This is a genomic window from Streptomyces sp. NPDC101194, assembly GCF_044767885.1.
Taxonomy (GTDB): Bacteria; Actinomycetota; Actinomycetes; order Streptomycetales; family Streptomycetaceae; genus Streptomyces.
Genome location: NZ_JBIWOS010000002.1, coordinates 1,197,035 through 1,254,705, shown reverse-complemented (window position 1 = coordinate 1,254,705; position 57,671 = coordinate 1,197,035). Strand labels below are relative to the sequence as shown.

General features: G+C 70.6%; 45 protein-coding genes and 2 pseudogenes (2 of these 47 running past the window's edge). 22 read left to right on the top strand and 25 right to left on the bottom strand.

What is annotated here, in order from left to right:
* Together ACIRP2_RS12395 and ACIRP2_RS12390 are read left to right on the top strand one after the other, a co-directional pair.
* A protein-coding gene (locus ACIRP2_RS12395) for an SDR family oxidoreductase (protein ID WP_404249117.1) crosses the window boundary here: on the top strand, positions 1–839 show its 3' portion. Its footprint begins 34 nt before the window's first position; 839 of the gene's 873 nt are visible here — the last part of the coding sequence; its start codon lies off the left edge, out of view; the stop codon is at positions 837–839.
* Between the two features lie 113 nt (positions 840–952).
* The gene (locus ACIRP2_RS12390; RefSeq protein ID WP_404249115.1) at positions 953–1,936 is read left to right on the top strand and encodes an IS481 family transposase; all 984 of its coding nucleotides are present in this window, start codon (positions 953–955) and stop codon (positions 1,934–1,936) included.
* Between the two features lie 58 nt (positions 1,937–1,994).
* Here the strand turns inward: ACIRP2_RS12390 and ACIRP2_RS12385 are convergent, their stop codons facing one another.
* Together ACIRP2_RS12385 and ACIRP2_RS12380 are read right to left on the bottom strand one after the other, a co-directional pair.
* Positions 1,995–2,606: a hypothetical protein gene (locus ACIRP2_RS12385; RefSeq protein WP_404249113.1), complete on the bottom strand. Its 612-nt coding sequence runs from the start codon at positions 2,604–2,606 to the stop codon at positions 1,995–1,997.
* A gap of 309 nt (positions 2,607–2,915) precedes the next feature.
* A pseudogene (locus ACIRP2_RS12380) lies at positions 2,916–3,369 on the bottom strand (site-specific integrase); the annotation flags it as partial.
* Positions 3,370–3,500: 131 nt separating this feature from the next.
* On the opposite strand from ACIRP2_RS12380, the gene ACIRP2_RS12375 reads away from it, so the two are divergent.
* From ACIRP2_RS12375 to ACIRP2_RS12350, 6 genes and pseudogenes are all read left to right on the top strand, one after another.
* Complete coding sequence (locus tag ACIRP2_RS12375; RefSeq protein WP_404249111.1) at positions 3,501–3,731, top strand: hypothetical protein; 231 nt, start codon at positions 3,501–3,503, stop codon at positions 3,729–3,731.
* Between the two features lie 234 nt (positions 3,732–3,965).
* On the top strand, positions 3,966–4,484 hold the full coding sequence (locus ACIRP2_RS12370) for a DUF6507 family protein (protein ID WP_404249109.1): 519 nt from the start codon (positions 3,966–3,968) through the stop codon (positions 4,482–4,484).
* Positions 4,481–4,828 carry a hypothetical protein gene (locus ACIRP2_RS12365; RefSeq protein WP_404249107.1) on the top strand — a complete coding sequence of 116 codons (348 nt, stop codon included), beginning with the start codon at positions 4,481–4,483 and terminating at the stop codon, positions 4,826–4,828. Before ACIRP2_RS12370 ends, ACIRP2_RS12365 begins: the two co-directional genes overlap by 4 nt.
* Positions 4,829–4,891: 63 nt before the next feature.
* The gene (locus tag ACIRP2_RS12360) at positions 4,892–6,823 is read left to right on the top strand and encodes a hypothetical protein (protein ID WP_404249105.1); all 1,932 of its coding nucleotides are present in this window, start codon (positions 4,892–4,894) and stop codon (positions 6,821–6,823) included.
* Positions 6,804–7,451 (top strand): pentapeptide repeat-containing protein, encoded by a 648-nt coding sequence (locus ACIRP2_RS12355; RefSeq protein WP_404249103.1) that lies wholly within the window; start codon positions 6,804–6,806, stop codon positions 7,449–7,451. The genes ACIRP2_RS12360 and ACIRP2_RS12355 overlap by 20 nt, the downstream gene beginning before the upstream one ends.
* 117 nt (positions 7,452–7,568) lie before the next feature.
* A pseudogene (locus tag ACIRP2_RS12350) lies at positions 7,569–8,997 on the top strand (DUF6177 family protein).
* Between the two features lie 736 nt (positions 8,998–9,733).
* Here the strand turns inward: ACIRP2_RS12350 and ACIRP2_RS12345 are convergent.
* The 5 genes from ACIRP2_RS12345 to ACIRP2_RS12325 form a co-directional block, all read right to left on the bottom strand.
* Positions 9,734–10,972 (bottom strand): styrene monooxygenase/indole monooxygenase family protein, encoded by a 1,239-nt coding sequence (locus ACIRP2_RS12345; RefSeq protein WP_404249101.1) that lies wholly within the window; start codon positions 10,970–10,972, stop codon positions 9,734–9,736.
* Positions 10,973–11,307: 335 nt separating this feature from the next.
* Entirely contained in the window at positions 11,308–11,958 is a 651-nt protein-coding gene (locus ACIRP2_RS12340) for a GTP-binding protein (protein ID WP_404249099.1), read from the bottom strand.
* Entirely contained in the window at positions 11,939–12,352 is a 414-nt protein-coding gene (locus tag ACIRP2_RS12335; RefSeq protein ID WP_351077864.1) for a DUF742 domain-containing protein, read from the bottom strand. Before ACIRP2_RS12335 ends, ACIRP2_RS12340 begins: the two co-directional genes overlap by 20 nt.
* On the bottom strand, positions 12,349–12,828 hold the full coding sequence (locus ACIRP2_RS12330) for a roadblock/LC7 domain-containing protein (protein WP_376272056.1): 480 nt from the start codon (positions 12,826–12,828) through the stop codon (positions 12,349–12,351). The genes ACIRP2_RS12335 and ACIRP2_RS12330 overlap by 4 nt, the downstream gene beginning before the upstream one ends.
* Entirely contained in the window at positions 12,825–15,746 is a 2,922-nt protein-coding gene (locus ACIRP2_RS12325; protein ID WP_404249096.1) for a nitrate- and nitrite sensing domain-containing protein, read from the bottom strand. Before ACIRP2_RS12325 ends, ACIRP2_RS12330 begins: the two co-directional genes overlap by 4 nt.
* Positions 15,747–16,110: 364 nt before the next feature.
* Here ACIRP2_RS12325 and ACIRP2_RS12320 point away from each other — a divergent pair, with 364 nt between their 5' ends.
* Positions 16,111–16,896: a hypothetical protein gene (locus ACIRP2_RS12320; RefSeq protein WP_404249094.1), complete on the top strand. Its 786-nt coding sequence runs from the start codon at positions 16,111–16,113 to the stop codon at positions 16,894–16,896.
* A 48-nt stretch (positions 16,897–16,944) separates the two neighbouring features.
* Here ACIRP2_RS12320 and ACIRP2_RS12315 read toward each other — a convergent pair whose 3' ends face one another.
* Positions 16,945–17,442: a MarR family winged helix-turn-helix transcriptional regulator gene (locus ACIRP2_RS12315; protein ID WP_391741761.1), complete on the bottom strand. Its 498-nt coding sequence runs from the start codon at positions 17,440–17,442 to the stop codon at positions 16,945–16,947.
* 227 nt (positions 17,443–17,669) lie between these two features.
* Between ACIRP2_RS12315 and ACIRP2_RS12310 the strand changes: the two genes are divergently transcribed.
* Positions 17,670–18,527: a lysozyme gene (locus tag ACIRP2_RS12310; RefSeq protein ID WP_404249092.1), complete on the top strand. Its 858-nt coding sequence runs from the start codon at positions 17,670–17,672 to the stop codon at positions 18,525–18,527.
* A 226-nt stretch (positions 18,528–18,753) separates the two neighbouring features.
* Positions 18,754–19,512: a polysaccharide deacetylase family protein gene (locus ACIRP2_RS12305; RefSeq protein WP_404249486.1), complete on the top strand. Its 759-nt coding sequence runs from the start codon at positions 18,754–18,756 to the stop codon at positions 19,510–19,512.
* A 233-nt stretch (positions 19,513–19,745) separates the two neighbouring features.
* On the opposite strand, the gene lon is transcribed toward ACIRP2_RS12305, so the two are convergent.
* Positions 19,746–22,178, bottom strand: a complete 2,433-nt coding sequence (gene lon / locus ACIRP2_RS12300; protein ID WP_404249090.1) for an endopeptidase La — start codon at positions 22,176–22,178, stop codon at positions 19,746–19,748.
* Between the two features lie 199 nt (positions 22,179–22,377).
* Positions 22,378–23,232 carry a rhomboid-like protein gene (locus ACIRP2_RS12295; protein ID WP_404249088.1) on the bottom strand — a complete coding sequence of 285 codons (855 nt, stop codon included), beginning with the start codon at positions 23,230–23,232 and terminating at the stop codon, positions 22,378–22,380.
* Positions 23,233–23,562: 330 nt separating this feature from the next.
* Here ACIRP2_RS12295 and ACIRP2_RS12290 point away from each other — a divergent pair, with 330 nt between their 5' ends.
* The 4 genes from ACIRP2_RS12290 (at position 23,563) to ACIRP2_RS12275 (ending at position 30,383) form a co-directional block, all read left to right on the top strand.
* On the top strand, positions 23,563–24,258 hold the full coding sequence (locus tag ACIRP2_RS12290; protein ID WP_404249086.1) for a spermidine synthase: 696 nt from the start codon (positions 23,563–23,565) through the stop codon (positions 24,256–24,258).
* Between the two features lie 220 nt (positions 24,259–24,478).
* Complete coding sequence (locus ACIRP2_RS12285; RefSeq protein WP_014154105.1) at positions 24,479–25,216, top strand: response regulator transcription factor; 738 nt, start codon at positions 24,479–24,481, stop codon at positions 25,214–25,216.
* Positions 25,213–26,289 (top strand): ATP-binding protein, encoded by a 1,077-nt coding sequence (locus ACIRP2_RS12280; RefSeq protein ID WP_404249084.1) that lies wholly within the window; start codon positions 25,213–25,215, stop codon positions 26,287–26,289. The genes ACIRP2_RS12285 and ACIRP2_RS12280 overlap by 4 nt, the downstream gene beginning before the upstream one ends.
* 257 nt (positions 26,290–26,546) lie before the next feature.
* Complete coding sequence (locus tag ACIRP2_RS12275) at positions 26,547–30,383, top strand: multifunctional oxoglutarate decarboxylase/oxoglutarate dehydrogenase thiamine pyrophosphate-binding subunit/dihydrolipoyllysine-residue succinyltransferase subunit (RefSeq protein ID WP_404249082.1); 3,837 nt, start codon at positions 26,547–26,549, stop codon at positions 30,381–30,383.
* Between the two features lie 98 nt (positions 30,384–30,481).
* Here the strand turns inward: ACIRP2_RS12275 and fxsT are convergent, their stop codons facing one another.
* The 8 genes from fxsT to ACIRP2_RS12235 all read right to left on the bottom strand — a co-directional run bounded on the left by fxsT (position 30,482) and on the right by ACIRP2_RS12235 (position 44,560).
* Complete coding sequence (fxsT, locus tag ACIRP2_RS12270; protein WP_404249080.1) at positions 30,482–33,475, bottom strand: FxSxx-COOH system tetratricopeptide repeat protein; 2,994 nt, start codon at positions 33,473–33,475, stop codon at positions 30,482–30,484.
* 81 nt (positions 33,476–33,556) lie between these two features.
* The gene (locus tag ACIRP2_RS12265; protein ID WP_404249078.1) at positions 33,557–34,945 is read right to left on the bottom strand and encodes an aKG-HExxH-type peptide beta-hydroxylase; all 1,389 of its coding nucleotides are present in this window, start codon (positions 34,943–34,945) and stop codon (positions 33,557–33,559) included.
* The gene (locus ACIRP2_RS12260) at positions 34,942–36,099 is read right to left on the bottom strand and encodes an FxsB family cyclophane-forming radical SAM/SPASM peptide maturase (protein WP_404249484.1); all 1,158 of its coding nucleotides are present in this window, start codon (positions 36,097–36,099) and stop codon (positions 34,942–34,944) included. The genes ACIRP2_RS12265 and ACIRP2_RS12260 overlap by 4 nt, the downstream gene beginning before the upstream one ends.
* A 238-nt stretch (positions 36,100–36,337) precedes the next feature.
* The gene (gene fxsA, locus ACIRP2_RS12255) at positions 36,338–36,535 is read right to left on the bottom strand and encodes an FxSxx-COOH cyclophane-containing RiPP peptide (RefSeq protein ID WP_404249076.1); all 198 of its coding nucleotides are present in this window, start codon (positions 36,533–36,535) and stop codon (positions 36,338–36,340) included.
* A 428-nt stretch (positions 36,536–36,963) separates the two neighbouring features.
* Complete coding sequence (locus ACIRP2_RS12250) at positions 36,964–40,551, bottom strand: SAV_2336 N-terminal domain-related protein (RefSeq protein WP_404249074.1); 3,588 nt, start codon at positions 40,549–40,551, stop codon at positions 36,964–36,966.
* A gap of 7 nt (positions 40,552–40,558) precedes the next feature.
* Entirely contained in the window at positions 40,559–41,590 is a 1,032-nt protein-coding gene (locus ACIRP2_RS12245) for an AAA family ATPase (RefSeq protein ID WP_404249072.1), read from the bottom strand.
* Between the two features lie 106 nt (positions 41,591–41,696).
* Entirely contained in the window at positions 41,697–43,808 is a 2,112-nt protein-coding gene (locus ACIRP2_RS12240) for a trypsin-like peptidase domain-containing protein (protein ID WP_404249070.1), read from the bottom strand.
* Positions 43,805–44,560, bottom strand: a complete 756-nt coding sequence (locus ACIRP2_RS12235) for a CU044_2847 family protein (RefSeq protein WP_404249069.1) — start codon at positions 44,558–44,560, stop codon at positions 43,805–43,807. Before ACIRP2_RS12235 ends, ACIRP2_RS12240 begins: the two co-directional genes overlap by 4 nt.
* A 196-nt stretch (positions 44,561–44,756) precedes the next feature.
* Between ACIRP2_RS12235 and ACIRP2_RS12230 the strand changes: the two genes are divergently transcribed.
* Positions 44,757–44,939, top strand: a complete 183-nt coding sequence (locus tag ACIRP2_RS12230) for a DUF6104 family protein (protein ID WP_003961784.1) — start codon at positions 44,757–44,759, stop codon at positions 44,937–44,939.
* A gap of 63 nt (positions 44,940–45,002) precedes the next feature.
* On the opposite strand, the gene ACIRP2_RS12225 is transcribed toward ACIRP2_RS12230, so the two are convergent.
* Positions 45,003–45,893: a hypothetical protein gene (locus tag ACIRP2_RS12225; protein ID WP_404249067.1), complete on the bottom strand. Its 891-nt coding sequence runs from the start codon at positions 45,891–45,893 to the stop codon at positions 45,003–45,005.
* Positions 45,894–46,056: 163 nt separating this feature from the next.
* On the opposite strand from ACIRP2_RS12225, the gene ACIRP2_RS12220 reads away from it, so the two are divergent.
* Positions 46,057–46,914: a DUF4097 family beta strand repeat-containing protein gene (locus ACIRP2_RS12220; protein WP_404249065.1), complete on the top strand. Its 858-nt coding sequence runs from the start codon at positions 46,057–46,059 to the stop codon at positions 46,912–46,914.
* A gap of 1 nt (position 46,915) precedes the next feature.
* Positions 46,916–47,899 (top strand): helix-turn-helix transcriptional regulator, encoded by a 984-nt coding sequence (locus tag ACIRP2_RS12215; protein ID WP_404249063.1) that lies wholly within the window; start codon positions 46,916–46,918, stop codon positions 47,897–47,899.
* A gap of 244 nt (positions 47,900–48,143) precedes the next feature.
* Here ACIRP2_RS12215 and ACIRP2_RS12210 read toward each other — a convergent pair whose 3' ends face one another.
* The 3 genes from ACIRP2_RS12210 to ACIRP2_RS12200 all read right to left on the bottom strand — a co-directional run bounded on the left by ACIRP2_RS12210 (position 48,144) and on the right by ACIRP2_RS12200 (position 51,960).
* On the bottom strand, positions 48,144–49,550 hold the full coding sequence (locus tag ACIRP2_RS12210; protein ID WP_404249061.1) for a cellulase family glycosylhydrolase: 1,407 nt from the start codon (positions 49,548–49,550) through the stop codon (positions 48,144–48,146).
* Between the two features lie 32 nt (positions 49,551–49,582).
* Entirely contained in the window at positions 49,583–50,548 is a 966-nt protein-coding gene (locus ACIRP2_RS12205) for a zinc-binding dehydrogenase (RefSeq protein ID WP_404249059.1), read from the bottom strand.
* A gap of 200 nt (positions 50,549–50,748) precedes the next feature.
* Positions 50,749–51,960 carry an NADP-dependent malic enzyme gene (locus ACIRP2_RS12200; protein WP_404249057.1) on the bottom strand — a complete coding sequence of 404 codons (1,212 nt, stop codon included), beginning with the start codon at positions 51,958–51,960 and terminating at the stop codon, positions 50,749–50,751.
* A 523-nt stretch (positions 51,961–52,483) separates the two neighbouring features.
* Between ACIRP2_RS12200 and ACIRP2_RS12195 the strand changes: the two genes are divergently transcribed.
* Genes ACIRP2_RS12195 through ACIRP2_RS12185 form a run of 3 tightly spaced genes read left to right on the top strand, consistent with a single transcriptional unit; the run spans position 52,484 to position 55,172 of the window.
* Positions 52,484–53,431, top strand: coding sequence for an ABC transporter substrate-binding protein (locus ACIRP2_RS12195; RefSeq protein ID WP_404249055.1), 948 nt, complete (start codon positions 52,484–52,486; stop codon positions 53,429–53,431).
* A 29-nt stretch (positions 53,432–53,460) separates the two neighbouring features.
* Positions 53,461–54,411 (top strand): amino acid ABC transporter permease, encoded by a 951-nt coding sequence (locus ACIRP2_RS12190; RefSeq protein WP_404249053.1) that lies wholly within the window; start codon positions 53,461–53,463, stop codon positions 54,409–54,411.
* Entirely contained in the window at positions 54,408–55,172 is a 765-nt protein-coding gene (locus ACIRP2_RS12185; RefSeq protein ID WP_404249051.1) for an amino acid ABC transporter ATP-binding protein, read from the top strand. The genes ACIRP2_RS12190 and ACIRP2_RS12185 overlap by 4 nt, the downstream gene beginning before the upstream one ends.
* 65 nt (positions 55,173–55,237) lie before the next feature.
* Here the strand turns inward: ACIRP2_RS12185 and ACIRP2_RS12180 are convergent, their stop codons facing one another.
* From ACIRP2_RS12180 to ACIRP2_RS12170, 3 genes are all read right to left on the bottom strand, one after another.
* A complete protein-coding gene (locus ACIRP2_RS12180; RefSeq protein ID WP_404249049.1) occupies positions 55,238–56,008 on the bottom strand; it encodes a hypothetical protein in 771 nt (256 codons plus the stop codon).
* Positions 56,005–56,493: a SigE family RNA polymerase sigma factor gene (locus ACIRP2_RS12175; RefSeq protein ID WP_404249047.1), complete on the bottom strand. Its 489-nt coding sequence runs from the start codon at positions 56,491–56,493 to the stop codon at positions 56,005–56,007. Before ACIRP2_RS12175 ends, ACIRP2_RS12180 begins: the two co-directional genes overlap by 4 nt.
* 147 nt (positions 56,494–56,640) lie before the next feature.
* A complete protein-coding gene (locus tag ACIRP2_RS12170; RefSeq protein WP_404249045.1) occupies positions 56,641–57,402 on the bottom strand; it encodes a class I SAM-dependent methyltransferase in 762 nt (253 codons plus the stop codon).
* Positions 57,403–57,491: 89 nt separating this feature from the next.
* On the opposite strand from ACIRP2_RS12170, the gene ACIRP2_RS12165 reads away from it, so the two are divergent.
* A protein-coding gene (locus ACIRP2_RS12165) for a CGNR zinc finger domain-containing protein (RefSeq protein WP_404249043.1) crosses the window boundary here: on the top strand, positions 57,492–57,671 show its beginning. Its footprint extends 450 nt past the window's final position; the window shows 180 of its 630 coding nt (coding positions 1–180); its start codon is at positions 57,492–57,494; its stop codon lies off the right edge, out of view.

Sequence of the window (57,671 nt, the reverse complement as noted above, 5' to 3'; positions counted from 1 at the left end):
GACAGCTCGGCACCGCGGCCATCGACCACCTGATCACCAAGACAGCGCCCGGCCAGGTCGCCGCCCTCGTCCGCGACCCCGCCAAGGCCACCGCGCTCAAGGAGAAGGGCGCCGAGATCCGCGTCGCCTCTTACGACGACACCGACGCACTGCGCACGGCGATGCACGGCGTCACCAAGGTGCTGCTGGTCTCCTCCAACGACCACGGCCGCCTCTTCGAACAGCACGCAGGCGTCATCGACGCCGCCCGGCACGCCGGCGTCGAGCACCTCGTCTACACCGGCACCGCGGTCAAGGACACCGAAGCCTCCCCCATGAGCCCCATGCTCCAGGCGCACTTCCGCACCGAGGACCACCTCAAGAACAGCGGCGTTGGCTACACGATCCTGCGCAACACCATGTACCTCGACGTCCTGCCCGTCTTCAGCGGCCCATCTCTCCTCGACCACGGCATCCACCTCCCCGCCGGCGACGGCAAGATCCCCTTCGCGCTGCGCCGGGAGATGGGCGAGGCCGCCGCCAACGTCCTGCTCAAGGACGCCCCCACGAACGCGACCTACCACCTCACCGCGCCTCAGTCCGTGACCTTCAAGGACATCGCCGACACCCTGTCCCGGCAGACCGGCAAGACCGTCCCGTTCAGCAGCCCCGAACCCCACGCCTTCCAGGACACGCTCCGCGCCGCCGGCGTCCCCGAGCCCGGCGTGAACGTCCTGTCCGCGTTCGTCACCGACATGCGCGAGGGCCGCTATGACATCGTCACCTCCGACCTCGCCGCCCTCCTCGGCCGCACCCCCGCCACCCTCGCCGACGGCCTCAACGAGGTCCTCGGCCTCTGACCGAACCGCCACCACCTACGACGGCGACGGCCGGGGGGCTGGGCGTACCCGCCCAGTGCCCCGGCCGTCGCCGTCCTCGTCCAGCCAGGACCGCACCACAGCAGAGGTTTCCCGTGCCACACCCGAACGCCAGATTGACCATCCACGGCAGACGACTCCTGGTCGACCGCGTCCGGGCTGGCAGGCCCGTCGCCCACGTCGCCGACGAAATGGGAATCTCCCGCGCCACCGCCTACAAGTGGGTGAGGCGCTGGCGGGACGAAGGCGACGCGGGCCTCCACGACCGCTCCAGCCGCCCCGGGACCACTCCACACCGCACCCCCGAAGCCACCGAGCACCGGATCTGCGAGCTACGGCGCGAGCGCAAGCTGGGGCCCGCCCGGATCGGCCCGATCCTGGACATCCCCGCCTCGACGGTCCACCGCGTCCTGACCCGCCACCAGATGAACCGTCTGCGATGGATGGACCGCCCAACCGGCCAGGTCATCCGCCGCTACGAGCGCGAGCGTCCCGGCGAACTGGTCCACGTCGACATCAAAAAGCTCGGCAACATCCCCGACGGCGGAGGCCATCGGATCATGCCCCGCCAGCAGGCCGCCTCCAACCGGCAGGCCACGACCGACGCACGCAAGGGCGGCAGTCCCGTGATCGGCTACAGCTTCGTCCACACCGCCGTCGACGACCACTCCCGGCTCGCGTACAGCGAGGTCCTGGCCAACGAACGAAAGGAGACAGCGGCCTCCTTCTGGGAGCGAGCGAATGCCTTCTTCTCCGCGCACGGCATCACCGTCGAACGCGTCCTCACCGACAACGGCTCCTGCTACAGATCCCGGCTGTTCGCCCAGACACTCGCCGCCGCCGGGATCGTCCACAAGCGCACGCGGCCGTACCGCCCGCAGACGAACGGCAAAGTCGAGCGCCTGAACCGCACCCTGCTCGACGAATGGGCGTACGTGCGCCCGTACTCCAACAACGCCGAACGCACCGAGGCCCTGGCGGACTTCCTCCATACCTACAACTACCACCGGTGCCACACCGCACTGGATGGCCGACCACCCATCAGTCGCGTCAACAACCCTGCGGGTCAATACACCTAGGACGGCCCGCGGAACGGGCGCTCGGGGCGCCCGTTCCGCATGACAGCCGGGACCGCGATCAGGAGTGGCCCCGGCACACCCGCACCCGGTCGGTCACGAAGACGCCGATCGTCTCCGCCCGCGGAAAACCTCCCGGCAGGACGATCGATCCGTGCCGCACGGGGTTCGGCAGGGGCCGCACCGTCAGGGAGTGCACGATGCGGAATGTCTTGCCGAGCCGGCCCTTCGCCTCGACGACCTTGTGCTCGGCCCATTCGATCTCGTCCCACGCCAGCGCCGGCGCCTGTCCGGCGCCCTCCACGCAGTACACCAGTCCGGCGTCGTACACGGCGATCCACTGCGCCGGGCGGGTCGGGCCCGGCTTCTGCCTTGCGGCGGCCCACACCAGCATCAGGGTGAGGATGTAGCCGAAGGCGAAGACGAGGGGCGCGATGAGGTCGTCCCGGGCGGCGACCAGCCTCCAAGTGGTGAGGCCGCCGAGCAGAACGGCGAAGAACCCCGTGACCAGCGCCCGTCCCCAGGAGCCGGGGTGTTCCCGGGCACCGGCTGCGTGCCGGGGCGAGCCCCGGTCGCGGGTGCGAGCGGCAGAACGCATCATCTCCGTCGTGTTGTCGTCAGGAACCCTGATCTCCTGCATGCCGCCCACCCTGGCCGTGGTTGTCCTGGTCATGTCGGAGCGGTGATATTGCCGGGACGGCCGCGCGGTACGCGGCGGTGCCGTAACGCGCCCCATCAGCAACGGACTTGACGTCCTCACCGGGTCCGTGGGCCGTCGCAGGACGGCCCACGGACACCGATGCTCCCCGACGTCGACCGCTGCTTCGCAGGTCGGACGGTTACGCGGCGCCCGACACCTCGGCCAGGTACGCGTTGGTCTTCTCCGGGTCGGGCAAGTAAGCCACACACGCCACAAGCCCCCCACCCGCGAACTCTCCTCAGATGGGCGGTTCCTGGCATCCCGTGGGCCGCCCGTGGGCCGTCAGCCCCGAATCAGGCCCCTGCTGCAGGCCGTCGCGATGGCCTTGCGCGTGCCCTCCCGGCTACTCGGCATCAGGCGGGCGTTCATCCACAGCGTCATGGCCGGATCGCTGTGCCCCAGGTACTCACTCACCGCCTTGATGTTCTCCCCGCCGTCGAGGAGAGCCGACGCGTAGAAGTGCCTGAGCGCGTGCACGCCATGCTCCCACGCCGCGGCATAGCTACCCTCCCTCATTTCAGCTCCGGGATGACTCCGGCCGCCACGAGCGCGGGCTTCCACGCGGTTTCGTTGAGCGAGGTGCGCCATACGTTGTTACCCATCCGCGCGGTGAAGATCAGACGCCTGGCCACCTTCGGGCCGTCAGCGCGCCGCCAAGGCAAGGTGATCTCGACCGGTGCGTTTGCTTCATGTGTGCCTTGAGAGCGTCGGCCACGAGGCCGGGTAGCGGCACGTTGAGCTCCATGCGGAGGATGGCCGGAAAGTGGATCGCGAGGATATCCACTGTCGGCTTGGTGTCGCCCTCGCCACGGCGATCCCATGTTCAGTCCCGGGGCAGCCTTGGCGAACCGTCCGGTGAGCGGGGGCGTGAGCACCGAACTCTGGCGCAGGCCGCCTGCGGCCCTCGGGGCGCATCGGCCCGTAGGCGCGGAAGTAGCCCATCAGCCGCCGCCAGCCCAAGACTTCATCAAGGTGGCGGACCAGGACCTGGCCAAGGGCATGGGTCGACTCACCGGCGAGGTCGACTTCCATATCATCCCTGCCGGGCACGGCTGCTCATCTATCGTGACCGAGCCGCACTTTGTCGCAAACACGTGACAGCGGTGGCTGATTCCATGATGAATACCACTGGCCCGGCGAAAGGTACGTGGACGTACCCCTATCCACTTTGCAAGTGGTAATGCGCTATTGATAGACATGGCACACCGGTGCAGGCCATGGTGATCGAGCGGCGGACTCTGAGAAGTGACGGTGTCGAGCTCGTCAAGTTCATTTTGACCACGCGGTGTTGACGGGACTTATGACCCACACGAGGTGGCGACTGAGGTCCGCTTGACCATCGCGCGCTCGACGTTGGAGAAGAACAACGGCACAGCGCACCAGGCGCCGGCCAGGGCCACGGCCGCCGTCGAGGCCATCCGGCTGACGCCGGGCCACTGGAAGAGACGTTTACGGAACGGGGGGACCGTGCCCAAGTGGGACATCAAGCCGGATGGCGTTCGTGGAGTCCTGAGCAGGACAGCCGAGGTCGGCAGCGAGTTCGAGGAAGAGTTCACATCGTACGGCGAGGGCCTGTTGGGCGCCGCGACGTGTGCAGGAACGATGGTTCTGGGCGGGACCGAAATCCCCAAGGGGGGTGCGTTCGGTCCCGTGGCTCAGGCGTTGCAGGAGTTCCAGAACCATACGAACGGCGACTTGAAGTATCTTCCTGCCCGGACGGGGAAGTCCATCACCGGGGCGCGCCTGGCCACTGAGGAGTACATCAAGGGCGACCTGGAGATGGCGAGGAACAAGCAAAAGGAGTACTCCAAGGCTCCGACTCCGGAAGAGCTGAAGGGTCTCAAGAAGTGATTGACCTGGAGAAGATACCGACCTTCACGGGCGATCTGGAGGCCTTGGAGACGCAGGCGAATTCACTGAAGACGACTGCCTCCAGCATTCGTGATACGGGCAAGGACACTCACAATGCTTTCCAAGCCTTGGACGCGGTCTATGACGCTCCCGAGCAGGAAGAGTTGCTCAATTCGACAATACCGGTGCGGGACAAGGCGGATGGGTTCGCGAAAAAGCTGGAGTCCGTCAGTGGTGCGTTGACGGAGTTCGCATCGACCGCCCGTCCACTGGTGAACAAAATGAAGGAGCTCCGCCAGGACGCGGAGAAATTCGTCACGGAGAACAAGGAAGACGACGACTGACAGAAGGACCAGGACAAGATCGACGAGAACGCGCGTCTTGTCCGTGAGGTCGGTACGACATGGGTGGCGTTCCAGGGCGTTGAACGTGATGCGGCCAACAAGATTACTTCATTGGTGGGTGGCACGCGCTTCGTTGTTGATGACGGTTCACATAAGGCCGGCATGTATGGCTTCAAGGAAAGTGACGTCAAGGATGCCAGGGAAACGCCTTGGGGGACGGCCGATGAGCGTGAATACACGGGACTTCGGGCTGCGTGGGAGTGGACGAAGGGCCATGTCGGCGGTGGACTGAAGGGGTTCTTCGTCGACGGTGTCTGGGGCACGATCAAGGGCCTGGGCAGCATGGTCAACGTGTTCGACTGGGACAATTTCCAGGAGACCTGGTCGGGCATCGGTAGTGTCTTCGGCGGGATCAGCGCCTATCTCATCACGCCGTACGACTGGGCGATGGACAAGATGTTCGGCCCGGTCGACCACAGTGACCGTGAACAGCAGAAGGCGGCTCTGCGTAACTTCGGTAAGTCGCTGGTCGCGTGGGACGAGTGGGACAAGGATCCCTCGCGGGCGTTCGGGGCGGTGCTTTTCAACGGTGCGACGCTCGGCTCGGGCTCGTTGCTCAAGCTCGGCAAGGCCGGAAAGCTGGGTGTGGGCGCGGAGGCCGCGACCGTGCTGGGCAAGGCGGGCGCACTCGTCGATCCGATGAGTTACCTCGGCAAGGCGGCGGGTGTCACCAAGCTGAAGGTCGGCGACTTCATGGAAGGCCTCAAGGCCAGCCAGGCCGGTATCGACGACATGGCCCACAACGCGCCCATCGCGGCCCCGCCCCACCCAGGTGGGGTGGACGCGCCCTCCGGCCATGAATACGTCGACCACGCGGGCAACAAGCGCATCATCGGCGATGACGCGTACATCAGGGACGAGCACGGCAACGTCGTTCCCGATACCCAACCCGTCCGGGAGCCGCACAAGGACGACCTGCCCAACACGCACGAGACCACCCCCGGCGAGAAGAAGGTGCTCGAGGGCGCGGGCGGACCCAGCCACGCGGAGAACGCGGCGGGCCACCCGACCGGCTCGGCGCACCCGGGCGGTGGTTCCCACCCGCCGGGTGACGGTGGCACGCACCACACAGCGCCCACGGGCGGCCACGCCGCGGACCACCCGACGACCGGTGGCGGCTCGCCCAGGGGTGCGGGTTCGCACACGCCGTCAGATGGTGGCGGGTCCCACACGCCGTCCGGCAGTGGCGGTCACGGCGACACTTCGGGCACCGGCGCCAGCGGTCCCTCGGATAGCACCCATGACGGCAGTGGGCCTTACGGCAACAACGCGTCCGGTTCCACCCATCATGAATCCAGTAATGGCGCCGAGGGTCAGGTGGAGAAGCACCCGTCCGGCGGAGAGACGCAGGCGCACGAGGGAGCCGGGCCATCGGATACCTCGGGCGAGACGGGCACGACGCCCGGCGACCGTGTGAACGAGCCGGTTCCAGAGTTGACGGCTGAGGAGCGGTCCGGGCACTGGGGTCATCTGGAAGATGTGGAGAAGCGGGCTTCGGAAGAATTCGACCACCTGAAGCACGACCCGGATCACAGAGGTAAGATCACCGACGATTCGATGGACGAGGCCCGGGTCGGCCTCGACCTGCGGGAGCAGGGGCGTCTCCCGGCGGACATCCGCCGCCCGGAGGAAGCCGATATGGGTGAGTTCTATTCCGAGACCACCGGTAAGTATTATGACATCAAGGGTGTCCATTCATTCTGGCCCCCATTTAACAATGTGCGCAATCCGGACATGCTCGCCCGCCCTTTTCCTGGTGCTTACAACCCGGCTAAACATGTCCAGACCTGGGTCAATACGTTTACGGAGCAGATTGTCGAAAAGCATCGCGTCGTCATTGTTGACGTCCGGAACGCGGATCAAGCGGCAATCGACAGCATAAAGAGCATCGTTGAAGGCCACGGTTGGGGAGATCATGTCATCTGGTACCCGTAAAGGCTGGAAGCCAACCGCTTTCCCGGCCGATCCTGAAGCAACACGTCAGTTGCGTGAATGGGCTACTGAGGAGGGCTACAGCCTCTTCGGTATCGAGCAGGACTTCCGGGGCGCCGACCTCTCGGGCGGCGACTTCACGAAGGCATGGTTCACCCAGGCGGTCCTGGCGGGCGTGCGACTTGCGGGAGCGACTTTCTACCGCGCCGACCTTCAGTCAGCGGACCTCACCGGTGCGGATCTGACCGGTGCCGACCTCGTCAGGGCGAATCTTGACGGGGCCGTACTACGGTCGGCGCGGCTCGACGATGCCGACATGACCAAGGCTTCGTTGCAAGGGGTTGATGCGTCGGGAGCGAGCCTCAGAGGAACGCGGATCATGGGGGCCTCGCTCTTCGGCGTCAATATGAGGGGTGCGGATCTGACCGACGCCGTCCTGTTCCAGAACACCTTCAAGGTCACTGTCGACGACACCACAGTGGTGCGTGGCCTGACCGGCACCGTTTTCGGTCCGATCACCGTCTTCAGTGGCGAATCGTGCCATGAGCTGGCCGGCTCACAGCTAGAGGCATGGATCGCTGAGCGAGGTGGCCAAGTGCAGGTGATTCCTCCGTACCGCACACCGCAGTAGCGCCATGGCCCGAAGTTCGCGGCGGAGCCAGGCAGGAGATCCGCACAGTGTTCCGCACTCGGCACTCCGCCCAGGACAAGTTCAGTGGGACCAGCGCGTGATTTGGGGGAACATCGCATGACCAAGGACGTGATCGCGCTCACCGAGCGCGTGCCGGACGCGCTGAGCGTCCTGGCGGGCCTGCTCGCGGGCGGCCCGGACCTGCAGGTCGAGACCACCGGCGAGGGCGCCGTGGTCCAACTGTGTGACGCCGAGGGTCGGCCACTCGTCTCCATCGAGGTGCCGCTGCTGCTCCAGGTACAGGGTGAGGCGGACCGGCTGCTGGGGCCCGGCGTCGAGCCGTCCGGCGACGGCCCGACGTGGTGGGTCGAGGCCCGCGCCGCTGCGGGCGTCCCCCCAGGCCGAACAGCTCGCGGGCGCCTTCGCAGCCCGGCTGACCATGCTCCTGGGCGGCAGGGTCTGGCCGCCGGATGCCCCCGGCACCGTCGGTGCGGCCCGCCCGGTCGATGTCTCCGGCATCACCGCCGTACCGGCGCACGCCGCCGCCCAGCCGGCCGTCGACATGCTCACCGACGAAGCCGCCGTCGTCCTGCAGGACCGGCCGGTCGTCCCCATGACGAGCTGGCTCTCCGAGGCACTGCGGGCCACCGTGGAGAGCGACCGGTCCCTGCAGATCGTCACCCCGCCGCACAGCCGCCTCTCCCTGCCCACCCGCATGCTGCTGCAGTCCACCCCCTCACGCTGGGTGGTGCAGGACGAACGGTGCGGCTACTACGACGGGCTGACCGGCGCGGTACTGCGCTGGCAGGACGACGCTTTCTCCCCGGTTCGGGACGAGAGTGGTGAGACCCCGGTGGCGGATGCCTTCGCGGAGGTTCGGCCCAGTGGCGAGCGTCAGCTCATCGTTTCCTTCCGCACCCTGCACCCTCCCAGGGCGGACCTCGTTCTCGGCGGCGCGCTGGAACCCGCCTGGCAGGCGCTGACCGGCGGCCCGCCGGCCGGCTGGGGGACATCGGAGCCAGCCGGTCTGGCCTGGTCGAGGCGGCAGCTGACCGAGCTGGCTTACGAACGTGCCCCGCAGCCCACCTGGACGGTGGTCGTCGGCGCCCCGGACCGGCCCGCCGTCGCCACCCTGCGCGTGATCCGCACCCCGGAGGGCGTGGAGGAGGACATCACCCTCACCGTGGGCCACAGTGAGGGTGAGAAGCCGACCCTGGAGACACTGCCGGATCTGGCCGACGAACTGGTGACCCGGCACGGGCTGAAGACCATGCTGTGCCAACTACGCGCGGCACGCCGGGACCTGAGCACCCCGCCCCACTTCGAGCACCCTCCACTGCCCTACGCTTTCGTACTCGGCCCCGCGGAGGCCCGGGAGGCAGGACGCGACACCGCAAGCAGGACACCGCTCAAGGAACGCCCGGTGCAACTGGGCCCGAGCGCCCGGCCCGGCTTCTACTACCCACTCGGCGACGGAGAGACCGCCGAGAGCTGGCACGCACTCGAGCAGCTCATGCGCCACCTGCGAGGGGCGCCGCCCGCCTGAACAATCACGCCCGGCGCGCTCGGTCGCGCACTGCGTCCGACCGGAAGACGGACGTGCTGAAATCGGCGTGCCCCGCACAAGAACGACGCCCCGCTTCCCGGCTCTACCGCCCACCAGCCCGGCGAGGCCCTCGGAACCGATACGCGGACGGCGGCACGCCAAGCTGACGCCCATACAACTAGGCATCCTGCCGAACCACACCACCGCGCCGGGCAACGCGATCTCCCTCCCGCCCGGCGTCTCCCCTGGCACCACACAGCAGGCCGTGCCACAACGCGCCAGAAGGGACGGTAGGCAACGGTCACCAAAGGGCTGAATCCGTCGTCAGGACGGGGCCACCAGCGCGCGTTCACGCAGTCACAGGCTATACATGGACCGAGTGCCGGGTGATTCCCAAGCTCAGCGCTCGGAAGTGCCGACCGAGCGAACTCGCGGCCTCATCCGTGGGTGTTCGCAGCCGTTCAGCCTTCTTGCGGACGGCTCACGGGCCCGGCCCACGGACGACCGTGAACCAGGGCGACGAACAGGTCCGTGCAGATGTGGAAAGCGGCTTGCATCCGGCATGTTTGCTCTAGCCGTGCGACCGGCGCAGCCGGGGAGCGCCTGAGGGAGGCAGGAAGGAGCCGCCGCCGCTTGCCGGCCGAGCTCTCCCGTCGGGCCGTCCGTGGGCCGTCGCAGGACGGCCCACGGACACCGACGCTCCCCGACGTCGACCGCTGCTTCGCGGGTCGGACGGTTACGCGGCGCCCGACACCTCGGCCAGGTACGCGTTGGTCTTCTCCGGGTCGAAGAAGAAGTTCTCGAAGTCCGCCGGGTTGTTGAAGCCGTTGGCGAAGCGGTCGGCGACCGGCTGGATCTGGCCGGCGGCGCCGATCAGGTTCAGCACGTGCTCCGGCGGGGCGCCGAGCATCGCGTTGGTCCACTTCACGACGTGCTGCGTGTTCTCCCAGTGCCGGTCGAACGTGGCCTGCATCCACTCGGCGTCGAACTCGCGGTCACCGTGCTCGATGATCGAGTTCAGGTAGGAGTTCGCGCACTTGGAGGCCGTGTTGGAGCCCTGGCCGGTGACCGGGTCGTTGGCGACGACCACGTCCCCCACGCCGAGGACCAGCCCGCCGCCGGGCAGTCGGCCGATCGGCTTGCGGACGGTCGGGGCGTAACGGCCCGCCAGGGTGCCGTTGGCGTCGGTCAGTTCGACCTTGGTGGCACGGGCGTACTCCCAGGGCAGGAAACGCTCCATGAGCTCCAGCGTCATGGCGAGGTGCTCGGAGGGGTCCTTGATGCCCTGGAACACGTCGAGCGGACCGCCCGGAATGCCTTCCCAGAACAGGATGTCGGCGCGGCCGGACGTGGTCAGGGTCGGCATCACGAAGAGCTCGCCGACGCCGGGGACCAGGTTGCAGCGGACCGCGTCGAACTCGGGGTGCTCGGGGCGCGGGCCCATGCCGTGGACGTACGCGACGGCCAGGGCGCGCTGCGGGGCGTCGAACGGCGAACGGGACGCGTCCCGGCCGAACATGGAGACCAGTTCACCCTTGCCCGCGGAGACCATCACCAGGTCGTAGGTGCGGGAGAAGTAGTCCAGGTCCGAGACGGCGGCACCGTGGATGACGAGCTGTCCGCCGCGCTGAGCGAACGTCTCCATCCAGCCGGCCATCTTCACGCGCTGGTCGATGGACTGGGCGAAACCGTCCAGCTTGCCGACCCAGTCGATGGCGCGCGAGGAGTCCGGCGCGGCGACCGAGACGCCGAGGCCCTCGATGCGCGGGGCCTGGGACTCCCAGAAGTTGAGCTGGTAGTCGCGCTCGTACTGCAGCGCCGTGTGGAACATGCACTGCGTCGACATGACCCGGCCGGAACGGATCTCGTCGGCGGTCCGGTTGGACATGAGGGTGACTTCGTAGCCTCTGGACTGCAGTCCGAGGGCGAGCTGGAGACCGGACTGGCCGGCTCCGACTATGAGTATCTTCCGCATCGCGGTTCTCCGTTACGTGTGACGTGCGAGCTGGGAGGGCGCTTCGGCGCGCTCCCAGGGCCTCTCGATTGGATCATGCCGGGCTCGCGTGCCCTGCTCGCCGGTCCGGCCCGATCCGAACGAAAGGCCCTGGGACGTGACTTCGGACCGGCGTCGTTCGACCGGAGGCCGTGCGGCAGACGGCAGCTCGAAGACGCAGCCCAAGGACTGTCCCGCAATCCCTGGTGGATCAGCGCGCGGCGTCGGAAGCGGTGCATCGCAAGGCGGACGTCCCGACAACGCGGCGAGGTGCCGCAGCCGACGCCGCGCGCCCGCCGGGGATCACGGGACAGCCCTTAGGCCGGGGTGGCGTCGAGAGCGTGGCCCACGAGGGCCAGCAGCGACTCGACGACAGTGATCCTGTTACGCGCGTCCATGATCACAATTGGTACGTGCGGAGGTACGGTCAGGGCCTCCCGGACGTCCTCGGCCTCGTACCCCGGCGTGCCCTCGAAGTGGTTGACGGCGACGATGTACGGCAGTCCGCAGCTCTCGAAGTAGTCGAGCGCGGGGAAGCAGTCGGCGAGCCGGCGGGTGTCGGCGAGCACGACCGCGCCGATGGCGCCGCGCACCAGGTCGTCCCACATGAACCAGAAACGCTGCTGGCCCGGTGTGCCGAACACGTACAGCACGAGGTCGTCGTCGAGCGTGAGCCGGCCGAAGTCCATCGCGACGGTCGTGGTGACCTTGTCGGGCGTCGCGGTGAGATCGTCGGTCTCCTCGCTGGCCTGCGTCATCATCGCTTCGGTCTGCAGCGGAGTGATCTCGGAGACCGACCCCACGAAGGTCGTCTTGCCCACGCCGAACCCGCCCGCGACCACGATCTTCGTGGCGATGGGGGCCCTGGTGTGATCCAACTGCCAGGCCTGCAGCGATTCTTCGGCCTGATTCCTGGCCCCGGGCTGGCGCGGGGCGAAGAGTGGCGACTCAGAGACGGCGGAGTCCATTGAGCACCCTTTCGAGCAGTGCGCGGTCGGGCTGGCCGGTGCCGTGACCGGTCCCGTACACGCGGATCTTTCCCTGGTCGGCCAAGTCGCTGAGCAGTACCCGGACCACGCCGAGCGGCATCTTCAACAGGGCGGAGATCTCCGCGACCGTACGCATCCGGCGGCAGAGTTCGACGATGGCCTGGAGCTCCGGCATGACGCGGGTGGCCAGGTTGCCGTTGGTCAGTTCACGGCGTTCCTCGGGTGCTTCGAGCGCGGCGACGAACGTCTCGACGAGCAGGACGTGGCCGAAGCGGGTCCGGCCGCCGGTGAGGGAGTACGGGCGGACCCGTGCGGGCCTTCGGTCGGACCCGCGGACGGGCAGCCTGCGGGCGGGTTCAGCAGCGGACGTCACTGGGTGCTCTCCATCGATTTGCGCAGTTCACTGCGGAGTTCGGGGGTGAGTACGTGTCCGGCTCGGCCGACGAAGAGCGCCATGTGATACGCGATGACGCTCATGTCGCAGTCCGGGGTGGCGTGCACACCGAGGAGCGAGCCGTCGCTGATCGACATGACGAAGACGCTGCCCTCGTCCATGGCGACCATGGTCTGCTTGACGCCACCGCCGTCCATCAGCTTGGCCGCGCCGGAGGTGAGGCTGCCGATGCCGGACACGATGGTCGCCAGGTCGGCGCTGGAGCCCCTGGGACCGTCCTGCCGACCGGTGACGCGGGTGGTCTGGTGGCCGGGGTCGGAGGAGAGCAGCATCAGCCCGTCGGACGAGACGACGGTGACCGAGTGGACCCCTGGCACCTCCTCCACCAAATTACTGAGCAACCAGTGAAGGTTCCGGGCCTCGGTACTCAGCCCGAATGTGCTGGGCGCAGTCAACTGCGTGCCTCCTCGACTGTGTCCCCCGTCTCATCGGTTCGGTCGTCATTGCGGTCGGCCGGTTCACTGTGGTCGGGATGTGCGGGGTGTACGGCGGTTCCGGGGAACGGTTGGGTCGCCGTGCTCTCGGCGATTTCCGCCTCGACGTCCCGGCGGCCGTCCTTCGCGCCCTGATGGAAGCCGCCGAGCCGACGGCGCAGGGCCTCCTTGTCCAGGCTTCCCTTGCGCTCGGAGGCGGGTGCCGTGGCGGGCTTCACGACCTTGGGAGTGCGCTTGGGCAGCCCCTTGTCCGTGATGCGTCCCTGCTCCGGCTGCCGGGGGCCCGGCAGGGTGTCGGCGACGGGCGCGGGGGCGGTGTACGGCTCCGGGGCGGGCGCGGGGGCCGGTGCGGTGTGTGCCGCGGGAGCCGGGGCGGTACGGGGCTCCGCGGACTCGTCGACGGTGCGCTCGTGGCGGTCGGGGCCGATGGCGTACGGGTCCGGCGTCGTGGACTCGGGGCCGTCCGCAAATTCCGGCACCACCGGGAGCCGGACCTGCATCGTGGTCTCGGCCGCGGTCTCGGCGGGGGCCGGAGCGGGCGCGGCGTGCGCCGCCTGCCCGGACCCGGCCTCGGGCTCGGCGGCGGCTTCGGACTCGCGGATCGTCTGCTCGGCCGCGGCGATCAGCGGGTCGCCGGACAGGGCGAGCGTACGCGTCGGCAGGGCGTTGGAGTTGGACTCGGCGACCGAGCCCGGCAGGTTCAGCGCGGGCCCTTCCCCGGGTACCGTCACCGGCGGCGGCGTGGCGGCCGGGGGCGCCTTCGGCAGCAGGACCTTGGGCAGCACGACGACGGCCGTGACCCCGCTGCCCTTGTGGTCGCGCAGCTGGACCCGTACGCCGTGGCGCGCGGCCAGCAGCGAGGTGACCTGGAGGCCGAGTCCGGCCCCGGGCGCTCCCTTGTCGTCCGCCTCGCCCACGTCGAAGAGCGTCGGGTCGCCGAGCCGGGCGTTGAGCTCGCCCATTCGTTCGGCCGACATCCCGATGCCCTCGTCCTGGACGGAGAGCATCACCTCGCCGGTCTCCAGCAGCCATCCGGAGAGCTGGACAGGGGAGTCCGGCGGCGAGAAGGAGGTGGCGTTCTCCAGGAGTTCGGCGATGAGGTGACTGAGGTCGTCGGCGGCGAAACCGGCGATCTGGGCGTGCGGCGGCAGGGACTGGATGGTGACCCGTTCGTACCGCTCGATCTCGGAGACGGCCGCGCGCGCCACGTCGACCAGCGGGATCGGACCCGCGTGCCCGTGTCCGTGCTCGGCGCCCGCGAGCACCAGCATGTTCTCGCTGTGCCGGCGCATGACCGTGGCCATGTGGTCGAGCTTGAAGAGGGTGGCCAGCCGCTCCGGATCGTGCTCCTTCTCCTCCAGGCTCTCGATGACGCCGAGCTGGCGCTCGACGAGGCCGAGGGTGCGCAGCGAGAGGTTGACGAAGGTGTGGTGGACCGTGTTCTTCAGCCGCTCCAACTGGGCGGTCAGGTCGGAGGTCAGGACCTGGAGCTCGGCGCGCTGGACGGTGAGGGCCTCGCGTCCGGCGATCAGCTCGGCACGCTCGGTCTGCAGGCTCTCGAAGCGGCCGTTGAACTGGTGGAGCAGTCCGTGCAGCTTGCCGTGCAGGGCGTTGATGGACCGCACGACCTGGGCGAACTCGTCGTTGCGGCCGGTGTAGCGGATCGGCTCGGCGTTGTCGGGCTCGGCGACGAGGCGGGCGGCACCGATCCGCAGGACGGCGAGCGGCTGGGTGAGCGTGCGGGCCACGGCGGTGGAGACGCCGACGGCGATCAGCAGACAGCCGCCGAGCAGCGCGATCCGCAGTTCGAGCGCGGTGACGTCGTCGTCGCGCAGTTGCTCCAGGCGCTGGACCTGCGCGGTGCCGAGGGCGGACTCGACACCCCGCATCCGGTCGATCCGGGCGGAGAGCGCCGCCGCGACCTTTTTGCTGTTGGTCTGCTGGTCGGATTCGGACAGCTCGGGGCGGTCGGTGAGGGAGTTGAGGTACTTGTCCGCGCTGTCGACCTCGGGGCCGGTGACGGTGGACGACAGCTTGTCGCGGGCCGTGGTGCCCGCGGCCTGGTCGAAGTCGGCGAGCGAGGCGAGTTCACCGACCCGGGCCTGCTGGGCGGCGGCGCTCAGCTCGTCACGGGTGCGGTCGTCCTTGCTGCTGCCCTGGTCCTGGGCCTGGACGGGCAGTCCGGTGATCGGGTCGATCTGCGGGGTCGTGACGGGACGGGGCACGGAGAGCGCGGCGAGCAGCAGCCCACGGGTGGCGGAGGCCTGCTCGGTGGCCCGGCCGAGCGCGAGCGGCGCGCGGGTGGCCCCGGCGGCGCGCGGCGGGGTCTTCTCGGCGAGCTCGTCGGCGAGGTCGTGGAGCTTGGCGATGACCTCGGAGTACGCCTGATGCGCCTGCAGCGCCGAGCCCTTGCCGCTGAGCGCGTCGCGACGCAGGGAGGGGATGGTCGAGAGATCGCGGCGCAGTGCGGCCGGGGCCGCGTCCCTGATCTCGTCCACCTGCTGATCGACGCGGGCGCTCCGGCTGCCGGAGCCGCCCTTGTCCTTCGCCGACGGGCCGGACTGCTCGTCACGGCCGGCCGCGATGTAGGCGGTGACCTCGTCACGCTCGTCCGCGAGGGCATGGGCGAGCGCGATGGCCTGCTGGTTCAGCTCAGCGAGAGTGACCAGCCGCTGCGACTCGTTCAGGTCCGAGGAAGCGCTGAGGGCCGCGGGCGCGCCCGCGGCGATGACGGTGATGCCGACCACCGCGACACCGGCGACCAGCCGGCTGCGTACGCGCACGGTGCGCCGGGTGCCCTCGCTCTCGGCGGGTACCGGTGGCGTCACCCCGGAACCGCTGTGCTTGCTGCCCTTGCTCCGAGGCCGCTTCTTCTGCACCGGTGCTCGCAATCTTGACTCGTCCGCCCTTGAAGCAGAGGTGACGCACGATCACATGTGAACGAGCACCCCGACCCCTGTACGGCTTCTGACCATTCCAGTGCTTTTGAGAGGGGGGCGCGCATCAACCACTCCGCCACCTGAACGAGTGAACATCACTCCGGAGTTGACGAACAAGTCTCCCCCCGAGGCGCGTCCGGCACACCTGGTGCTTCGGCTGGAACTTCCGCCCCGGCTTTGGCAGGATGCCCACCCGCACGCCGCCCGGAGCCATTCCTTCCGCTCCGAAGACCCGCCTGACCTGGTGGTACAGGCCAATTCTGATTCATGCAGGGCTCGTGAAGACATCGTGCAGACTGGCCGTATGCGCATCGAACTCGCCACCGCCGCCGGCAGCCCCGACCGCCCGAACGAGGACTGGGCCGCCACGACCGTCCCCGCTTCGGGCCAGGGCGGGGCGCTGGTCCTGCTCGACGGGGTGACCCCACCGAGGGGTGACGACGGTTGTGTGCACTCGGTGCCCTGGTTCACCGCACGACTGGGTGGCGCACTGGTGGAACTGTCCGGTTCGCGGCGGGATCTGACCCTCCAGGAGATCCTGGCCGAGTCCATTCGGCGCACCGCCGACACGCATCGCTCCCTGTGTGACCTTTCTCACGTGCGGACACCGCAGGCGACGGTCGTCATGGCGCGCTGGGACGAACGCGAGATCGAGCACCTCGTACTGTCCGATTCCGTACTGCTGATCGAGGCTCCCGACGGAAGCGTGCGCCCCCTGCTCGACGACCGGCTGGACCACCTGCCACCGGGCACGCTCGCCAGCGAGGCGATCGCCGACGCACGGGCACGGAACAAGGAGGGCGGCTTCTTCACCGCCGCCGCGGATCCGTCCGTGGCGGCCCGTGCGGTCACCGGGCGCACCCCCGCCGACCGGGTGCGGGCGCTCGCCGCGCTGACCGACGGGGCGGCCCGCTGGACCGAGATGTTCCGCGAAGGCGACTGGGCGGACTGCATCGGGGTGCTCCACAAGGAGGGGACGCAGGGGCTGATCGACCGCGTCCGGGCCCTGGAGGACGCGGACACGGAGCGCACGCGCCTGCGCCGCAGCAAGACCCATGACGACGCGACGGCGGTCTACGCGGTGCTGTGAGCCGCACCGGGACGGGGACGTGCCGCGGGGAGCGGGCCGGCGCGGACGTCAGCCCTCGGCGCGGGCGTTCAGGTGATGCAACAGCCGGGCCAGTTCGGCCACCTCGGCCCGGTCCCAGTCTGCGAGCTTGCGCACATAGCGCTCGCGGCGGGCGTCGCGGACGCTGCGGTAGCGGGCGAGCCCCTCGGCGGTGAGGTGGACGAGATGGGCGCGGCCGTCGGCCGGGTCGGGCTCGCGCGCCACCAGTCCGAGGTCCTCCAGGGCGCGGAGTTGACGGCTCATGGTCGCCTTGCCGACGCCGAAGTAGGCGGCCAGATCGGTGGCCCGTTGCCGTCCGGCCGACTCCAGCCGGACGAGAAGTCCGTACGCGGCGGCCTCCAGTTCGGGATGCACCTCGCGCGCCATCTCCCCGGAGTTGGCCCGTGCCCGCCGCAGGAAGACGGCCAACTCCCGCTCCAGGGCCAGGAATGCGTGGTCCACACCACTTTCTCCGGTCGCGCCGGGTTCACTACCGCTTTCGCTCCCGTGCACGTCAACACCCCTCATGAGCTTTCCTGCCGCTGAAAGTTTCTTTCGCCGCTGGTCATCGCCGCAGCTTGGCCAGTATTTCGCAGGCGTAGACCAACGGCGGCGCCCAGGCCCCCTTTCGCAGCACAGGTCTACGTGCGTAGCGTCATGCATGGCATGTCCACACCATGACATGCCGACAGGGGTGCGCCCGGCGTCCCCCTGGGATCAGCGCGTCCCCCCACCAAGGCCTCGGAGGCACTCACATGCCGGTGCTCAGATCCGGATCCGGAACGTCCCGCCGCTCGCGCTTCGCGGCGGCCGGAACCCTGCTCGCAGCCCTTTCCCTCCTCCTCACCCTGCCCGGCGCGGCGAGCGCCGCGGACGCCCACGACTCCGCCGCCGCGGCCAAGAAGCCCGCACGGGGCACGGCTACCATGGGCATGGGTGTCGCCGCCCACGACGGCCAGGGCGGACTGCCGCGCAACACCCTCGCCGCCCAGACCGAAGGCGTGGACGTCGCCAGCTACCAGGGCAACGTCGACTGGCCCACCCTCTGGAACAGCGGTGTGAAGTGGGCCTACACCAAGGCCACCGAGGGCACTTACTACACGAACCCGTACTTCGCCCAGCAGTACAACGGCTCGTACAACGTCGGCATGATCCGGGGTTCGTACCACTTCGCCACCCCGAACACCACGAGCGGCGCCGTCCAGGCCAACTACTTCGTGGACCACGGGGGCGGCTGGTCCAAGGACGGCAAGACCCTTCCGGGCGCGCTCGACATCGAGTGGAACCCGTACGGCGACCAGTGCTACGGCCTGAGCCAGGCCGCCATGGTGTCGTGGATCCGTGACTTCGTGAACACCTACAGGGCGCGCACCGGACGCGACGCGGTCATCTACACCGCGACCAGCTGGTGGCAGACCTGCACCGGGAACAACGCGAGCTTCGGGACCACCAACCCGCTGTGGGTGGCCCGGTACAACAGCACGGTCGGCGAACTCCCGGCCGGCTGGGGCTACTACACGATGTGGCAGTACACCTCGTCCGGCCCCTACGTCGGCGACCACAGCCACTTCAACGGCGCGCTCGACCGCGTACAGGCCCTCGCCAACGGCTGAGCCGGCCCGCCGCTGCCGCGCGGCACACCGCTTCGCACGACCGAGCCCCCGGTGACCCACCCAGCCACCGGGGGCTCCACCCTGTTCGCTCCCATGACCAGGCCGTTCGGCCTCCGCGCAGGCACCGGACACCCCTATAAATCCGGTGTATACGCCGTGTGTATAGTCCTTCTCCGCCGCACATCGCGTGCTCTGTTCAGCCACGGAGGAGTGACCCGCCTTGCCCATGAAGACGAAGTCGATCGGTGCGGGGTTGGCCGCTGCCCTGGTGACGGCACTCACCCTGACGCTGAGCGGCTGCTCCATGCAGACCACCGCACCGGCCTCGGCACGTGGAGACGCGGGCTCCGACGCCAAGGGCTCCTTCGGTCCGGTGGACTGCCGCAAGGCCAAGTGCATTGCCCTGACCTTCGACGCGGGACCCAGCGAGGACACCCCGCACCTGCTGGACATCCTCAAGGAGAAGAAGGTGCACGCGACCTTCTTCCTGCTGGGCAAGAACCACGTCAAGAAGCACCCCGACACCGTGCGCAGGCTCGCGGCCGAGGGGCACGAGGTGGCCAACCACACCTGGTCCCACGCGATCCTGACGGACAAGAAGCCCGCCGAGATACGCGCCGAGCTGGAGAAGGCGCAGGACGCGATAGCGGAGATCACCGGCAAGAAGCCGCGGCTGATGCGCCCGCCGCAGGGCCGCACCGACGACACCGTCTCGGGGATCAGCGAGGACCTGGGGCTCTCCCAGATCCTGTGGAGCGCCACCGCCAAGGACTACTCCACCACCGATTCGGCGCTGATCGAGAAGCGCATCCTGGACCAGGCGAGCAAGGACGGCATCATCCTGCTGCACGACATCTACAAGGGGACGGTGCCCGCGGTGCCGGGCATCATCGACGCGCTGAAGAAGCAGGGCTACACCTTTGTCACCGTCCCGCAGCTGATGGCGCCCGCCGAGCCCGTCCCGGGGACGATCTACCGCCCCTGAGCCCGGCTCGCCGGCGACGAGGCCCACCGGCCGCACCCGCACCGGTGCCCGTACCGGCGTCCGCCGCCGGGGAAGTCGCCGGGCCGTCGCGGCCTTCGGTGCCCCGCTCGCCGTGCGGTCCTTCGTGGGCCGACCCGCCGTCCCACGTGGAACGGCCCGCCCACCCGTTGCCGGGGAGGCGGGCCGTCCGTACCGGTCGCGCACGTGGTGCCACGTCCGTCACGCCGTGGCGGCTACGCCGCGGCCGGGATCCTCTCCTCGGGCCGGGCCGCCGAGACCGGCGCGAGGGCGATCTCCAGCACCTGGCGGACGTCCGTCACCGGGTGGACCTCCAGGGTGTCCAGGACCTCGGCCGGAACATCGTCCAGGTCGGCCTCGTTCCGCTTCGGGATCACCACGGTGGTGATCCCGGCCCGGTGCGCGGCCAGCAGCTTCTGCTTCAGGCCGCCGATCGGCAGCACCCGTCCGGTCAGCGAGACCTCACCGGTCATCGCCACATCCGTACGGACCAGTCGTCCGGAGAGCAGCGAGGCCAGTGCCGTCGTCATCGTGACACCCGCGCTCGGGCCGTCCTTGGGGACCGCGCCCGCGGGGAAGTGGATGTGCACTCCGCGGTCCTTCAGGTCCGCGACCGGCAGTTCCAGTTCCGCGCCGTGCGACCGCAGGAAGCTCAGCGCGATCTGCGCGGACTCCTTCATCACGTCGCCGAGCTGGCCGGTCAGGGTCAGTCCGGAGGCCCCGGTCTCCGGGTCGGCCAACGACGCCTCCACGAACAGCACGTCGCCGCCCGCTCCGGTCACCGCGAGCCCGGTGGCCACGCCCGGCACCGAGGTCCGGCGCTCGGCCGGGTCCTGGGCGGACTCCGGGACGTGGTGCGGCCGTCCGATCAGGCCGCGCAGATCCGCTTCGGTGACCGTGAACGGAAGCTCCCGGTCGCCCAGTTCGTGCTGGGCCGCGACCTTGCGGAGCAGCCGGGCGACGGCCCGCTCCAGGTTCCGTACGCCCGCTTCACGGGTGTACTCACCGGCCAGCTTGCGCAGCGCGGACTCGTCGAGCGTCACCTCGTCCTTCTCCAGACCGGCCCGCTCCAGCTGGCGCGGGAGCAGGTGGTCGCGGGCGATGACGACCTTCTCGTCCTCGGTGTAGCCGTCGAGCCGGACCAGTTCCATCCGGTCCAGCAGCGCCTCCGGGATGGCTTCGAGCACGTTGGCCGTGGCCAGGAACACGACGTCGCTGAGGTCGAGTTCGACCTCCAGGTAGTGGTCGCGGAAGGTGTGGTTCTGGGCCGGGTCGAGGACTTCGAGGAGGGCGGCGGCCGGGTCGCCCCGGAAGTCCGAGCCGACCTTGTCGATCTCGTCGAGCAGGACGACCGGGTTCATCGAGCCGGCCTCCTTGACGGCCCGCACGATGCGTCCCGGCAGGGCGCCGACGTAGGTACGCCGGTGGCCGCGGATCTCCGCCTCGTCCCGCACACCGCCGAGCGCGACGCGGACGAACTTGCGTCCCATGGCATGCGCGACGGACTCGCCGAGCGAGGTCTTGCCCACGCCCGGAGGACCCACCAGTGCCAGCACGGCACCGCCGCGCCGTCCGCCGACGACGCCGAGGCCGCGGTCGGAACGCCGCTTGCGGACCGCCAGGTACTCGGTGATCCGCTCCTTCACGTCCTGCAGCCCGGAGTGCTCGGCGTCGAGGATCTCCTGGGCGCCCCGGATGTCGTACGCGTCCTCGGTCCGTTCCGTCCAGGGCAGTTCGAGGACGGTGTCGAGCCAGGTCCTGATCCAGGAGCCCTCGGGGCTCTGGTCGGAGGAACGTTCCAGCTTGTCGACCTCCTTGAGCGCCGCCTCGCGGACGTGCTCGGGAAGGTCGGCGGCCTCGACGCGGGCCCGGTAGTCGTCGGACTCGTCTGCGCCGGAGCCAGGACCCCCGTTGAGATCGGCGAGCTCCTTGCGTACGGCTTCGAGCTGGCGCCGCAGCAGGAATTCGCGCTGCTGCTTGTCGACGCCCTCCTGGACGTCCTTGGCGATGGACTCGGCGACGTCCTGCTCGGCGAGGTGCTCGCCGAGCCACTGGATGGCGAGCTTGAGCCGGGCGACCGCGTCCACGGTCTCCAGGAGCTGCACCTTCTGGGCAGTGGTGAGGAAGGGTGAGTATCCGGAATTGTCGGCGAGCGCGGAGATGTCCTCGATCTGCTGGACCCGGTCCACGACCTGCCAGGCCCCGCGCTTCTTCAGCCAGCTGGTGGCGAGTGCCTTGTACTCCTTGACCAGCTCGGCGGCGGCTCCGGGGAGCGGGTCGGGGACGACCGCGTCGACCCTGGTCCCCTCCACCCAGAGCGCGGCCCCCGGTCCACTGGTCCCGGCCCCGATCCGTACCCGGCCACGGCCGCGGATGAGCGCGCCCGGATCTCCGTCCGAAAGCCGTCCGACCTGCTCGACGGTGCCGATGACACCGGTGCCGGTGTACGTCCCGTCGATCCGCGGCACCAGGAGCACCTCGGGCTTGCCGCCGCCCTCGCGGGCCGCGGCCTGCGCGGCCTCCACGGCGGCGCGCACATCGGTGTCGGACAGGTCCAGAGGCACCACCATCCCGGGCAGCACGACCTCGTCGTCGAGCGGCAGCACGGGCAGGGCGAGCGGAGTGACCGCATTGGACTCGGTAGCCATGATCTCCCCTTCGGCAGTCAAGTTGAGCTATGCAGACTCAATGCTCCTGAGCCGCCCATTGTTCCCCGAGGCGTGTTCGCTGTGAGCGATCACCGACGTACCCGCCGCACACGGATCCGGCCCGACCCGTACGTGGTGAACCCCGCGCGCCTCCGCTTCAGTCCCACGGGAGGTCGTCGACAGCTCCGTCGGCACCTGCTCATCGACGATCCGGCGCCCTGGCCCGCAGCCGAACACCCCGCGGCGCACGGCGAGAAGGCCCCGCGCCCCTGGTCACCACGCCCCGGGCCGCGACGACCCGGCGCAACAGCGGCCAGCAGGCCACGCCCAGCAGCAGCGCCAGCGGATGCCCCCAGTCGGCGAGGGGGCTGCTCAGCTCGAACAGATCGTGCAGCAGCATCGCGCCGACGCCGCCGAGCACCACAACCCGCGGCCACGGCACGAGCAGCCCGGCGAGGGCTCCCACGCTCGCCATCAGCCCGAAGCTGATGCCGTAGTCGAGCCGGTGCAGCGAGGACTCCGGCAGGTGACCGGCCACCACGGACAGCCCGACCGGGATCTCCGTGGCGAGCGTCGCCACGACATGGCCGAGCAGGAACACCCCGGCGGTGCGCCACCCCCCGATGCGGCGCTCCAGGGCGGTCAGCACGAGGGCGAAGCCGACGACGTACGGCGAGGTGAGCCCTCCGACGACCCAGAGGGCGCTGGCGACCAGGACGAGCAGCGGGGTCTCACCGAGATGTGCGACATCCGTGCTCGATTCGCGCAGGACGGCGGAGACGGTGTCCTGGTCGGCGAACTCCATGAAGAGGGACGTACCGACGAGCACCAGCAGATAACCGAAGGTGAACGGGGTACCGGTGGGTGTCGGCAGCAGCCGCAGCAGGCGGCGCGCCCTGCGCGCCTCGCGTGCCTCGCTTGCCTCGCGGCCCTTCGGGGCCTGCCGGGCCGGAGGAGGGGCGCTCTCCTCCTTGCGGCGCTGACGCGGTATGGCGCCGAGCGGCTGCGCCTCGTGGTGTTCCTCGCCGGCCACTCTGTCCGTACCCTGATGCACCGCGCGAGGCCCCTTTCCGTACAAGCCCCCCAAAACAACTTCCTACCCTCCGCGATCCTTCCCCACGTCGTCCATGGCGTGAGCCACACAAGGTGGCCGAAAATGGGTGATCGCTTCGCACCGGGCGTCGATCACGCCGTTCTGCCGTCCTCTTATATGCGCTTACGCTCCCCGAGGGGCGTGTTCCTCGACAGCGCAGCCCCGCGGCCCGGGACGGCGCCCCGCCGGCGCGCACCTCCCGGCATGGGCCGGGCAATCCGCTGGCCGCCGACCGCGCCGACCGGACAGGATGGGGAGGACCGTGTCCGCCACGCACCGGAGATCCGCGCCATGCCCCACATCCACGGCCCCGACGCCCTCGCCCCCGTCACGCTCGACCGCCATGAAGGCCCGTACGGCGAGGTCGTGCTGCGGGAGCGGGGCGACGACTTCGAGATCATCGCCAACGGGTGCTTCCTGATGGACACCTCGGACGGGCGTTCCGAGCGGCTTCTGATCGACGCGGCGCTGGCCGCGCTGCCCGCCGAGCGGACGGCCCCGGCGGTACTCATCGGGGGTCTCGGGGTCGGCTTCTCCCTCGTCCGGGCCGCCGCCGAGCCGCGGTGGGGGCGGATCGCCGTCGTCGAACGGGAGCAGGCGATCGTGGACTGGCACCGGGAGGGACCACTGGCCGCGATCTCCGAGGCGGCGCTCGCCGATCCGCGGACCGCGATCCTGACGACGGACCTCGTCTCGTACCTGCACACGACTACGGAACGTTACGACGCTCTGTGCCTGGACATCGACAACGGACCGGACTGGACCGTCACCGAGGACAACCTCGGCCTGTACTCCCCCGCCGGACTGGCGGACTGCCGGGAACGGCTGACACCCGGCGGCGTTCTCGCAGTGTGGTCCGCACAACCGTCCGTCGAGTTCGAACAAGCTTTGCGGAATGCCGGATTCGGTGAGGTAAGAACCGAAGAGGTCAGTGTTGCCCGAGGTGTTCCGGACGTGGTTCATCTCGCACTTCGGACAGACCGATAGTCCCCACCGGGCGTCCACACCCCCCGAACGCCCGGGGCCAAGCGCCACAAGGCCGACACTCCGCCACTTTCATTGGGTCGAAGCCGTTACACCCTGCGTAGCCGAGAGCAGTCCGCTGCCTTTACGCTGCTGACCGGTGACGGGATCACCCATGACATCCACAAGCGAAGACCGCGTGTCCGGGGGAATGGCCCCCGTGAGAGCGGGCAGGGGCGGGGCGATGGAACAGACACACACCACCCACAACGGTGTCGCGGCCACCCCGGGCGCGCAGCGCCGGGTGCTGGTGGTCGAGGACGACGCCACGATCGTCGATGCCATTTCCGCCCGGCTGCGGGCCGAGGGCTTTCTGGTGCAGACCGCACTCGACGGGCCCGCGGCCGTGGACGCGGCCGAGGCGTGGCAGCCCGACCTGATGGTGCTCGACATCATGCTCCCCGGCTTCGACGGACTGGAGGTCTGCCGTCGCGTGCAGGCCCAGCGGCCGGTGCCGGTGCTGATGCTGACCGCCAGGGACGACGAGACCGACATGCTGGTCGGCCTCGGGGTCGGCGCCGACGACTACATGACCAAGCCGTTCTCGATGCGCGAGCTGGCGGCCCGGGTGCACGTCCTGCTGCGCCGGGTCGAGCGCGCGGCGCTGGCCGCGGTCACACCGCGCAGCGGCATACTGCGCCTCGGCGAGCTGGAGATCGATCACGCGCAGCGCCGGGTCCGGGTGCGCGCCGACGACGTCCACCTCACGCCGACCGAGTTCGACCTGCTGGTCTGCCTGGCCAACACGCCGCGCGCGGTGCTCTCCCGGGAGCAGCTGCTGGCCGAGGTCTGGGACTGGGCGGACGCCTCCGGCACCCGCACGGTCGACAGCCACATCAAGGCGCTGCGCCGGAAGATCGGTGCGGAGCGGATCCGTACCGTGCACGGTGTCGGCTACGCCCTGGAGACCCCTGCGCCATGACCCGGCCCGGTTCCGGACTGCGTCCCTTCTCGGTCAAGGCAAAGCTGGGCACCCTCGTGGTGGTGTCGGTGTTCATCACCACCGGGCTGCTGATGGTGGCCCTGCGCACCAGGACCGAGCTGCGCTTCATCACGGTGTTCTCGGTGATCGCGACCCTGTTGATCACCCAGTTCGTGGCACACGGCCTGACGGCACCGCTGGACGAGATGACGACCGTGGCCCGGTCCATCTCGCACGGCGACTACACCAGACGGGTGAGCGGCGCCGACCGGCGTGACGAGCTCGGCGACCTGGCCCAGACGATCAACCGCATGGCGGACGACCTGGAGGCCGTGGACCGGCACCGCAAGGAGCTGGTGGCCAATGTGTCGCACGAGCTGCGGACGCCCATCGCGGCGCTGAGGGCCGTACTGGAGAACGTCGTGGACGGGGTGTCCTCGGCCGATCCCGAGACGATGCGCACGGCGCTGAAGCAGACCGAGCGGCTCGGCAGGCTGGTGGAGACCCTGCTGGACCTGTCCCGCCTGGACAACGGGGTGGTCACGCTGAGGGCCCGCCGCTTCGAGGTGTGGCCGTATCTGTCGGGTGTGCTGAAGGAGGCGAATCTCGCCGCCTCGCACCGCCGGCTGCCCTCCGGCTCCGGGAACCACACCCGCACGGACGTGCATCTGCATCTGGACGTGTCGCCGCCCGAGCTGACCGCGCACGCGGACGCGGAACGGCTGCACCAGGTGGTGGCCAATCTGGTCGACAACGCTGTCAAGCACAGCCCGCCGCACGGCCGGGTCACGGTGCTGGCCCGGCGGGGCGCCGGGCCGGAGTCCCTGGCGCTGGAGGTCCTGGACGAGGGTCCGGGCATCCCGGAGTCGGAGCGGCACCGGGTCTTCGAGCGCTTCAACCGCGGCGAGGTGCCCTCCCCGCACGGTCCCGGCAGCGACGGCGGTACGGGGCTGGGCCTGGCGATCGCCCGCTGGGCGGTGGATCTGCACGGCGGACGGATCGGTGTGGCCGAATCCGCTCGCGGCTGCCGCATCCAGGTCACTCTTCCGGGGATCCCGCAACCGCGAGGTTGACATAGGGTTCGAACCGGAAGGGCACGTTCTGCGCGTTCCCTTCAATGGGTACGGTCCAAGGGGTCGTAGCCGCGGTCCCGCGTACCCGGAGTGAAGCGGAACCATGCTTGTTTCCCGCCATTTCCTGCGCCGAAACCCGCCTTCCGATGTGACTTGCACGACGAAGAGCGGCCCCGCCTGCATGGAACGGCTGGGGAGGCGTAGCCTTGATTTCCGCTGTCCATCACCTTGTGAAGCGGAAGAGGGCGGTTGCCGCCGTGTCGTCTCAGTCCCCCAGTAACTCGAGCATCTCGACCGACCAAGCCGGCCCGGGTTCCGACCCGGCCGCGGCTTTCGGCCCCAATGAGTGGCTCGTCGACGAGATCTACCAGCAGTACCTCCAGGACCCCAATTCGGTCGATCGCGCCTGGTGGGACTTCTTCGCCGACTACAAGCCGGGTACGTCCGGCACGGCGGACAAGCCCGTTCCCGGCGCCGCAGCCGCGGGGGCTGCGGTGACCCCGGCCGCCGCCGCACCGGCAGCCGCGCCCCGGGCCACCCCGGCGCAGGTCCCGGCTCCGGCCGCGAAGACCACCGCGCCCGTGGCCCCGGCGCCCGCACAGGCCGCTCCCGCCGCCGCTGCTCCGGCAGCTCCGGCGAAGGCCGCGCCCGCACAGGCCGCTCCCGCACAGGCCGCCGAGACCCCGGCCAAGCCCGCGGCGGCGCCCGCCACCGAGGCCCCGGCCGGCCCCGAGTACGTGACGCTGCGCGGCCCGTCGGCCGCCGTCGCGAAGAACATGAACGCCTCGCTGGAGCTGCCGACGGCCACGTCCGTCCGCGCCGTTCCGGTGAAGCTGCTCTTCGACAACCGCATCGTCATCAACAACCACCTCAAGCGCGCCCGGGGCGGGAAGATCTCCTTCACGCACCTCATCGGGTACGCGATGGTGCAGGCCCTCAAGGCCATGCCGACGATGAACCACTCCTTCGCGCTGAAGGACGGCAAGCCGACCCTGGTCAAGCCGGAGCACGTCAACCTCGGCCTGGCCATCGACCTGGTGAAGCCGAACGGCGACCGCCAGCTGGTCGTCGCGGCCATCAAGAAGGCCGAGACGCTCAACTTCTTCGAGTTCTGGCAGGCGTACGAGGACATCGTCCGCCGCGCCCGCAACGGCAAGCTCGGCATGGACGACTTCACCGGAGTCACCGCCTCGCTGACCAACCCCGGCGGCATCGGCACCGTGCACTCGGTGCCCCGCCTGATGCCCGGACAGGGCCTCATCATGGGCGTCGGCGCGATGGACTACCCGGCCGAGTTCCAGGGCACCTCCCAGGACACCCTGAACAAGCTGGGCATCTCCAAGGTCATGACGCTGACCTCGACGTACGACCACCGGGTGATCCAGGGCGCCGCCTCCGGCGAGTTCCTGCGGATCGTCGCCCAGCTCCTGCTCGGCGAGAACGAGTTCTACGACGAGATCTTCAAGTCGCTGCGCATCCCGTACGAGCCGGTCCGATGGCTCACGGACATCGACGCCTCGCACGACAACGACGTGACCAAGGCCGCGCGGGTCTTCGAGCTGATCCACTCCTACCGGGTCCGCGGCCATGTCATGGCCGACACCGACCCGCTGGAGTACCGCCAGCGCAAGCACCCCGACCTGGACATCACCGAGCACGGCCTCACCCTGTGGGACCTGGAGCGGGACTTCGCGGTCGGCGGTTTCGCCGGCAAGTCGATGATGAAGCTCCGCGACATCCTCGGTGTGCTGCGTGAGTCGTACTGCCGCACCACCGGCATCGAGTTCATGCACATCCAGGACCCGAAGCAGCGCAAGTGGCTCCAGGACCGGGTGGAGCGCCCGCGCGCCCAGCAGCCCGAGCGCGAGGAACAGCTGCGCATCCTGCGCCGCCTCAACGCCGCCGAGGCGTTCGAGACGTTCCTGCAGACCAAGTACGTCGGCCAGAAGCGGTTCTCGCTGGAGGGCGGCGAGTCCGTCATCCCGCTGCTCGACGCGGTCATCGACTCCGCGGCGGAGGCCCGCCTCGACGAGGTCGTCATCGGCATGGCCCACCGCGGCCGGCTGAACGTGCTGGCGAACATCGTCGGCAAGTCGTACGCGCAGATCTTCCGCGAGTTCGAGGGCAACCTCGACCCCCGGTCGATGCACGGCTCCGGCGACGTGAAGTACCACCTGGGCGCCGAGGGCACCTTCACCGGTCTGGACGGCGAGCAGATCAAGGTCTCGCTGGCCGCCAACCCCTCGCACCTGGAGGCGGTCGACCCGGTCCTGGAGGGCATCGCCCGCGCCAAGCAGGACATCATCAACAAGGGCGGCACGGACTTCACGGTCCTGCCGGTCGCGCTCCACGGCGACGCGGCCTTCGCGGGCCAGGGCGTCGTCGCCGAGACGCTCAACATGTCGCAGCTGCGCGGCTACCGCACCGGCGGCACCGTGCACGTGGTGATCAACAACCAGGTCGGCTTCACCGCCGCCCCGGAGTCCTCGCGCTCCTCGATGTACGCCACCGACGTGGCGCGCATGATCGAGGCGCCGATCATCCACGTCAACGGTGACGACCCCGAGGCCGTCGTCCGGGTCGCACGGCTGGCCTTCGAGTTCCGGCAGGCGTTCAACAAGGACGTCGTGATCGACCTCATCTGCTACCGCCGCCGCGGTCACAACGAGGGCGACAACCCGGAGTTCACCAACCCGCAGATGTACACCCTGATCGACAAGAAGCGCTCGGTGCGCAAGCTCTACACCGAGTCCCTCATCGGTCGCGGCGACATCACGCTGGAAGAGGCCGAGCAGGCGCTCCAGGACTTCCAGGGCCAGCTGGAGAAGGTCTTCGCGGAGGTCCGCGAGGCCACCTCGCTGCCGGCTCCGGCGCAGACCCCCGAGGTCCAGCCCGAGTTCCCGGTCGCCGTGACCACCGCGGTCTCCCAGGAGGTCGTGAAGGTCATCGCGGAGTCGCAGGTCAACATCCCCGAGCGGATCACCGTCCACCCCCGTCTGATGCCGCAGATGCAGCGTCGCGCGGCCTCGGTGGAGAACGGCACGATCGACTGGGGCATGGGCGAGACCCTGGCCATCGGTTCGCTGCTGATGGAGGGCACCCCGGTCCGGCTCGCCGGCCAGGACACCCGCCGCGGCACCTTCGGCCAGCGTCACGCGGTCCTCGTCGACCAGGTGACCGGCGAGGACTACACCCCGCTGCTCTACCTCTCCGACGACCAGGCCCGTTACAACGTCTACGACTCGCTGCTCAGCGAGTACGCGGCGATGGGCTTCGAGTACGGTTACTCGCTGGCCCGTCCGGAGTCGCTGGTCATCTGGGAGGCCCAGTTCGGTGACTTCGTCAACGGCGCGCAGACCGTCGTCGACGAGTTCATCTCCTCGGCCGAGCAGAAGTGGGGTCAGACCTCCGGCGTCACGCTGCTGCTGCCGCACGGTTACGAGGGCCAGGGCCCGGACCACTCGTCCGCCCGCCCGGAGCGCTTCCTCACGCTGTGCGCGCAGAACAACATGACGGTCGCCATGCCGACCCTGCCGTCGAACTACTTCCACCTCCTGCGGTGGCAGGTGCACAACCCGCACCACAAGCCGCTGATCGTCTTCACCCCGAAGTCGATGCTCCGCCTCAAGGCGGCCGCGTCGAAGGTGGAGGAGTTCACCACCGGCGGCTTCCGCCCGGTGATCGGCGACGACTCGGTGAACGCGGACGACGTCCGCAAGGTCGTCTTCTGCGCCGGCAAGGTCTACTACGACCTGGAGGCCGAGCGTACGAAGCGTGGCGTCACGGACACCGCGATCATCCGTCTGGAGCGCCTGTACCCGCTGCCGGGTGCCGAGCTGCAGGCCGAGATCGCCAAGTACCCGAACGCCGAGAAGTACCTCTGGACCCAGGAGGAGCCGGCCAACCAGGGCGCCTGGCCGTTCATCGCCCTGAACCTGATCGACCACCTGGACCTGGCCGTCGGCGCCGACGTCCCGCACGGTGAGCGTCTGCGCCGCATCTCGCGCCCGCACAGCTCGTCCCCCGCGGTGGGCTCCGCCAAGCGCCACCAGGCCGAGCAGGCCCAGCTGGTCGCCGAGGTCTTCGACGCCTGACCCGCTGCTGTACGAACCAGGGCCCGGTCCCGCGCATCGCTCGCGGGGCCGGGCCCTTCGGTGTGCGGGCGCCGCCGGTGCGCGGGCAGCGCCCCGTCTCAGACGGTCGGGGGCTCGAAGTCCCAGTACGGGCGGTTGCGCGAGCGGGCCGAGACCGTATGGACGTGCTGGGCGCCGAGGGTGGTCGCCAGGTCGCCCAGCGCCTCGTTCTCGACCTTCTCGGCCCGCTGCCGCTCCCGGACGCCGCGCAGGTCCGCGGCGTGGGCGATCCGGGCGGAGAGGGTCAACGGGTGGGTCCGGCCGAGGGTCTCGGTGGCCCGGGTGATGACCGCGTCCGTCAGCTCGGCCGCGGTTTCCGGGTCCCCCACCAGGTTGCGCAGCGCCGAGGCGTTGATGGCACACCCCAGGGTCCAGGGGTGGTACTCGCCAACGGCCTGTGTCAACGCGGCGAGGGCCCCTTCCAGCAGTGCGTGGGCGTGGTCGCGCTCGCCCACGTTGCGCAGGATCAGGGCGTGGTTGGCCCGGGTTCCCGCCACGAAGGGGTGGTCCTCGCCGAGCATGTTCACATAGCCGTCGACGACTTTCTCGCTTATGCCCCTGGCCTGGTCGATGTCCGCGTGCTCGCGGGCGAAGCAGCTCTGGCCGGCCGCGAACATCATGGTCAGCGGGTCGCCCTCGCCCAGCACCCGTTCGCATCGCTCCAGCACCCGGGTGAACAGGGCCGAGGCCGTGGCGCGCTCCCCCGAGCGGTATTGGCACTGCGCGAGGTTGTACTCGGCTCGCAGGGTCTGCGGATTGTCGTGGCCCAGGACCAGTCGGTGCACCCGGACGCTCTGGTTCTGGAGCGACAGCGCGTCGCCGTAGCGGCCGAGCAGCCGCAGGTCGGTGGCGTAGCTGGTCTGGGAGGACAGGGTCCAGTTGTGACGCTGGCCCAGGAACTGCCGACGGGCCTCCAGAGTCCGCTGGTTGAGCTCCAGCGACTCCTGGTAGCGGCCGAGCAGCCGCAGTGAAACGGCCAGGTTGTTCTGGGCGTTGAGCGTGCGTGAGTCCTGGTCGCCCAGCAGTTCACGGTAGGCGGCGAGGACCCAGCCGGACATCTCCAGTGCCTCGTCGTACCGGCCGAGGCCCCGCAGGTCGGCGGCGAGGCCTCCGGCGGCGCGCAGGTGTTCCAGGTCCTGTACGCCGCGCTCGGTGCGCAGATGGTCCACGGCGGCGCGTTCGATCGCTTCCGTACCGGCGTAGTCACCGACGGCCCGCAGCAGGTTGGCGTAGTGGTAGCTGAGGTCCCAGATCCTGGGGTGGTCCTCACCGAGCAGTTCCCGCCATGCCTTCATGGCGCGTTCGCCCAGCTTGATGCCGGCCCGGTACTCCCCGGAGAGGTACATGTAGCGCAGGCAGTTGAGCACCAGGGTCTGCACCGCCGGGTCGGTGCTCTTGAGCACGTCGGCCCATTTCAGGTGCGGGGTGATCTCGGCGTAGGCGGGCCACAGCCGGGTGTCGGTGGGCCTGCCCGGGTCCGCGGCCGCGAGAGCCCGGCGGACCACGTCGATGAACTCCCGGCGGTCCCGTTCCGTCATGTCGTGGCCGACGATCTGGTGGACCATGCGGTGCATGTAGAGCGACTCGCCGGACGACGCCTCGTCGACGGCCGATTCGTGGGACTCCAGCCGGACCACGGAGTACTGGCGGAGCTGGCCGATCGCCTTGTTCCACAGCAGCGGGTCGTTCATCAGCCCGGAGACCTGTTCCGGCAGCTCACCGGCGGGCATGTCCTTCAGCAGCCGCACGGGGATGGAGCCGGGTGCGAAGAAACTGCACAGGCGGAGCAGATCGACGGACTCGGGGACGGTGTCCTTGAGCTTGTTCAGCAGTATCGACCAGGCGGTCTGGAAGGCGAGCGGAAAGTCCGCGGAGACCTTGACGACGTCCTGGTCGATGCCGCCTTCGAGGAGTTCGATGTACTCCTCGACCGACAGGTCGGAGTCGTTCAGCCAGCCCGCGGTCTGGTCGAGGAGCAGCGGGAGGTCTTCGAGCGTGTAGGCGAGTCGGTCCGCTTCGGCAGGGGTCAGGCGCGGGGCGCGGCGCCTGATGAAGGCGACCGACTCGTCCCGGTTGTAGACGGGTACCTCGACGAGGTTGCTGTTGTGCTCGCCCCACTCCGGGTTGCGCGAGGTGATGAGGACGTGCCCGGGACCGGTCGGCACGAGGTCCCAGATGTGTTCGGGCTCGTCGGCGCCGTCGAGGACGAGGAGCCAGTGGGAGTGCGGTTCGCCGCGGCGCAGCGCGTCCCGTACCGCGCGCAGCCGCTCGCCGTACTCGACCCCGGTGGACAGGCCCAGTTCGGGGGCGAGTTCGGCGAGCCTCTGGCGGTAGAGCGCACGCCGGTCGGCGGGTACCCACCAGACCACGTCGTACTCGGAACCGAAGCGGTAGACGTACTCCGCGGCCAGTTGGGTCTTGCCGACGCCGGACATGCCGTACAGGGTCACGACCCCGGCGCCGGTTCCGGCGTCCTGGAGGGCCTGGTACGCCTTGTTGAGCAGTTCCTCGCGCCCGGTGAACCGGGTGTTGCGGCGCGGTACCCCGCCCCACACCTCGGGGGTGTCGGCCGGGTACCGGGGGCCCGGCCGGGTCTCGGCGGAGGCGGGCAGCGGGTCCGTGGGCAGGCCCAGGCGGGTCAGCAGCCGTCGTTCGGCCTCGTCGGCGCCGACGTTGGTCAGGTCGGCCGCGCCGAGTACGGCGGTGGCCCCGGGCAGCGCGGAGGTGGTGACGGAGACGGCGGCGAAGCGGTCGGGATCAGGGGCGACGACTTCGCGCAGGGCCCTGTTCCACTCGTCGTGGCTACGGGGTCCGAGCTGGAAGTACCAGTCGCTGAGGATCACCAGGACCTGGCCCCGGGACAGGGTCAGGTCCCGCAGGGTCTCCTCCAGCGGAGTCTCCACCGGGGGGTCCCAGCGCTGCTGGACCACCGTCACGCCACGCCGTTCCAGACGGTCCGCGATCCACGCCGCCCAGGCGCGGTTGAAACCGGCGGAACTGATGGTGACGGTCTGCGCCCCGGTTGCTCCAACTTGCTTACGCGTTCCGGGCATTCAACCGTCTCCCTGCCTCGATGCGAGCCTTTTCAACATACACCGGAGCATGGTCGCTCCGACCTCTGTCGCGGGGGCTGTTCACTGTGTTCGCGAGCCGTTCCTCTGCTGCCATATCACCTTGGTGGTGGCCACGTACGCCTGTGCCCGCGCGAGATGACCCGTCGGGGGCGGACAATCGTCCAGACGGTGGTAGAGCGTGATCATCTCGTTGACCAGCAACCGGCCTTCACGGGTCAGGGCAGCCGATCCCGCCAGGACGGGCAGCACCGCACCGACCTGTTCGCGGCAGCGGGCGTGCTCGGCCCACGCCAGGTCGCGGTGGGTGACACGCCGCGCGGCGAGCGCGAACCGCTGCCAGTAGTCGGCGAGGGCGAGGTGCGAGTAGGCGCCCTGGAGAAGGCCGTCGAAGGGCCGCGGGTCGGAGCGCCAGGGCGCGAAGTGGCGCGGCGTCGCGTCCTCGTGGTGCAGCGGTGCGAGGGAGCCGAGGGCGGCCAGTTTGGTGTGCTGGAGTTCATGGACGAGGGTCGAGACGAAGTAGGCGGGGGTGGCCGGTCTGCTGGTGAGGACGGCGCCGAACGCCTCGCGTCTGGTGCCGCTGCAGTGCGCCGTGCCTGCGCCGACGGGCGCGGAGCCGGGGGGCGGGCCGAGCGGCACCAGACAGCGCAGCAGGACGGCCGCTTCGGTGAGGCGGTGTGCGCCGCCGACACGGAGCAGGGGCGCCACCCCGGACCAGGACTCGGCCCAGGCCTTGCGTTCGTGGTCGTCGACGTGGGTGGCGGCACTCAGCCCGTGGCGCCGGAGCCCGTCCCCGCCGGTGCGGTACGGATCGACGTCGTCCAGGGGCACGGGTCCGACACCGCCCGGCACGGCGGGCAGGGCGAACACGGGCAGCCAGCGCGGGTCGGCCGTGGAGGTCGTTCCGTCCGGTTGCGCGTGTGCGGTCAGGGGCGGCCCACCGACCGCACGCATCGTCAGGTCGCCGTCGGAGAAGGCGATGTCGACCGGTCCGGGGTCCGTGCGCAGGGCGCCCAGGGTGGGCAGGGACAGCAGCCTGCCGTGAGCGACGAGGCGGACCGAGAACACGGTTCCCGCGCGGATCGCCGCCGCGGCGGCCAGAGCGCTCAAATGGTCCAGGTCCGCGTGGAGTTCGGCTCGGGAACCGGCACCGGCGAGGCCGCGCAGACAGCGCTGCGCCCAGGGGCCGACGAGGGGGTGGAGCAGGACGGTGCGCACGGCGGCCCGGTCGGCGCGTTCCGCCGTCTCCAGCAGAGCCCAGTCCTGACGGAGCCGGTCGAGCAGCCGGGGCGGGCAGACGGTCGTGGGGGCCGCCTCGGCCGCGTCGAGCACGGCACGCAGGAGGAGGAGCCGTCGGGTGTCCTGGTCGCGTACGAGCAGGCGGAGGGTGTCGGCTCCGCCCTCGGTGCGGCCGAGTTCCTGGAGAGCGTGGTCCGGGAGTGGGGGGATCATCGGTGTTCTCCTGCGGTTGCGTCGGACAACCGGCCCGCGATGTGGCGTACCAGCCGTTCGAGATCGGCGCAGTAGACCGACGGGTTGGTGAAGCCATGGGCCGCGTGGTAGCGGTGCGCGTAGTGGCCGCCACCGCAGACGTTCAGCAGCGGGCAGGCGCGGCAGGCGTCGGCGAGCGCGGCGGCGCCTGCCTGACGGGCGGCGATGCCGGGGTGGCGCAGGGCGTCGTCGAAGGTGTGGCGGAAGATGTCGAGCCCGGTGGCGGCGGCCGTGTCGTAGGCGGACTTGAGGGAGTCCACCTGTTCGATCGTCCCGTCGGTCTCGACGACGACGGCGTTGACGGGGTCGAGGCCGAGCGATTCGGTGGCGGCGGGCAGACCCAGCAGCAGGGCGAGGCACTCCTCGAAGAGCCGCACCCGCGTCTCCCGGCGTCCGGCCCGCCACCAGCGGTCGAAGACGGTGGTGAGCCAGTCGCCGTACGGGGTCGGGCGGCCCGATCCCGGCCCTGCGGGGGTCGTTCCGGCGACGGGCAGTCCCGGCGGGGGGTTCGACCAGTTGCCGTGCGGCAGCAGCAGGTCCAGGGCCGGTGGGCGCAGGGCGAGCAGCGACTCGTACGTCTCGATCGGGTCGGTCCGGGGGTCGACGACGGTGAGGATGCCGGCGTACGCGCCGGGGTACCGGTCGGCCAGGAGCCGGGCGCCGCGCGAGGCGGCGGGCCAGGAGGGGCGTCCGGCGCGGTCGGTGCGCAGGGTGTTGTGGGCGGCCAGACCACCGTCGAGGCTGATGCCGACGCGTATGCCGTGCCGGGCGAGAGCGGCGACGCGCGCATCGGTGAGCAGGGTGCCGTTGGTCTGCACGGTGGCGTGGACGGCGCAGTCCGCGGGCACCAGGTCGCGTACCCGGTCGGAGAGGGCGGCCAGCCGGTCGACGCCCGCGAGGAGGGGTTCGCCGCCGTGCAGGACGAGGGCCGCGCCGCTCAGTCCGTGGGCCGCCGCGTGTTCGGCGATCCGCTCCGCCGCGCGGTCCAGAACGGCGGGTGCGGCGGCGGCCGGGCGATCACGCCAGGTCCGGTCCGGGCCCTCGTAGAGGTAGCAGTAGCGGCAGGCCAGATTGCAGCGGCCGTGCACCTTGACGATGAACTGACCGAAGGGCAGCGGGGTTCGGCCGTCGGCGTGGGACCCCGGACGTCCGGGCGTGTGCGGCGTCGCCTGTCGAGACACTCCGGCACCCCCGTGCTGCACGTCTCCGGGACCGGCCCCCGTCGCCGGCCCGGAGCGAGTATCCCTGGCCTGCTGCGCGGGCAAACCGGTCCCGGACCACGATGTCCTGTTCAACCGGTACCCGGACCGAAATCATGCGTCCCCTTCCGGAGAGGCACCCCGGCGCCCCGGTTCAGAAGGCGTTGGTGAATCCCCACAGCATCTCCCGCGGCTGTTCGGCCCGGCCGCGCAGGTCCGCGACCACTTCGCAGAGCACCGGGTGGTTCAGCGTCCGCAGGGCCTCCAGATCGAGTTCCAGCAGATCCGGCAGCGCATCCGTCCCCTTGGACCGTCCGTCGTCCGGCCCGCCGTCACGTATCGACTCGCTCATCATGTCTCCCCGTACTGCCGCATCGAGCCGCCGGTGACGTGCTCGCCCTTGAACACATCCCGTCGAGCCCGCGTCCCTGACCGCGTGTCCCTGCCGGCACGGCACCGGCACCCGTACTGCCGCCGCCCGCACCCCGTTCGCCCCTGCCGCGTTCACGAAGAGTGCCCGCGCGCCCGCCCGTGGCGTCGATGCGAGCCATGGGCACCTGTCGCTCCTGTACCGATGCCCCGCACAGCCGGGCATACGCCTGGCCGCGGGCGCCGCCGACCGGCGTCGGTCGTACGCCGGTCGCACACGGCACACATCACCCCGGCGCCGGGTCGCCCGGGCCTCTCGCTCGGATCATGCCGGGCTGGCGTTCCCCGGCACCGTGCCGCGCCGATCCTGCCCGACCGAACGAGGGACCCTGGTGCTGTCCCGTCGAGCAGTCAGCGCTCCAGCTCCGCCAGCCGCTCGGCGGTCGACTCGCCCGCCGCGCCGCCGCCGTCCGGCAGTTTGCGCCATTCCTGGCGGGCCGCCCGGTACGCCTCGCGTGCGGCCCGGGGGCGTCCCGCCCTTTCGTAGGTCATACCCCGCCAATGGTTGGCTGTAGCACCCAACTCGACTGCTTCTTGGCGCTGTTGCGGACTCTCCAGCTCCACTTCTGCCGCGCCGGCCGCCTCGGCAGCGTCCCGGAACGCCTCGGCCGCCTCGTCGAGCCGGGCCGGACGTCGCAGGACCCGGGAGGCGTCCAGGTGGGACAGGCCCAGTTCCAGCCAGCAGCGCGCCGCGGTCAGCGGATCGGCGGCCTCCTGGGCGGCGAGCCCGAAGAGATGCTCGGCCTCCCTCAGGTCGACCCGGTCCTCGGTGGCCCGGTGCCGCAGCATGAGCGCCCGGCCCAGCATCAGCAGACGTTCGGCCTGGCGTGTACCCCCTGTCGCCGTCTCCGTACGGCAGTCCCGCAACACCCGTACCGCGGCACCGATGTACGCGCGTCCGTCGGGCAGTCGGGCGCGGCGCAGCAGCGTGCCGCCCCACTCGGCGAGCAGATCGGCGTGGGCCTGCGAGTCGCGCGGGACACCGCGCGCGGCGCGGGCGAACCAGTCGGCCGCTTCGACGAGGGCGTCCGGGTCGCCGGTGTGTTCGTAACGCGCGACGCGGACCCGGCCCGCCCGGGTCTGGAGCAGGGCGCGCTGCCGCTGCTCCCGCACGGTCTCCAGGGCCTGCTCGATCAGCGTCGCGGCCTCGTCCGGTTCCTCGCCCGAGCCGAGCAGGGCGTCCACGAGGTCCAGCAGGATGCGCACCCCGGTTCCCATGGTGTGCCGGCCGCCGCCCTGTTCGAACGCCGTCCGCAAGGAGCGTGCCGCCTGTCCGGCGTACACCCGGGACTGTTCGCTGTCGACGGTGGCCCCGGCCAGCTTCAGCAGGGTACGGCCGTGGGCCAGCGGCAGGGCGGTGGGGCGGTTCTCCTGGTCGGGCCAGACATCGGCGAACGCCTCCAGCATGCCGTACGCGGCCTGCAGCAGAGCGGTGTCTCCGTCGAGCCTCCACTGTGCCTCCAGGGCCCGGACCCGTTCCAGGGTGAGCCGGAGCGCCTCGGCGGGTTCCAGACCGGGGTCCGAGCAGGCCGCCGTGTACTCGCGGTCGGCGCGGCGCAGCAGCTCCAGTGCGCCGCGCCGGTCACCGCGCCGCCTCCGGTCGTCCGCGGCGGCGTGCAGCACCTTGGCCAGCACGGCTCGCTCGCGCACCGCTCCGGGGTGCGCGGTGGCCCGTTCGGCGGCGTACTCCGCCTCGCGGAGCAGCTCGGCGTCCCCCTGCACCTCCCACAGCCGCAGGACGCAGCGCGAGTACTCCGCCCACAGCTCGGGGTCGGCGCCCGGCTGCTCCTCGCGCTCCGTGGCGCCCCGCAGCAACTGCACGGCGTCGATCAGGTACTGCACCATGCTGTCCGATTCGAAGTGCCGTACCAGGACGCGGGCGCTCTCCACCGCCGCGTTCGGGGTCTGGACGGAGCCGCGGTGGGCGTCCTGGCCGGTCTCCATCACGAACTGCTCGGGCAGGGGCATGAATCGCTCCAGTACGCGGACCGCGACCTCGGCGAAGGGGTGCGGGACGCGCGACCCGCCGCTTGTGCCGCCCTCCCCGTTCTCGTCACCCTCTTCGAACTCCCCGTCGGGCGAGCCGCTCCCCGTGCCGTCCATGGTGGGGGTGGCCCGCGACGAGCCGTACCGGCCCTCGCCGAGCTGGGCGAAGGCCAGGGCCGGGAAGTTCGGCCCGCCCTTTCCGAAGCGCTGCTCGATGTACTGCGAGCAGTGCTTGAGCACGAGCAGCGCCTCGTCCCGGCCCAGCGGGCCGAGCAGCGCCTCCCGCACTCCGGGCGCGAACTCGTACCACTGGCCGCCGTCCTCGGCGCCGTCCTCGCCCTTGCTCCGTGACAGCAGCCCGCTCAGCAGCACCTCGGCGAGTTCGGACGGCCCCGAGTGGGGCAGCATCGTGCGCTGCACCAACTGCATCACCGGCAGGTACAGCGGGGCCGCCGCGAGGTAGACGGCCAGTTGTCCGGCGCCCGGGGAGGCCGCCGAGCGGAAGCGGCTGACCAACTGGAGCGAGGACAGCCCGTCACCGGGACGCTGCGCGGCCGCCGCGGGCTGATCGGCCCGCACCCAGCCGACGGCTCCGGAGATCCGCCCCGCGCCGGTACCGGACAGCAGCCTCGCCCAGGCCGCCAACGCGCCCTCCACCGGCGGGAGTACGGGGATCGCCAGGGCTCCCGGATGCACGGCCGGTCCCGTACCGGCATGTTCCGTGACCTTCAGTACGGCGGCTCCGCCCGGCCCCTCGCCGCGGGACAGCGAACCGTAGGTGACCGGCAGCCTGGTCCGGTTCCACATCCGCTGCGGCAGGGGCTGGAGCACGGCCGTCGGCGCCTGTCGGGCGAGCCGGTGCAGCAGACGGTGGGCCCGGCCGCTGTGCCAGAGCGGACCCGCGCAGTCGCTGACCAGTACGGTGACACGGCGGCCGGTCGGATCGCTCAGCCGGTCCGCGGAGTTCAGCGGTGCGGCGACCGGATCGGGGCTGCGGCTCACCGCGGCCGCGCCGTCGGGGCCTTGGTGCAGATAGCGCACCTGAACATCCCGGAAGGCGCCCAACTGGCCGAATATCTGCTGGATCTCTCCGAACATCCGGTCCCACACCAGCATCGACGACGAGGCGTCCATGACGCACTGCACAAGCGCCTCGCCTCGGGACGCGCCGCGGAAGACCGGCATGATCATCCCGCCGGACCGGGCGCTGAGTTCCGCGGTCGCCGTCTCGTCGAGGGCGCGGCGCAACGGGGGCGCCGCCGGGCGGTATCGCTGCAACGGGCGCAGGGCCCGCTGGAGTTCGAGCGGCGCGGGCAGGGCCGGGGCGGCGGGCACGCCGAGGGAGAGCGGCCTCGCCCGCCCTCCGCCGATGGCACCACGCGCGCGCCCGCCCGAGGCGTCCGGACGGCGACCGGCGGGTGGCCCCGTGCGGGGCACGGGGTAGAGGTGGATCCGCCGGTCGTCGCCCCCGGGGCCCTGCTCCTCCACCGGCTCGTCCTCGTCCGCCACGGGGGCCCGGGCCTCGTCGCGGCCGGTCACCGGCGACGTGGGCCGCTCGTCCTCCCCGTTCTCCCGTGCCCGCTCGAAGCGGAGCGGCGGCCCCGCCTCGTCGTCCTCGTCGTCCGGCGCGTCGGGGTGCCGGGTCCAGCGGGCCAGCCAGAGGGCGTCGCAGAGCTGTTCGGCATCGGGGTCGAGCCCGGCCTCGCGCAGCCGGGCCACGAACACGGGCAGCAGGCCGCCGTCGTACGGCAGGGAATCCGGGTGCGGCGCCGGTCCCGAAGCCGATTCCGACGTCGTCTCCGGCACCGGTCCCGAGGCCGGTCCCGAAACCTGGGCCTCCTGATCCCGCGCGGCCTCGTCCCGCACCTCGCCGTGAGGACCCACGCCCTCGCCCGGACCGTCGTCGGGACCGGGCCCGCCATCCGGTCCGGGCCGTGCCGTACCGCCGGCCATCAGCCCGTCACCTCGGCCGGTCGAGTCGCTGGATGAGCAGATCGGCGAGACGGTCGCGGCCGGCCGGCGCGGCGGCGTCGGTGAGATAGATCGCGTTCAACAGCTGGTCGGTGGCGAGGAGTTCGCTGCGGGAGCGTTCCAGGAAGTGGGCGATGAGATCGTCCCCGGAGCGTGCCGCCTCGTCGCCGAGGTGGGCACGGACGAAGGTCGCGAGCCGCTGGTGGTCGGGGCGGCCGAGTTCCAGGTGGATGCAGCGGCGCATCAGGGGCGCCGGGAAGTCCCGCTCGCCGTTGCTGGTGAGCACCACGAACGGGAAGGACCGGCACTGCACCCGGCCGTCCCGCACCTTCACCTTGTTGCCGTCGTCGTCGAGGACCTCCGCCTCGCCGCCGGGCAGCCGGTCGGTGATCCGCTCCAGTTCGGGGATGGCGAACTCGCCCTCCTCCAGCACGTTGAGCAGGTCGTTGGGCAGATCGATGTCGCTCTTGTCGAGCTCGTCGATGAGCAGCACGCGCGGTCGGTCCGAGGGCAGCAGCGCGGTGCCCAGCGGCCCGAGCCGGATGTAGCTGCCGACGCTCTCCGCCGATTCGACGCCGGTCGCCCCGCCCGCCGCGCCGTGCGCGGCGATCTGCACGTCCTGGAGCCGGGCGATCGCGTCGTAGTGGTAGAGCCCGTCCTGGAGTGTCGAGCGGCTGACGACGGGCCAGCGCAGGACCCGGCCGAGCCCCAGCTCATGGGCGACGGAGTGGGCCAGCGTGCTCTTACCGGCCCCCGGGCTGCCGGTGACCAGCAGCGGGCGGCGCAGATAGAGCGCGGCATTGATCATTTCGAGCTCTTCGGCACCCGGCCGATGGAGTTCTGCGAGGTGCCGGTGGCCCCCGAGGCGACGGTCGGCCGATCCGTCGCCACCGCGCCCGTCGGGCTCCGACGCACCACGGCCCGCGAAGTCCCGCCACGGCGGCGGGGGCGGCAACTGCTCGATGCCTTCGTGCGGTTCGCCGGCCCCTCGGTAGATGAGCCACTCGCCTGGTTCACTCATAGCGTGTTCCTCGTCGTCACTCGTCCGCCAGGGGAAGCAGTCGACCGTGCATCACGGTAGCGATCCGATGTACGCCCCGTAAGGGTCCGGTCGGCGCGGTCGTCCCTCATGGCGCCTCCAGGAACTGGTCGGAGCCGGGCAGTGGGTGGTGCGGGTCGTCCCAGTAGAGGGCGACGCCGTCCGACCAGTACGTCTCCGTACGGCCCGCACGTACCCCGCGTCTCAATTCATGGACCTTCTTCGGCAGTTGATCGGCCGTACGGGCCCCGGAGACCGACTCGGCGGCGCGCCGGTGGAAATCCGCGCAGACGGCGGCGGGCTCGGCCGCCCGGCGCCGCCACAGGGCCACCCCGAAACCCCCGTCGAGCACCCGTCCGAGACCGGCCGCGGTCTCCGGGTCGGGCCGGTCCCCGTATCTGCAGAGCACCGGGACGGTCTCGTACGCCAGTCCGCGCAGCTCCTCCACCACGGCTACGGGTACCCGCATTCCGTCCTCGCAGTCGACGACGGCGGCCTGCATCGGGGCCGTCATGGTGCGGTTCCAGCGGGCCTCGCGCTCGTCGGGGCCGTCGTCGGCCGCCCGCGGGCGGTGGTCCAGGCGGCGGACGACCACGGGGCGCAGCACCCCGAGCGGCCGCCCGTCCGGCGGCACGTGCCATCCGTCGACCTCCAGGTCCATGAGGGACTGCGGTACGGCGACCTGGAGCACTGCGGGGTCGTCGGGTGCGTCGCACCGCCGGAACGCCTCCGCCAGCGGCCCGGCGAGGCGGACCGGGAGAGCCTCCGGTGCGGTGCCCCGGCTGTCCTCGGCGACGGGCAGGACGTCCCCGGTGTGCTGGACGACGCCGATCCGCCAGTCGTAGCGGTCCCGTTCCCAGCCGCGCGGCTCCAGCTGCAGCAGGACGCACGGAGCGCCGCGGGTCCTGGTGGGTTCGAGTACCGGCGCCGGGGTGCGCAGATGCTCGCGGTCGGGGGTGAGGCGGCCGTTGTGCCGGAGCCCGGCGAGCTCGTGGCGGAACTTGCGGGAGAGCCGGTCCTCGGCCATCCGCTTCACCCAGTCCCACAGGGAGTCCTCGGCGAGTCGGGTGGACGGCAGGACGTAGGGGCGTTCGGCGGAGAGGGCGCTCATGCAGTAACGCAGGATCAGTTCCAGCGCGCTGTCGCCGCCGGGGGCGTCGTACAGCGTCCCCAGTCCGTCGCGCCAGCCGCGCGGCGCCGCGTGGTGCTCGGTCGGGTGGGTGTCGGGCAGCCGGTCCAGGAGGTCGAGAAGGCTGCGGGTGCTGAGCGGCGGCGGGAGTTCGGCGAGTCGGCCGAGCAGGTCGACGCGCTGCTGGGGGCTGAGTGCGAGCCCGGCGCCGGCGCCCAGTTCGCGCTGGAGGTCGGCCCAGGTCCGCTCGGTGCCGACCGGGCTGCCGTGCCGGTCCGCGTGGTAGCGGTCGTGGGCGTGGAACACCGCCTGGTAGGGGTCGTCGGACTCGGTGGCGACGGCCCCGGGCGGCACGGGCAGCGTACGCAGCCGCTCGACACCGATCGAGGTCCCGCCGGTCGTGCCGTCCGATCGCGACTTGAGTACGCCGACGACCTCGCCGCGGGCCAGGTCCACCACGGGTCCGCCGGACAGGCCCGGGTACATCCGGTCGCCGTCGAGACGCATCTGTTCGTCGTCCTCGGCCCAGTCGCCGAAGGTGCCCATCACCTGGCAGCGCCCGCTGAACCGGGTCAGCTGCCCCGATCCGCCGCCGGTCCAGCCGGTGTAGAGGACCGAGCCGCCGCCGAACATGCCCGCCGGTCGTTCGGTGACGTACACACAGGGGTGCTCGACGGGTCTCAGCAGCCGGATGAGCGCGAGGTCGGGGGCCGGCCAGCCGCCCGAGGGGGTCGGCACCCGCACCCCGCCCGGCCCGGCCGGGCCGTGACGGCCCTCGGGCAGGGCGGCGACCACGGTCCCCTCGACCGCGGTCTCGGCGCTGCCGGGGTCCGGCTTGAACACCACGCTCACCTGACGCCCCTCCCCCTCCATCGCCACGTGCGCGCACGTGAGGACCCAGCTCGGGGCGATGAAGAAGCCGCTCCCCAGGAAGCCGCGGTCGGATCCGTCAGGGGCATACCCGGGCTCCGGGCGATGGATGCGTACGGTCGCGGCCATCACGAGGCCCGCCAGCGCACGGTACGTACTCTCCGAGCCGCCCCCTGCGCCCCTGCCCGGCGGCTGCGTCATGAGTGGCTTCCGGTGCCCGGCCCGGCCCCGTCGGGATGCGCCGGTGCGCCGGTGGATGCACCGGCGCCCGGAGGGCCCGCAAGGGCGTCCGCATCCGGCGTCGTCCCCGCGGACGCTCCGTCGTCCGGTGGCACGGCGGGCGCGACTGCGTCCGGCGTCGCCGGGGACGCGCCCGGATCCGAGGTCGCCGCCGGGGGTGCCGCGGGCACGGGCGGGTGCCCGGGTGGCGAGGAGGGCGGGGGTGGCATGGGCGGGACGGGTTGTGGCCGCGGCGGGTCGTACGGCGCGGCCTGCCCGCCGGGGGCGGGATGCGGTGCGGCGTGCCGGGGCGGGGGCGCCGCACCCTGCCCCACCGCCGGCACCCCGCTCTGCGCCGGGATCGGTGGATCGACGGGCGGACCCCCGCCGTTCCACGTCAGCGTGACCTTGATGCCGCCCTTGGCCTCGCCGTCCGCGAGGAGACCGACGACCTTGCCGGCCTTCGCGGTGAGCTCGATGCCGAATTCGACGCTGACCTCGTCGGGCCGCACCGCTCGCAGCGGCTCGGCGAGCGAACGCGCGACGCTGGTCACGACCGCCTGCAGGCTCTCGACCCGGGCCTGCACGCGCTCGGCGAGGTCCCCGTACCCGATGTCCGTGAAAGCCGGACCCCGGACGGGTTCGGCCAGCTCCTCCGCCCCGGAGATCCGCGCCCAGACCGGTGTGCCGTCCGGCATCTCGATGCGTGTGATGCGGGCCTCGCTGTCACCCATGAAACCCCCCTTTCCCCCAACTACCCGCAGGCTAACGGCAGTACGCGGCCGATGCGAGACACATGGACCATGACGCCGGGACGCCGCCGACCGGTTCTCGGCGGGTTCCCCGTGTCCCCGCGCGGCCGTGGCGGACCGCGCCCGAGGGCGCGCTCCCGGCCGTCGTGGGGCTGTCACCAGGCATTAGGCTTGCCGCATGTACTTCACCGACCGCGGTATCGAGGAGCTGGAGAAGCGGCGAGGCGAGGAAGAGGTCACCTTCGAGTGGCTCGCCGAGCAGCTGCGGACGTTCGTCGATCTCAATCCCGACTTCGAGGTGCCGGTCGAGCGCCTCGCCACCTGGCTGGCCCGCCTCGACGACGAGGACGAGGACGAGTAGCCGGTCCGCTCCACCCCTGACCGGTTCGTTTCCGGCCCTCGATCGGTCCGTGCCGGCCACGGATCAGTCCGTCGCGACCACTGACCGACCCGGCCCGGTCATGGATCGGTCCGCCGCGACGGCCCCGGCATCCTCGGCCCTGAAGCGGTCGTACGCGAGGCCGAGCGCCCCGTGCACCGTCAGCAGCGTCCCGGCGAGGGCCCAGCCGCCGCTGCGGTGCCCGATCCCCCAGAGGGCGAGCGGCAGTCCGGCCGCCACCTGGGCGCCGCCCAGAGCCCGAGCCCTGGGGCCGCGCATCCAGGGACCGAGGCGGCTGTTCCCGACCGCGTCGGGTCCGGTCCGCACCGCCTCGCGCCGGCCCGTCCAGCTGATCGCTTCCGCATCCGGCCGGCCGTCGGCCGCCGCGTACAGCCGGTCGCCGGGCGTGTCCGGGTCCAGGCCGGGCGGGAGGTCGAGCCCGATCCGGGTGAGGACGGCGAGCAGCCCGCGCAGCCGGATGCGGGCATCGGCGTCCGGGTCCGCGCGGGTGAGCTCTTCGAGCGCCTGGACATCCAGCACGGGGTCGAGGCCCAACCCCTCGGCGAACGTACGCATCGCCTCGTCCTCCCCGACCGGGGTGCCGTCCGCGAGCCAGACGTAGCCGACCGGGCGGCGGAATCCGTACGCCAGCGTGTGGCCGGCCCGGTCGCCGTCCCACCACAGCGCGAGGACCGGCCAGGTCGAGCCGACGGCGAGCGCGGCGGCCCAGCCTGCCACGACCCGGTCGACCGGCTCCGCGTCCACATCCCCCTCGCCACCGTTCCGCCAGGGCCTTCCCTCGGGGACGAGGACGGACCAACCGTCCCCGGCGGGCGCGAGCAGCATCCGCTCGCGCAGCAGATGGGCCACCGTCCGCACGTTCTCGGGTTCGGCACGGCACAGCAGCAGCGCCCCCACGGGGGATGTCGCGTTCATGCCTCACACGCTAGGGCAATTCGCCCCTGTTCGACGCTATTCAGCCCCATGGACCGACCGGCGCCGTCACCACCTCCCTTGACTTCTCCGATCCGCGATATATCGTGTTCAGCAAGAGACGCGATATGTTGCGTCATACGGAGTGTCCCAGGAGGTCAGAACCATGCCTGTGTCGACATGGGCCATCGACGAGCCCCGGAAACTGACCTTCGACGACCCCGTGACCTCACTCAATGTCCGCATCGTCGGGGGCGCCGTCAACGTCGTCGGCACCGAGGAGCGCACCGCCCGGCTGGAGGTCTCCTCGATCGAGGGACCGCCGCTGATCGTGACGCAGGAGGAGGGCACCCTCACGGTCACGTACGAGGGCCTGCCGTGGAACGGCTTCCTCACGTGGTTCGACCGCAAGGGCTGGCACCGCAGCGCGGTCGTCTCGCTCGCCGTGCCGGCCGGGGCGGCGGTGGAGGTCGGCGTGGTCGGCGCCGGAGCCGTGGTCTCCGGCATCCGTGGGCGTACGGACGTGCGGGGCGTCACCGGCGACACCACGCTCGTCGGACTCGCCGGCCCGGTCCGGGCCGAGACGGTCTCCGGCAGCGTGGAGGCGCAGTCGGTCACCGGAGAGCTGCACTTCCAGACGGTCTCGGGCGACCTGACGGTCGTCGAGGGCGCGGGCGCCTCGGTGCGCGCGGAATCCGTCAGCGGCAACATGGTGCTGGACCTGGACCCCACCGGGAAGCCCACGGACGTCCGGCTCACCACGGTGTCCGGCGAGGTCGCCATCCGACTGCCGCACCCGGCGGACGCGAAGGTCGAGGCGAACACCGCGAGCGGCGCCGTCTCCAACGGCTTCGAGGATCTGCGGGTCAGCGGACAGTGGGGCGCGAAGAAGATCACCGGCACGCTCGGCGCCGGGACCGGGAAGCTGCGGGCGACGACCGTCTCGGGAGCGATCGCCCTGCTGCGCCGTCCACCGGCCGAGGACGATCCGTACGATGCCGCCCCGACCGGAAAGGTGCTCTGACATGCCTCCCGTATTCGCCCACGGGCGTCTCCGCCTCTATCTGCTCAAGCTGCTCGACGAGGCCCCGCGCCACGGCTACGAGGTGATCCGGCTCCTGGAGGAGCGCTTCCAGGGTCTGTACGCGCCCTCGGCGGGCACGGTCTATCCGCGCCTCGCCAAACTGGAGGCCGAGGGCCTCGTCACCCACGCCACCGAGGGCGGCCGCAAGGTCTACTCGATCACCGACGCGGGCCGTGCCGAACTGGCGGGCCGCACCGGCGAACTGGCCGATCTGGAGATGGAGATCCGGGACTCCGTCTCCGAACTGGCCGCCGAGATACGGGACGACGTACGCGGCGCCGCGGGCAAGCTGCGCAGCGAGATGCGGGCCGCGGCGCACGAGACCAGGCACACCTCGACCGGCTCCGGCCGCACGGGTGACTGGGAGTCCGTCTTCGGCGACCTCGGGGACCTCGGCGACAAGGAGGCGTGGCGCGCCGCCAAGGAGGAGCTGCGCAAGGCCAAGCAGGAATGGAAGGAACAGGCCCGCCGGGCGAAGGACGAGTCCCGTCGCGCCCGTGAGGACGCCCAGCAGGCCCGCCGTCAGGCGAAGGAGGCCCAGGACAGGGCGCGCGAGCAGATGCAGAACGCCGCCCGCCAGGTCCAGGAGCACTTCGCGCGGGGCGACTGGCCCACCGGTGTGCGGGAGGGGCTGGCCGAGATCACCGGCCAGCTGGGCGGCTTCGCCAGGACGGGCGGTTGGCCCCCGTACATCAAGCCGGAACCCGCCGACGCAGACCCCGAGTGGGGCAAGGACACCGCCTCCACCGGCGACCCGGCCCGTGACCTGGACCGCCTGCTCGACCGCTTCCGCGACGACATCCGCGACGCGGCCCGCGACCGGGGCGTCACCGAGGAGCAACTGACGCAGGCCCGCCGTCATCTGTCGACGGCGGCGGCCCATATCGGAGCGCTGCTGCGGAAGGAGACCGACGGCGGAAAGTAGGGAGCGGCGCGGAAGGGGGACCGCGCGGAGCGAGAGCCGGAACGGAACAGAGACCGGCACGGACCGGGGAACGGCACGGGACAAGGGTCGGCACGGAGTCCCGACCGGCGGGCGAGGGGCCGGCACGGAGGCCGGGGAGCACCCCGGCCTCCGCCGCCCCGCCGCTCCGGCCCCTCCCGTCCCCCGTCTCCCCTGGGGCCTCTCAGCCCGCCTTCCGCTCGCGACCCGTGCCGCCGAGTCCGGTTCAGCCGCGCGGCGTCCGGGTGACCGTGACCGTGACGTGCGCTCCCTCACGGGCCCGGATCCGCACCTCTCCCCCGTCCCTGCGGACCTGGGCCCGGCCGCTCACCGCGACCCGCCACTTCCCCGCGGTCGGCGGCAGGGAGACCTCCGTGGTGCCGCGGCGGCCCGCCGTGTAGGAGAGCCGGTAGACGCCGGTGGCGTCGTCGTACGTGTCGGAGTGGACGGTTCCGGCGACGGCGGGCGCGTACGGCGTGGCGGTCCGCTCCTTGTTCGCCGCGAAGGCGCCGTCCTTGTCGAGTGCGCAGTACCCACCGCCGTAGCACCACACATAGCCGGCCCAGCCCGAGGTGTAGCGGCTCAGGGAGGCCATCGCGTCCTGGTAGAAGCGGCCCATCCGAGGAAGCGTGTTGTTCAGCGGGCCCCACTCGCCGACGACGACCGGGATGTGCCGCCGCTCCGGGTACGCGGTGACGGCCGCCTCGTACGACTCGATCCAGCCCTCCGACGGATCGTAGTCGGCGCCCGCCTCCATCGCGGTGTTGTAGAAGTGCGGTGCGTAGACGGTCCGGTGGTCCCTGATCGCCCCCAGTCCGGTGGGGACGCCCTCACCGACGGCGGGGGTGGGCTCGACGAACAGCCAGTTCGTCCGGTCCACCGAGCGGACCGCGCGGGCGAGCCGGTTGTACATCGGGGTGAGCTGCCGGGACTCGATGCGACGGGCGGCCGTCGCCAGGTCCTCCCCCTCCTCGATCTCCCCCATCGGCTCGTTGATCAGGTCGTAGCCGAGGACGGCCGGGTGGTGTGCGTAACGGTCGGCGACGACCTTCCACATCCGCGCCTGGGCGCGCTGGAGATCGGGGTCCTCGTAGAGGTGGGTGAAGGCCCGCTGCACGGCGGGCTCGAAGTACTCGGCGAACCAGTCGTCGGGGTGCGGGGTGAAGGGCAGGCCATCGGTGCGGGTCGCCCAGGCCGGGATGCCGCGATGACCGAACGCCGGGCCGAAGACGTCCTGGTGGGCGTCGAGCACCACGTGGACACGGTACTTCCGCGCCCAGCCCAGCACCCGGTCGATCCGCCGCAGATACGCGACGCTGTACTGGCCCCGGCGCGGCTCCAGGTCGTCCCAGAAGATGAGCAGCCGGGCGAATCCGAAGCCCTTGGCGCGCAGATCCCGGAAGTGCTTCTCGGTGATGGCGGTCAGCGCCTGGTCACCACGGTTCGCCTTGTCCTCGACGTTCCAGCCGCGCAGCGTGAGAGTACGGCCCTCGTCGTCGGTGAGGCGGGGGACGCCGGTCCGGTCGGGCGGCACGGGGCGCGCGTCGGCGGCGGGGGCGAGCGCCCCCGCCGCGAGCACGAGCGAGGTGACGACCGAGGTGAGTACGCTGCCCATCCGCATCCGCTTTCGCATGGCGCAGATGAGAACAGCTCACCCCGCACACCTCAAGAGCAGGTGAGCACAATCTTTCCGAACTGACCGCCCGCTTCCAGCCGTTCGAAGCCCTCGCGGGCCCGGTCCAGGGGCAGCACCTCGTCGACGACGGGCCGCACTCCGGTGGTCGCACAGAACGCCAGCAGGTCCTCCAGCTCGTCCTTCGACCCCATGGTCGAGCCGACGACCTTCAGCTCCAGGAAGAAGATCCGGGTCAGCTCGGCGTGCGAGGGCCGGTCACCGCTGGTCGCACCCGAGATGACGAGCGTGCCGCCGGGCCGCAGCGACTTCACCGAGTGGGACCAGGTGGCGGCGCCGACCGTCTCGATGACCGCGTCGACGCGCTCCGGCAGCCGTGCGCCGGGCTCGTACGCCTCGATCGCACCGAGTTCGACGGCGCGTTTGCGCTTGGCCTCGTCGCGGCTGGTGGCATGGACCCGCAGCCCGGCCGCCCGGCCGAGCACGATCGCCGCGGTGGCGACGCCGCCGCCCGCGCCCTGGACGAGGACGGAATCGCCGGGACGCACCCCGGCGTTCGTGAAGAGCATCCGGTACGCGGTGAGCCAGGCGGTCGGCAGACAGGCGGCCTGTTCGAAGGTGAGCTCCTTCGGCTTGGGCAGCACGTTCCAGCTGGGGACGGTGACCTGCTCGGCGAAGGTGCCCTGGTAGCGCTCGGTGAGGATCGACCGGGGTTCCTTCGGGCCGACGCCGTGGCCCGTCTGCCCGATGACGGAGTGCAGGACGACCTCGTTGCCGTCCTCGTCGATCCCGGCGGCGTCACAGCCGAGGATCATCGGCAGCTTGTCCTCGGCGAGACCGACGCCGCGCAGGGACCAGAGGTCGTGATGGTTGAGGGAGGCGGCCCGGACGTCGACGGTGGTCCAGCCCGGTCGTGCCTCGGGGGCGGGGCGCTCACCCAGCTCGAGGCCGTTGAGGGGCTGGTCGCGGTCGATGCGGGATGCGTAGGCGGCGAACATGGCCTCGACGATAGGCCGGGGCACGGGCCGGCGTAACCGGCCGCGGGTGTGACGCGCACCGCGCGGGGTCCGCCGGGGTGTTCCGCCGCACCGGGCGACAACGGGCCACCGCGGCGACGGGGCGCGGGGCCGGGTACGGCCCCCGGTTGCGGGAGAAAGCGGGGCGGGGTGCGGGCGTACCCCGCGCCCCGCCCCGGACCTCAGCGCCGGGCCACGCCCTCCGCGCGGGCCGCCGCGGCCACGGCGGCCGTCACGGCCGGTGCCACCCGCTCGTCGAACGGCGACGGGATCACGTAGTCCGCCGCGAGCTCGTCGCCCACGACGTCCGCCAGCGCGTTCGCCGCGGCGATCTTCATGCCCTCGGTGATCCGGGAGGCACGGACCTGGAGGGCGCCCGCGAAGATACCGGGGAAGGCGAGCACGTTGTTGATCTGGTTCGGGAAGTCCGAACGCCCGGTCGCCACGACGGACGCGTACTTGTGCGCGATGTCGGGGTGGACCTCGGGGTTCGGGTTGGCCATGGCGAAGACGAACGCGCCGGGAGCCATCGACGCCACGGCCGCCTCGGGCACCGTGCCGCCGGAGACGCCGATGAAGACGTCCGCACCGGCCAGCGCGCTCTCCAGCGTCCCGGAGATCCCGGCCCGGTTGGTGAGCTCGGCCAGCTCGCGCTTGACGTCGGTCAGGTCCTGGCGGTCCCGGCTGACGACGCCCTTGCGGTCGGCCACGGCGACATCGCCGAGCCCTGCCTCCAGCAGGAACTTGGCGATGGCCACTCCGGCCGCGCCGGCGCCGGAGATGACGGCGCGCAAGTCGCCGAGGTTCCGGCCGGACAACTTCGCGGCGTTGCGCAGGGCCGCGAGCGTCACGACCGCGGTGCCGTGCTGGTCGTCGTGGAAGACCGGGATGTCGAGCCGCTCCTGCAGCCTGCGCTCGATCTCGAAGCAGCGCGGCGCCGAGATGTCCTCCAGGTTCACCCCGCCGAAGGAGGGCGCGAGGCGGACGACCGTCTCGACGATCTCGTCCGCGTCGGTGGTCGCGAGCGCGATCGGCACCGCGTCGACACCGCCGAACTGCTTGAAGAGGATCGCCTTGCCCTCCATCACCGGGAGGGAGGCCTCGGGGCCGATGTCTCCGAGACCGAGCACCGCGGTGCCGTCCGTCACGACGGCGACGACCTGCGATTTCCAGGTGTAGTCGTGGACCAGCTCGGGATTCTCGGCGATGGCGCTGCACACCTTGGCGACGCCAGGTGTGTACGCGAGGGACAGGTCGTCCTTGTCGCGGACGGGAACGGTGGCCTGCACGGCCATCTTGCCGCCGCGGTGCAGCGCGAAGGCCGGATCGAACGGCTCGTCGGTGGCGCTGTCGGTGGTGCTGTCGCTGCGAGGATTGACGATCTCCGCTGCCATGGTGTTGACCCCTTAAGTCTTCATCGTTTGAGGGTGGCCACTCCTGGTTGAGGAGGGGTGGGCGGGCACCGCGTACGTTCCCCGCGTCGGCGGTTGGCCCGCCCCGGCAGGGAGAGATACGTACGCGCGGACGCGCCGCACACGCGTCCTGAGCCCCGGATGAGGGGTGTAAAGGTCTTTTTTACCCGACGGACCGCGTGACCGACGAGTCCATCTCGACGCGGTGATGTGACTCATAGTCGAATATCTGGACAAGTCGGCCTACCGGCGAAATGGCGTCCACCAGTCGAGACGCGCCGCAGATCCTGCGGCGCGGAGATGAAATCCCCACAGATGGTCCGGCCTTGGTGTACCGGCCGCTTGAGGTTCGCAATCGCCCGTTACCCGATTTTGACATGACTGGCCCACTGTTTGGGCAAATTCGAATGGCAAGATGCCGTAATCGCACAGGGCGGCGACACCCGATGACGCGTGTCATTCACCGCCCGGCAACACAGCCCTCACCTGCCGGAGGAACCTGATCATGACCGCAAGCACCACCCGTCGTACGACCGCGAAGTCCCGGATTGCAGCGGTCTGCGCCATCGCGGTCGCCGGCACCTTGCTGCTGACCGCCTGCGGCGACCAGACCGACAAGGGCTCCAAGAGCTCCGACGCGGCGAAGGCCCCGCTCGCCGACCTCCTGCCGAAGGCGATCCAGGAGAAGGGCACCATCAGGGTCGGATCGGACATCGCCTATCCGCCGGTCGAGTTCAAGGACAAGTCCGGCAAGACGGTCGGCATCGACCCCGATCTGGGGGAGGCGCTCGGCAAGCAGCTGGGAGTGACCTTCGAATTCGAGAACGGCACCTTCGACACGCTGCTCACCGGTCTGCGTTCCAAGCGCTACGACCTCGCCATGTCGTCCATGACGGACACCAAGGACCGCCAGAACGGTGTCGACTCGGCCACGGGGAAGAAGGTCGGCGAGGGGGTCGATTTCGTCGACTACTTCACCGCCGGTGTCTCGATCTACACCAAGAAGGGGGACGACCAGGGCATCAAGACCTGGGCGGACCTCTGCGGCAAGAAGATCGTGGTCCAGCGCGGCACGGTCTCGCACGACCTCGCCAAGTCCGAGTCGAAGAAGTGTACGGGCGGCAGGACGATCGCCATGGAGGCGTTCGACAACGACCTGGAGGCCCAGACCCGGCTGCGCGGCGGTGGCGCCGACGCCGGCTCCTCCGACTTCCCGGTGGCCGCGTACGCGGTGAAGACCTCGGGCGGCGGCAACGACTTCCAGATCGTCGGCGAGCAGGTCCAGGCCGCCCCGTACGGCATCGCCGTGGCCAAGGGCAACGACCAGCTGACCAAGGCCGTCCAGGCGGCGCTGGACGCGATCATCAAGAACGGCGAGTACGGAAAGATCGTCGCCAAATGGGGCGTGGAGGCGGGCGCGGTCACCGAGGCCAAGCTCAACGGCGGATCCTGACCGGCGTCCAGAGCTGAAAGGCATCAGCTGTGACTGAAATCGAGAAGGCGGACCCGGCGGCCACTGCGCCGGCGCCCCCCGTACCTGCCGCAGGACCACAGACGATCAAGGCCATACCCGTCCGGCACTACGGCCGGTACGTCACCGCGGTCGTCGCGGTGGGGCTGCTCGCCCTGCTCGTCTACGCGTTCGCCCGCGGCAGGGTCAACTGGGGTGCCATCCCGGACTACTTCTTCGACGACCAGATCCTCACGGGCGTCAAGAACACCGTGATCATCACCGTGCTGGCGATGGTCCTCGGCGTGGTCCTGGGCATCGTCCTCGCGGTGATGCGGCTCTCCAAGAACCCGGTGACCTCCACCATCGCGTGGTTCTACATCTGGTTCTTCCGCGGCACGCCCGTCTACGTACAGCTCCTGGTCTGGTTCAACCTCGGCATCGTCTTCGAGTACATCAACCTCGGGCCGATCTACAAGGACGAGTGGTCGTCCTTCATGACGCCCTTCCTGTGCGCGTTGCTCGGCCTCGGCCTCAACGAGGCCGCGTACATGGCGGAGATCTGCCGGGCCGGCCTCCAGTCGGTCGACGAGGGGCAGACCGAGGCGGCACACGCGCTGGGCATGAGTCACGCCAAGACGCTGCGCCGGATCGTCGTCCCGCAGGCGATGCGCGTCATCGTGCCGCCGACGGGCAACGAGGTCATCAACATGCTCAAGACCTCGTCCCTGGCGGTGGCCGCCCAGTACACCGAACTGCTGAGGGCCACTCAGAACGTCTCGCAGACCTCGGGCGCCACGGTGGAGATGCTGTTCCTGGCAGCGGCCTGGTACATCATCCTGACCTCGGTGCTGAGCATCGGCCAGTACTACCTGGAGCGGTACTACGCACGAGGTTCGAGCCGCAGCCTGCCCCCGACCCCGATGCAGAAGGTCCGGGCGCAGCTGACGTCCCTGGGCCGCCCGAAGGGAGGCATGGCATGACCGCCGCCATGGTGAAGGCCGAGGGCGTCCACAAGTCCTTCGGCGCCGCGCACATCCTCAAAGGCATCGACCTGGAGGTCGCCCCGCGCGAGGTCTTCTGTCTGATCGGCCCGTCCGGTTCCGGCAAGTCGACCTTCCTGCGATGCATCAACCACCTGGAGCAGATCAACGCCGGACGGCTCTACGTCGACGGCGATCTGGTGGGCTACCGCCAGAAGGGCACCAAGCTCTACGAGCTCAAGGACAGCGAGGTCGCCCTGAAGCGCCGGGACATCGGCATGGTCTTCCAGCGCTTCAACCTCTTCCCCCACATGACGGCGATCGAGAACGTCATGGAGGCCCCGATCCAGGTCAAGGGCGAGTCCAAGGCCGTCGCGCGGGCGCGGGCCGAGCGGCTGCTGGACCGGGTGGGCCTGGCCGACAAGGCGAAGAACTACCCGTCCCAGCTCTCCGGCGGCCAGCAGCAGCGAGTGGCCATCGCCCGCGCCCTGGCCATGGAGCCGAAGCTGATGCTCTTCGACGAGCCGACGTCGGCGCTCGACCCGGAGCTGGTGGGCGACGTACTGGACGTCATGCGCGGGCTCGCGGAGGACGGCATGACGATGATCGTCGTGACCCATGAGATGGGCTTCGCCCGTGAGGTCGGCGATGCGCTGGTCTTCATGGACGACGGCGTGGTGGTCGAGTCGGGCCACCCGCGCGACGTGCTGACCGATCCTCAGCACGACCGCACGAAGTCCTTCCTGTCGAAGGTCCTCTAGCGCCGCGACCGGAACGCGCGAGGAGGGCGGTACGGACCGGGTCCGTTCCGCCCTCCTCGCGTGCGTCACCCCTTCTTCGGCAGCAGCTCCTGGCTGAGCAGCAGGCTCCGCAGCTGGGCACGGTTCAGTGGCGGGTTCTTGAGCAGCGGTCCCTGTGCCCGGTCGCCCGTGAACCCGGTGCTGTCCCGTACGGCCAGCACCCCGCCGTCCTTCAGGGTGAGACGCCCCACGAGCTCAGGCCCCCACTTGGGCGTGCCCGAGTAGTTCATGGGGTCCTTCCAGATCGTCAGCACGCGTCCGCCCGGGAGTTCCTCGCGTACGCAGTCGTCCGGGCGCGGCTCCCCGTTGACCGGTCGGCACAGATCGGCGGCCGGGTCCTGCCCGCCGAACTTCTCGCCGGCCTGCCGGCCGTTCAGGAAGCCGATGACGAGGTAGCCGACGCCGCCGTCCCGGCGTACGGAGAACTGCCCGTCCAGCGGTCCGTCCAGGTGTTCCCTGGCCTGCCCGGGGGTGGCGCCCTTGATGATGACGGCCAGCGAGACCCGTTCGACCTTCCCCACTCCCGCGGGGAGCAGCTCGACCAGCCGTTCCGCCCGGTCGTCGCCGCCCTTGATCTCGGCCGGGGCCGCCACCGGGGCGTTCTGCCTGTTCTCGCCCGAGGCCAGTCCCGGTACGGCCACCGCTCCCGCCGCGACCACGGCGAGTGCCGCGGCCGAGACGGTGAGCCGGCGCCGCAGACGTACCCGGGCGGCCCCGGCGTACACCGCCTGGGTGGAGATGACCGGTCGCCCCGCGTCCTCGGCGACCCGCCCCAGCAGCTCACGCACGTCGTTCATACGAATTCCTCCGCCATCTCGGCGCGCAGCGCCGCCAACCCCCGAGCCGCGTGGCTCTTGACCGTGTTCTCCCGCATACCGAGCAGTGCGGCCGTGGCCTCGACGCTCAGGTCTTCCCAGTAGCGCAGCACCAGTACGGCCCGCTGCTTGTCCGTGAGCCGGGCCAGGGCCGCCCGCACCGCGAGCCCGGTGTCCGTGTCGGGCGTGTGGCCCGCACGGTCGGGCAGTTCGCCGTACGCGTGCTCCCGCCGCCAGAACCGGCGGCGGGTCGCGATGAAGGTGTTGACCAGGGTCTTGCGGGCGTACGCCTCGATGTTGTCGAGCCGCCCGTGCCGTCGCCCGCCGAGCACCACTTTGACCAGCGTGGCCTGGACCAGGTCCTCGGCCTCGTGCCGGTCTCCGCACAGCAGGTACGCGCTGCGGAACAGCGCGGTACGCCTGCCCTCGACGAAGGCGTGCAGCGCGGCATCGTCATCGCTCCGCATCGTCGGCGCCCCTCTCCGGGTCCGCGGTTGCGGACCGTCTCACCCTTCCAGTGCGGCGGGACGCACGGCGGGTTGCAGCAGAGCGGAGAAAAAGAAAGGGGTGGTGCGGGTCCCGGCCCGTACCACCCCTTCCCGCGCGCGCTGCAGCTACTTCACCGCGAGCACCAGGGAGTCCGACGGGGAGGCCCAGACGGTCCGCGCCTCGCCGAACCCCGCCTCGCGCAGGGTGTCGGCGTGCCAGCGCACGGACGGCATGTCACCGTCCGCGTGCTCGCCGTAGATCCTGTACCGCTCGGCGGTCGGCCCGGCGAGGACCGGGTCCTTGGCCGCGAGAGCCCACCAGTCCGCCCAGTCGAGGGCGCCTTCGGCCTTCGCCCGGTCCATGGCCGCGTGCCGGTGGGCACGTTCGGCCGCGTTGATCCTGGGCGTCTCCGTGTCGATCATGTGATCGGCGTTCATGAACACCCCGCCGTCCCTGACGAGCCCACCGATCCGCCGGTAGAGCGCGGTGAGGGGTTCGGTGTGCAGCCAGTGCAGGGCGGTGGCGGTGAGGACCGCGTCGTACGAGTCGTACGGCAACTTCCCCGCCCAGTCGGGGTCCTTGAGGTCGGCGGTGACGAAGGTGACGCGTTCGTCGCCGTCGAAGTACCCGCGGGCGATGGCGAGCAGGGCCGGGTCGAGGTCGACGCCCGTGCTGGTGGCCTCCGGGAACCGCTTGAGGAGCCGGTCCGTAATACTTCCCGTACCGCATGCGAGATCGAGCACTCTCGGCCGGGGCCCCACCACGGCCTCGACCATGTCCAGCATCACCCGGAACCGCTCCTCACGGTCGGGCATGTACCACTCCTGCTGGCGGTCCCAGCTCTCCTGCCAGGCCGCCCAGTCAGTACCTGTTGTCGTCTCCGTCACGAGGAACCTCCATGTAATACCCTGGTACCGAGAAAGCCCATTACATCGCTCGCTGCATCGACTTTAGACCGACGCCGTAAGGACTACAAGTGGAACTGGCCTATTACTCGGACTATGCCGTGCGTCTGGTCAACACCGAGGAGCCCGCCCGCAACAAGGACTCCCTCACCTCCGTCGAGGCGGTCCGCGAGCTGTTCGGCGTCAACCGGCAGGCGGCCCGGCGGGCGGCCGACGCCGATGTGACCCGCTTCCGGTCCGTACGGGCACGG

Excerpts from the sequence above, each read along its gene's own strand:
- ACIRP2_RS12245 (WP_404249072.1), bottom strand. The coding sequence starts at position 41,590 with ATGAGTGAACCAGGCGAGTGGCTCATCTACCGAGGGGCCGGCGAACCG.
- fxsA (WP_404249076.1), bottom strand. The coding sequence starts at position 36,535 with ATGAGCGAGTCGATACGTGACGGCGGGCCGGACGACGGACGGTCCAAG.
- lon (WP_404249090.1), bottom strand. The coding sequence starts at position 22,178 with ATGGCTACCGAGTCCAATGCGGTCACTCCGCTCGCCCTGCCCGTGCTG.
- ACIRP2_RS12355 (WP_404249103.1), top strand. The coding sequence starts at position 6,804 with ATGTCATCTGGTACCCGTAAAGGCTGGAAGCCAACCGCTTTCCCGGCC.
- ACIRP2_RS12290 (WP_404249086.1), top strand. The coding sequence starts at position 23,563 with ATGCCCCACATCCACGGCCCCGACGCCCTCGCCCCCGTCACGCTCGAC.
- ACIRP2_RS12205 (WP_404249059.1), bottom strand. The coding sequence starts at position 50,548 with ATGTTCGCCGCCTACGCATCCCGCATCGACCGCGACCAGCCCCTCAAC.
- ACIRP2_RS12200 (WP_404249057.1), bottom strand. The coding sequence starts at position 51,960 with ATGGCAGCGGAGATCGTCAATCCTCGCAGCGACAGCACCACCGACAGC.
- ACIRP2_RS12180 (WP_404249049.1), bottom strand. The coding sequence starts at position 56,008 with ATGAACGACGTGCGTGAGCTGCTGGGGCGGGTCGCCGAGGACGCGGGG.
- ACIRP2_RS12315 (WP_391741761.1), bottom strand. The coding sequence starts at position 17,442 with ATGAGGGGTGTTGACGTGCACGGGAGCGAAAGCGGTAGTGAACCCGGC.
- ACIRP2_RS12235 (WP_404249069.1), bottom strand. The coding sequence starts at position 44,560 with ATGGGTGACAGCGAGGCCCGCATCACACGCATCGAGATGCCGGACGGC.
- ACIRP2_RS12250 (WP_404249074.1), bottom strand. The coding sequence starts at position 40,551 with ATGGCCGGCGGTACGGCACGGCCCGGACCGGATGGCGGGCCCGGTCCC.
- ACIRP2_RS12230 (WP_003961784.1), top strand. The coding sequence starts at position 44,757 with ATGTACTTCACCGACCGCGGTATCGAGGAGCTGGAGAAGCGGCGAGGC.
- ACIRP2_RS12215 (WP_404249063.1), top strand. The coding sequence starts at position 46,916 with ATGCCTCCCGTATTCGCCCACGGGCGTCTCCGCCTCTATCTGCTCAAG.
- ACIRP2_RS12210 (WP_404249061.1), bottom strand. The coding sequence starts at position 49,550 with ATGCGAAAGCGGATGCGGATGGGCAGCGTACTCACCTCGGTCGTCACC.
- ACIRP2_RS12220 (WP_404249065.1), top strand. The coding sequence starts at position 46,057 with ATGCCTGTGTCGACATGGGCCATCGACGAGCCCCGGAAACTGACCTTC.
- ACIRP2_RS12195 (WP_404249055.1), top strand. The coding sequence starts at position 52,484 with ATGACCGCAAGCACCACCCGTCGTACGACCGCGAAGTCCCGGATTGCA.
- ACIRP2_RS12240 (WP_404249070.1), bottom strand. The coding sequence starts at position 43,808 with ATGACGCAGCCGCCGGGCAGGGGCGCAGGGGGCGGCTCGGAGAGTACG.
- ACIRP2_RS12305 (WP_404249486.1), top strand. The coding sequence starts at position 18,754 with ATGAAGACGAAGTCGATCGGTGCGGGGTTGGCCGCTGCCCTGGTGACG.
- ACIRP2_RS12185 (WP_404249051.1), top strand. The coding sequence starts at position 54,408 with ATGACCGCCGCCATGGTGAAGGCCGAGGGCGTCCACAAGTCCTTCGGC.
- ACIRP2_RS12225 (WP_404249067.1), bottom strand. The coding sequence starts at position 45,893 with ATGAACGCGACATCCCCCGTGGGGGCGCTGCTGCTGTGCCGTGCCGAA.
- ACIRP2_RS12345 (WP_404249101.1), bottom strand. The coding sequence starts at position 10,972 with ATGCGGAAGATACTCATAGTCGGAGCCGGCCAGTCCGGTCTCCAGCTC.
- ACIRP2_RS12320 (WP_404249094.1), top strand. The coding sequence starts at position 16,111 with ATGCGCATCGAACTCGCCACCGCCGCCGGCAGCCCCGACCGCCCGAAC.
- ACIRP2_RS12385 (WP_404249113.1), bottom strand. The coding sequence starts at position 2,606 with ATGACCAGGACAACCACGGCCAGGGTGGGCGGCATGCAGGAGATCAGG.
- ACIRP2_RS12285 (WP_014154105.1), top strand. The coding sequence starts at position 24,479 with ATGGAACAGACACACACCACCCACAACGGTGTCGCGGCCACCCCGGGC.
- ACIRP2_RS12175 (WP_404249047.1), bottom strand. The coding sequence starts at position 56,493 with ATGCGGAGCGATGACGATGCCGCGCTGCACGCCTTCGTCGAGGGCAGG.
- ACIRP2_RS12310 (WP_404249092.1), top strand. The coding sequence starts at position 17,670 with ATGCCGGTGCTCAGATCCGGATCCGGAACGTCCCGCCGCTCGCGCTTC.
- ACIRP2_RS12340 (WP_404249099.1), bottom strand. The coding sequence starts at position 11,958 with ATGGACTCCGCCGTCTCTGAGTCGCCACTCTTCGCCCCGCGCCAGCCC.
- ACIRP2_RS12280 (WP_404249084.1), top strand. The coding sequence starts at position 25,213 with ATGACCCGGCCCGGTTCCGGACTGCGTCCCTTCTCGGTCAAGGCAAAG.
- ACIRP2_RS12265 (WP_404249078.1), bottom strand. The coding sequence starts at position 34,945 with ATGATCCCCCCACTCCCGGACCACGCTCTCCAGGAACTCGGCCGCACC.
- fxsT (WP_404249080.1), bottom strand. The coding sequence starts at position 33,475 with ATGCCCGGAACGCGTAAGCAAGTTGGAGCAACCGGGGCGCAGACCGTC.